52 protein-coding genes and 1 pseudogene are annotated in these 52,697 nt (G+C 64.6%); 30 read left to right on the top strand and 23 right to left on the bottom strand.

Annotated elements, in window-relative coordinates:
* The 3 genes and pseudogenes from B4L36_RS16075 to phoB form a co-directional block, all read left to right on the top strand.
* Positions 1-192 (top strand): annotated as a pseudogene (locus tag B4L36_RS16075) (phosphate ABC transporter ATP-binding protein); the annotation flags it as partial.
* Positions 193-209: 17 nt separating this feature from the next.
* Positions 210-935, top strand: a complete 726-nt coding sequence (gene phoU, locus B4L36_RS16070) for a phosphate signaling complex protein PhoU (protein ID WP_414692198.1) — start codon at positions 210-212, stop codon at positions 933-935.
* A 4-nt stretch (positions 936-939) separates the two neighbouring features.
* Positions 940-1,629 carry a phosphate regulon transcriptional regulator PhoB gene (gene phoB, locus B4L36_RS16065; protein ID WP_292959161.1) on the top strand — a complete coding sequence of 230 codons (690 nt, stop codon included), beginning with the start codon at positions 940-942 and terminating at the stop codon, positions 1,627-1,629.
* Here phoB and B4L36_RS16060 read toward each other — a convergent pair.
* The 8 genes from B4L36_RS16060 to B4L36_RS16025 form a co-directional block, all read right to left on the bottom strand.
* A complete protein-coding gene (locus tag B4L36_RS16060) occupies positions 1,614-2,519 on the bottom strand; it encodes a PfkB family carbohydrate kinase (RefSeq protein WP_292959160.1) in 906 nt (301 codons plus the stop codon). The genes phoB and B4L36_RS16060 overlap by 16 nt on opposite strands.
* A 110-nt stretch (positions 2,520-2,629) precedes the next feature.
* Positions 2,630-3,391 (bottom strand): cytochrome c1, encoded by a 762-nt coding sequence (locus tag B4L36_RS16055; RefSeq protein ID WP_292959177.1) that lies wholly within the window; start codon positions 3,389-3,391, stop codon positions 2,630-2,632.
* A 351-nt stretch (positions 3,392-3,742) separates the two neighbouring features.
* A complete protein-coding gene (petB, locus tag B4L36_RS16050) occupies positions 3,743-5,065 on the bottom strand; it encodes a cytochrome b (protein WP_292959159.1) in 1,323 nt (440 codons plus the stop codon).
* A 12-nt stretch (positions 5,066-5,077) separates the two neighbouring features.
* The gene (gene petA, locus B4L36_RS16045; RefSeq protein WP_292959158.1) at positions 5,078-5,641 is read right to left on the bottom strand and encodes a ubiquinol-cytochrome c reductase iron-sulfur subunit; all 564 of its coding nucleotides are present in this window, start codon (positions 5,639-5,641) and stop codon (positions 5,078-5,080) included.
* A gap of 243 nt (positions 5,642-5,884) precedes the next feature.
* The gene (gene radC / locus B4L36_RS16040) at positions 5,885-6,664 is read right to left on the bottom strand and encodes a RadC family protein (RefSeq protein WP_292959157.1); all 780 of its coding nucleotides are present in this window, start codon (positions 6,662-6,664) and stop codon (positions 5,885-5,887) included.
* A 51-nt stretch (positions 6,665-6,715) separates the two neighbouring features.
* Positions 6,716-7,891, bottom strand: a complete 1,176-nt coding sequence (dnaJ, locus tag B4L36_RS16035; RefSeq protein WP_292959156.1) for a molecular chaperone DnaJ — start codon at positions 7,889-7,891, stop codon at positions 6,716-6,718.
* Positions 7,892-7,970: 79 nt separating this feature from the next.
* Positions 7,971-9,884 (bottom strand): molecular chaperone DnaK, encoded by a 1,914-nt coding sequence (gene dnaK / locus B4L36_RS16030; RefSeq protein WP_292959155.1) that lies wholly within the window; start codon positions 9,882-9,884, stop codon positions 7,971-7,973.
* A 188-nt stretch (positions 9,885-10,072) separates the two neighbouring features.
* Entirely contained in the window at positions 10,073-10,909 is an 837-nt protein-coding gene (locus tag B4L36_RS16025; RefSeq protein ID WP_292959154.1) for an ABC transporter permease, read from the bottom strand.
* A 131-nt stretch (positions 10,910-11,040) separates the two neighbouring features.
* Here B4L36_RS16025 and cysQ point away from each other — a divergent pair, with 131 nt between their 5' ends.
* From cysQ to B4L36_RS15985, 8 genes are all read left to right on the top strand, one after another.
* Positions 11,041-11,838, top strand: a complete 798-nt coding sequence (gene cysQ, locus B4L36_RS16020) for a 3'(2'),5'-bisphosphate nucleotidase CysQ (protein WP_292959153.1) — start codon at positions 11,041-11,043, stop codon at positions 11,836-11,838.
* A 1-nt stretch (position 11,839) separates the two neighbouring features.
* Positions 11,840-12,640, top strand: a complete 801-nt coding sequence (locus tag B4L36_RS16015; protein ID WP_292959152.1) for a 3-deoxy-manno-octulosonate cytidylyltransferase — start codon at positions 11,840-11,842, stop codon at positions 12,638-12,640.
* A 197-nt stretch (positions 12,641-12,837) separates the two neighbouring features.
* Positions 12,838-13,734 (top strand): UTP--glucose-1-phosphate uridylyltransferase, encoded by an 897-nt coding sequence (locus B4L36_RS16010; RefSeq protein WP_292959176.1) that lies wholly within the window; start codon positions 12,838-12,840, stop codon positions 13,732-13,734.
* 3 nt (positions 13,735-13,737) lie between these two features.
* Positions 13,738-14,724, top strand: a complete 987-nt coding sequence (galE, locus tag B4L36_RS16005) for a UDP-glucose 4-epimerase GalE (protein WP_292959151.1) — start codon at positions 13,738-13,740, stop codon at positions 14,722-14,724.
* The gene (locus tag B4L36_RS16000; RefSeq protein WP_292959150.1) at positions 14,724-15,863 is read left to right on the top strand and encodes a glycosyltransferase family 2 protein; all 1,140 of its coding nucleotides are present in this window, start codon (positions 14,724-14,726) and stop codon (positions 15,861-15,863) included. The genes galE and B4L36_RS16000 overlap by 1 nt, the downstream gene beginning before the upstream one ends.
* Positions 15,860-16,888, top strand: coding sequence for a glycosyltransferase family 2 protein (locus tag B4L36_RS15995; protein WP_292959149.1), 1,029 nt, complete (start codon positions 15,860-15,862; stop codon positions 16,886-16,888). Before B4L36_RS16000 ends, B4L36_RS15995 begins: the two co-directional genes overlap by 4 nt.
* Positions 16,885-18,585 (top strand): beta-1,6-N-acetylglucosaminyltransferase, encoded by a 1,701-nt coding sequence (locus B4L36_RS15990; protein WP_292959148.1) that lies wholly within the window; start codon positions 16,885-16,887, stop codon positions 18,583-18,585. The genes B4L36_RS15995 and B4L36_RS15990 overlap by 4 nt, the downstream gene beginning before the upstream one ends.
* A complete protein-coding gene (locus tag B4L36_RS15985; RefSeq protein ID WP_292959147.1) occupies positions 18,582-19,973 on the top strand; it encodes a hypothetical protein in 1,392 nt (463 codons plus the stop codon). The genes B4L36_RS15990 and B4L36_RS15985 overlap by 4 nt, the downstream gene beginning before the upstream one ends.
* Before the next feature lie 40 nt (positions 19,974-20,013).
* Here the strand turns inward: B4L36_RS15985 and B4L36_RS15980 are convergent, their stop codons facing one another.
* A complete protein-coding gene (locus B4L36_RS15980; protein ID WP_292959146.1) occupies positions 20,014-21,402 on the bottom strand; it encodes a phosphomannomutase in 1,389 nt (462 codons plus the stop codon).
* A gap of 141 nt (positions 21,403-21,543) precedes the next feature.
* On the opposite strand from B4L36_RS15980, the gene B4L36_RS15975 reads away from it, so the two are divergent.
* The 6 genes from B4L36_RS15975 (at position 21,544) to B4L36_RS15950 (ending at position 25,840) form a co-directional block, all read left to right on the top strand.
* Positions 21,544-21,945: a ketosteroid isomerase-related protein gene (locus tag B4L36_RS15975; RefSeq protein WP_292959145.1), complete on the top strand. Its 402-nt coding sequence runs from the start codon at positions 21,544-21,546 to the stop codon at positions 21,943-21,945.
* Positions 21,942-22,526, top strand: coding sequence for a GNAT family N-acetyltransferase (locus tag B4L36_RS15970; protein ID WP_292959144.1), 585 nt, complete (start codon positions 21,942-21,944; stop codon positions 22,524-22,526). The genes B4L36_RS15975 and B4L36_RS15970 overlap by 4 nt, the downstream gene beginning before the upstream one ends.
* A complete protein-coding gene (locus B4L36_RS15965) occupies positions 22,523-23,377 on the top strand; it encodes a carbon-nitrogen hydrolase family protein (protein WP_292959143.1) in 855 nt (284 codons plus the stop codon). The genes B4L36_RS15970 and B4L36_RS15965 overlap by 4 nt, the downstream gene beginning before the upstream one ends.
* A gap of 88 nt (positions 23,378-23,465) precedes the next feature.
* Positions 23,466-23,888 carry an alternative ribosome rescue aminoacyl-tRNA hydrolase ArfB gene (arfB, locus tag B4L36_RS15960; protein ID WP_292959142.1) on the top strand — a complete coding sequence of 141 codons (423 nt, stop codon included), beginning with the start codon at positions 23,466-23,468 and terminating at the stop codon, positions 23,886-23,888.
* Positions 23,885-24,376: an NUDIX hydrolase gene (locus tag B4L36_RS15955; RefSeq protein ID WP_335661974.1), complete on the top strand. Its 492-nt coding sequence runs from the start codon at positions 23,885-23,887 to the stop codon at positions 24,374-24,376. The genes arfB and B4L36_RS15955 overlap by 4 nt, the downstream gene beginning before the upstream one ends.
* A gap of 33 nt (positions 24,377-24,409) precedes the next feature.
* Positions 24,410-25,840 carry an inorganic phosphate transporter gene (locus B4L36_RS15950; protein ID WP_292959141.1) on the top strand — a complete coding sequence of 477 codons (1,431 nt, stop codon included), beginning with the start codon at positions 24,410-24,412 and terminating at the stop codon, positions 25,838-25,840.
* 8 nt (positions 25,841-25,848) lie between these two features.
* On the opposite strand, the gene pncB is transcribed toward B4L36_RS15950, so the two are convergent.
* Entirely contained in the window at positions 25,849-27,141 is a 1,293-nt protein-coding gene (gene pncB / locus B4L36_RS15945; RefSeq protein WP_292959140.1) for a nicotinate phosphoribosyltransferase, read from the bottom strand.
* 140 nt (positions 27,142-27,281) lie between these two features.
* Entirely contained in the window at positions 27,282-27,878 is a 597-nt protein-coding gene (gene pncA / locus B4L36_RS15940) for a bifunctional nicotinamidase/pyrazinamidase (RefSeq protein ID WP_292959139.1), read from the bottom strand.
* 95 nt (positions 27,879-27,973) lie between these two features.
* On the opposite strand from pncA, the gene B4L36_RS15935 reads away from it, so the two are divergent.
* On the top strand, positions 27,974-28,864 hold the full coding sequence (locus B4L36_RS15935) for a rhodanese-related sulfurtransferase (protein ID WP_292959138.1): 891 nt from the start codon (positions 27,974-27,976) through the stop codon (positions 28,862-28,864).
* Between the two features lie 102 nt (positions 28,865-28,966).
* On the top strand, positions 28,967-29,347 hold the full coding sequence (locus B4L36_RS15930; protein ID WP_292959137.1) for a DoxX family membrane protein: 381 nt from the start codon (positions 28,967-28,969) through the stop codon (positions 29,345-29,347).
* A gap of 6 nt (positions 29,348-29,353) precedes the next feature.
* Here B4L36_RS15930 and B4L36_RS15925 read toward each other — a convergent pair whose 3' ends face one another.
* On the bottom strand, positions 29,354-31,630 hold the full coding sequence (locus tag B4L36_RS15925; protein WP_292959136.1) for an NADP-dependent malic enzyme: 2,277 nt from the start codon (positions 31,628-31,630) through the stop codon (positions 29,354-29,356).
* Positions 31,631-31,770: 140 nt separating this feature from the next.
* On the opposite strand from B4L36_RS15925, the gene B4L36_RS15920 reads away from it, so the two are divergent.
* Positions 31,771-32,760 carry a hypothetical protein gene (locus tag B4L36_RS15920; RefSeq protein WP_292959135.1) on the top strand — a complete coding sequence of 330 codons (990 nt, stop codon included), beginning with the start codon at positions 31,771-31,773 and terminating at the stop codon, positions 32,758-32,760.
* A gap of 39 nt (positions 32,761-32,799) precedes the next feature.
* Here the strand turns inward: B4L36_RS15920 and B4L36_RS15915 are convergent, their stop codons facing one another.
* Entirely contained in the window at positions 32,800-33,525 is a 726-nt protein-coding gene (locus tag B4L36_RS15915; protein ID WP_292959134.1) for a proteasome-type protease, read from the bottom strand.
* 182 nt (positions 33,526-33,707) lie between these two features.
* Here B4L36_RS15915 and B4L36_RS15910 point away from each other — a divergent pair, with 182 nt between their 5' ends.
* Positions 33,708-35,678, top strand: coding sequence for a bifunctional 2',3'-cyclic-nucleotide 2'-phosphodiesterase/3'-nucleotidase (locus tag B4L36_RS15910; protein ID WP_292959133.1), 1,971 nt, complete (start codon positions 33,708-33,710; stop codon positions 35,676-35,678).
* 221 nt (positions 35,679-35,899) lie between these two features.
* On the opposite strand, the gene B4L36_RS15905 is transcribed toward B4L36_RS15910, so the two are convergent.
* The 4 genes from B4L36_RS15905 to B4L36_RS15890 all read right to left on the bottom strand — a co-directional run bounded on the left by B4L36_RS15905 (position 35,900) and on the right by B4L36_RS15890 (position 40,470).
* Positions 35,900-36,742, bottom strand: a complete 843-nt coding sequence (locus tag B4L36_RS15905) for a transglutaminase family protein (protein ID WP_292959132.1) — start codon at positions 36,740-36,742, stop codon at positions 35,900-35,902.
* 4 nt (positions 36,743-36,746) lie between these two features.
* The gene (locus B4L36_RS15900; RefSeq protein ID WP_292959131.1) at positions 36,747-37,703 is read right to left on the bottom strand and encodes an alpha-E domain-containing protein; all 957 of its coding nucleotides are present in this window, start codon (positions 37,701-37,703) and stop codon (positions 36,747-36,749) included.
* A gap of 15 nt (positions 37,704-37,718) precedes the next feature.
* Complete coding sequence (locus B4L36_RS15895) at positions 37,719-39,131, bottom strand: circularly permuted type 2 ATP-grasp protein (protein ID WP_292959130.1); 1,413 nt, start codon at positions 39,129-39,131, stop codon at positions 37,719-37,721.
* Between the two features lie 178 nt (positions 39,132-39,309).
* Positions 39,310-40,470, bottom strand: a complete 1,161-nt coding sequence (locus B4L36_RS15890; RefSeq protein WP_292959129.1) for a thiolase family protein — start codon at positions 40,468-40,470, stop codon at positions 39,310-39,312.
* A gap of 95 nt (positions 40,471-40,565) precedes the next feature.
* On the opposite strand from B4L36_RS15890, the gene B4L36_RS15885 reads away from it, so the two are divergent.
* Positions 40,566-40,895, top strand: coding sequence for an STAS domain-containing protein (locus B4L36_RS15885; protein WP_292959128.1), 330 nt, complete (start codon positions 40,566-40,568; stop codon positions 40,893-40,895).
* A gap of 44 nt (positions 40,896-40,939) precedes the next feature.
* Positions 40,940-41,386 carry an ATP-binding protein gene (locus tag B4L36_RS15880; protein ID WP_292959127.1) on the top strand — a complete coding sequence of 149 codons (447 nt, stop codon included), beginning with the start codon at positions 40,940-40,942 and terminating at the stop codon, positions 41,384-41,386.
* Positions 41,387-41,454: 68 nt separating this feature from the next.
* On the opposite strand, the gene hspQ is transcribed toward B4L36_RS15880, so the two are convergent.
* From hspQ to B4L36_RS15855, 5 genes are all read right to left on the bottom strand, one after another.
* The gene (hspQ, locus tag B4L36_RS15875) at positions 41,455-41,787 is read right to left on the bottom strand and encodes a heat shock protein HspQ (RefSeq protein WP_292959126.1); all 333 of its coding nucleotides are present in this window, start codon (positions 41,785-41,787) and stop codon (positions 41,455-41,457) included.
* Positions 41,788-41,923: 136 nt separating this feature from the next.
* The gene (locus B4L36_RS15870) at positions 41,924-42,394 is read right to left on the bottom strand and encodes a CreA family protein (protein ID WP_292959125.1); all 471 of its coding nucleotides are present in this window, start codon (positions 42,392-42,394) and stop codon (positions 41,924-41,926) included.
* Complete coding sequence (locus B4L36_RS15865) at positions 42,391-43,122, bottom strand: metallophosphoesterase (RefSeq protein ID WP_292959124.1); 732 nt, start codon at positions 43,120-43,122, stop codon at positions 42,391-42,393. The genes B4L36_RS15870 and B4L36_RS15865 overlap by 4 nt, the downstream gene beginning before the upstream one ends.
* Before the next feature lie 72 nt (positions 43,123-43,194).
* Complete coding sequence (gene serA / locus B4L36_RS15860) at positions 43,195-44,784, bottom strand: phosphoglycerate dehydrogenase (protein ID WP_292959123.1); 1,590 nt, start codon at positions 44,782-44,784, stop codon at positions 43,195-43,197.
* 121 nt (positions 44,785-44,905) lie between these two features.
* On the bottom strand, positions 44,906-46,051 hold the full coding sequence (locus B4L36_RS15855; protein ID WP_292959122.1) for a phosphoserine transaminase: 1,146 nt from the start codon (positions 46,049-46,051) through the stop codon (positions 44,906-44,908).
* Positions 46,052-46,182: 131 nt separating this feature from the next.
* Here B4L36_RS15855 and B4L36_RS15850 point away from each other — a divergent pair, with 131 nt between their 5' ends.
* From B4L36_RS15850 to B4L36_RS15820, 7 genes are all read left to right on the top strand, one after another.
* On the top strand, positions 46,183-46,608 hold the full coding sequence (locus B4L36_RS15850) for a hypothetical protein (RefSeq protein ID WP_292959121.1): 426 nt from the start codon (positions 46,183-46,185) through the stop codon (positions 46,606-46,608).
* Between the two features lie 108 nt (positions 46,609-46,716).
* Positions 46,717-46,941, top strand: coding sequence for a hypothetical protein (locus tag B4L36_RS15845; RefSeq protein WP_292959120.1), 225 nt, complete (start codon positions 46,717-46,719; stop codon positions 46,939-46,941).
* 408 nt (positions 46,942-47,349) lie between these two features.
* Positions 47,350-48,333, top strand: a complete 984-nt coding sequence (locus B4L36_RS15840; protein ID WP_292959119.1) for a hypothetical protein — start codon at positions 47,350-47,352, stop codon at positions 48,331-48,333.
* The gene (locus B4L36_RS15835) at positions 48,324-48,659 is read left to right on the top strand and encodes an HNH endonuclease (protein WP_292959118.1); all 336 of its coding nucleotides are present in this window, start codon (positions 48,324-48,326) and stop codon (positions 48,657-48,659) included. Before B4L36_RS15840 ends, B4L36_RS15835 begins: the two co-directional genes overlap by 10 nt.
* 9 nt (positions 48,660-48,668) lie before the next feature.
* Entirely contained in the window at positions 48,669-49,814 is a 1,146-nt protein-coding gene (locus B4L36_RS15830) for a phage major capsid protein (protein ID WP_292959117.1), read from the top strand.
* 6 nt (positions 49,815-49,820) lie between these two features.
* A complete protein-coding gene (locus tag B4L36_RS15825; protein ID WP_292959116.1) occupies positions 49,821-50,375 on the top strand; it encodes an HK97 family phage prohead protease in 555 nt (184 codons plus the stop codon).
* A 131-nt stretch (positions 50,376-50,506) separates the two neighbouring features.
* Positions 50,507-51,538, top strand: a complete 1,032-nt coding sequence (locus B4L36_RS15820; protein ID WP_292959115.1) for a hypothetical protein — start codon at positions 50,507-50,509, stop codon at positions 51,536-51,538.
* 431 nt (positions 51,539-51,969) lie between these two features.
* On the opposite strand, the gene B4L36_RS15815 is transcribed toward B4L36_RS15820, so the two are convergent.
* A partial coding sequence (locus B4L36_RS15815; RefSeq protein WP_292959114.1) for an IS3 family transposase occupies positions 51,970-52,697 on the bottom strand: 728 nt, incomplete at its 5' end.

Here is a 52,697-nt window from a genome sequence, read left to right as displayed (position 1 = left end):
CTGATCGACCAGCTGCGGCAGGAATTCTCGGTCGTGATCGTCACCCATTCGATGCAGCAAGCCGCGCGCGTCAGCCAGAAGACCGCCTTCTTCCACCTCGGCAATCTGGTGGAATATGGCGATACCGACGACATCTTCACCAAACCGCAGGATTCGCGGACCGAGGCCTATATCTCGGGTCGCATCGGCTGACGCCCCAGGAGGATCCCATGATCGACCGCGAAAGACATATCTCATCGGCCTTCGACCGCGATCTCGAAGCGATCCAGGCGCAGCTGGTGAAGATGGGCGGGATGGTCGAAAGCGCCATCGCCGACGCCGCCACCGCGCTGGAAAGCCGCGACGAGGAACTGGCCGAACAGGTTCGCGCCCGTGACAAGGCGATCGACGCGCTGGAAGCACAGATCAACGAGGACGCGGCCCGGCTGATCGCCCTGCGCGCGCCGACGGCGACCGATCTGCGCATGGTGCTGGCGGTCATCAAGATCAGCGCGTCGCTGGAACGGGTCGGCGATTATGCCAAGAACATGGCAAAGCGCACCCATGTCCTGTCCCAGATGCCGGCCATCGACGGCGCGGGCTTGGCCCTGCGGCGGATGGCGCAGGCCGTGGATTCGCTGGTCCAGGATGCGCTGGACAGCTATATCCGCCGCGATGCCGACCTGGCCGAGGATGTGCGTCAGCGCGATCTGGAGGTGGATCAGATGTATAACGCGCTGTTTCGCGAATTCCTGACCCACATGATGGAGGATCCGCGCAACATCACGGCCTGCATGCACCTGCATTTCATCGCCAAGAACACCGAGCGGATGGGCGATCACGCGACCTCCATCGCCGAACAGGTGATCTATCTCGTGACCGGGCAATTGCCCGATGAGGCGCGGCCGAAATCCAGCAGCGTTCCGGCCCAGGCCGGCGCGACCAGCGGAGGTTGAGCCGATGAGCCGACAAACCCCCTGTGTTCTGGTGGTCGAGGATGAAGGCGCGCAGCGCGAGGTTCTGCAATACAACCTCGAAGCCGAGGGATTCGACGTGGTCGTCGCCGATAATGGCGAGGACGCGCTGTTGCTGGTGCAGGAGGAACAGCCCGATCTGATGGTGCTGGACTGGATGTTGCCCAGGGTGTCGGGCATCGAGGTCTGCCGTCAGGTCAAGGCCGATCCGGGCACCCGGTCCATCCCGATCATCATGTTGTCGGCCCGCGGCGAGGAAACCGACCGCGTCCGGGGATTGGAGACCGGGGCGGATGATTACGTCGTCAAGCCCTACTCGGTGGTGGAACTGATGGCGCGCCTGCGCACCCAGCTGCGCCGCACCCGTCCGGCGACGATGGGAGAAAGGCTGAGCTTTGCCGATATCATCCTCGATGCGGGCGAACACCGGGTTTTTCGCGCCGGCCAGCCGCTGCATCTGGGTCCGACCGAATTCCGGCTGCTGTCCACGCTGATGGAAAAGCCGGGCCGCGTCTGGACGCGCGAACAGCTTCTGGACCGGGTCTGGGGGCGCGACATCTACGTCGATACCCGCACCATCGACGTTCATGTCGGCCGCCTGCGCAAGGCGCTGATGGTCAATGGCGGCGACAATCCGGTCCGGACGGTGCGCGGCACGGGCTATGCCCTGGGCTGAGACCCGGCAAAGGCCCGTCCGCCGTCGCCGAGAAAATCCAGAACCTCCGCAAGCTGGGGAATTGCGTCGCCCGCGCCCGGCCGGGTGACCTTCAACGCCGCGGCGGCCGAGGCCAGGCGCAGCGCCTCGGCCATGCCGTCGCCGCGATCCAGCGCCGCCGCGACGTAGCCCGCGAAAGTGTCGCCCGCGGCGGTTGTGTCCACCGGGGCCACCGGAAAAGCCTCTTGCACTATGGTCGTTCCGGCTTTCATATCGCGATATTCCGCGCCCTTCGATCCGCGCGTGATCAGCAGGCCTTCGACCGGCAGATCTCCGGGAATGGCGTCGAAAAGCTGCCGCGCCTCGCCCTCGTTCATGGCCAGGATCGACACATGCTCCATCACCGCGCGCACCGCCTCGACCGCGAAGGGCGCGGCGGAATAGATGACCCTTGCGCCGGCCCGCCGGGCAATGCGGGCGGCATCCGTCTGGCCGTTCGTCTCGTTCTGGATCAGCAATGTGTCACGCGGCCCGATCCCGGTCAGAGCGGCGGCGATATCGGCCGCCTTCAGCGCCGTGTTGGCGCCCGGATGGATGACGATCATGTTCTCGGCCCGGGCATCCAGCAGGATGATCGCATGGCCCGTCACCTCGGCGTCCAGCTGCCGGATCGCCGCAGGACAGACGCCGGCATGCCGCAGCCGTTCGATCACCCAGTCGTCGCCGGCCCCGATCGCGCCCAGATGATGTGTCATCGCCCCCGCCCGCGCCGCCGCGATCGACTGGTTCGCGCCCTTGCCGCCAAGGCCAAGCGAATGCCCGGTCGATGCCAGGGTCTCGCCCGGCCCGGGCAAGCGGTCCAGTCGGTAGACGTGGTCGATATTGATCGAGCCCAGATTCCAGATCGCCATGTCGTATCCTCCGTGATGACAAGTCTTGCCGGCGTGCCGCGGCCTGTCCAGTAACGAAAAAACGCGCCCGGTCGGGGCGCGCTTCTTCGGAGTCGAAAGGACCGGGCCGATCAGCCGGGCTGATGCTTGCCCTTGTGGCGCGCCCAAAGTCGCTTGTTGGTCAGATACAGCAGTGCCGTCAGCACGATCAGGAACAGGACCGAGACCAGGCCAACCGCCTTGCGGTCCATCATCTTTGGCTCTGCGGTCCACATCAGAAAGGCCGAGACGTCGCGGGCCATCTGGTCCGCGGTCGCGGGTGTGCCGTCCTCGTAGGTCACGACATCGTCCGAAAGCGGCGGCGGCATCCTGACCCAGCCAGTCGAGAACGCCTTGTTCTGATAGAAGGTGCTGCCGGCCTCTTCCTTGGTCTCGCCGGTATACCCGGTCAGAAGCGCGTGGATATATTCCGGTCCGCCGGCGCCCTTGAACAATTGTTTGATCCCGGTGCCATAGGGTCCGTGAAAACCTGCGCGCGCCTTGGCCATAAGCGACAGATCCGGCCCCATTCCATCGCCGGTGACGGTGGGGAAATTGTCCGTGGGCAATCGCGTCCGCAACTCGCCCGTGTCGGGCTCGGTGATTTCGGTCAGATTGGCGGCATAGGCGCGGACCTGGTCCTCGGGCAGCCCGGGACCGCCCGGGTCAGACAGCGTGCGGATCGGGACGAGTTTCAGGCCGTGGCAGGCCGAACAGACCTCGGTATAGACCTGAAGCCCTCGCTGCAGTTGAAACTGGTCGAACGAGCCGAACGGCCCCTCGAAGCTGAAGGCGATGTCCTCGATCTTGCCGCCCTCGGACAGGGCTTCCTGATTGTCCTCGTTTCCGGCGATCGGTTCGCTGGCCTGCACCACATTTTCATCAGCCGCTGCCGGTGCTGCCGCCGATTCCGTCCCGGCCGGCGTGCCGGCATCGGTTCCGCCGTTGGCCTGCTGCTGAGCAGCAGCCTGCGGGGTCGCGGGCTGGTCCGCGGCCGTCGCACCCGCATCCGCGGCCGTACCCTTCTCCGGGGTGGCCACGAAGGTGGTGCCGCCCTGGGGCGCGGGCTGGGCCGACTCGGGCTGGTTCATCGGCACCGTCCGGGTGGTCGAGCCGTCCTGCGCCAGCGCGAAGCCGGCCGCAGAGATCGTCAGGGCCGCAACGGCCGTGAGCGTCCTGGTTCTCATGGTCATTCGTGGCTCTCCTTACTCGGCCATGCGCGTGGGTGATTCGTGATGCGCGAGAAAGTCTTCCTCGATCGTGGCCGGCATCGGGTCGGGCTTCTCGATCACGCCCAGAAGCGGCAGGATGATCAGGAAATAGGCGAACCAATAGGCTGCACCGGCCAGCGCGATGAGCGGATAGATCCCCTCGGTCGGACGGGCGCCGACCCAGGTCAGGATGACAAAGTCGGCGGCCAGCATCCAGAACCACCACTTGAACTGCGGCCGGTACCGGCCCGAACGCACCCTGCTGGTGTCCAGCCACGGCACCAGCGCCAGGACCAGAATCGATCCGAACATCGCCAGCACGCCGAAGAACTTGGCGTCGATGATGCGGAAGGACAGGAAGTTGACCAGCTGCACCACCCAGACATCCGAGGTAAAGGCCCGCAGGATGGCGTAGAAGGGCAGGAAGTACCATTCCGGAACGATCTCGGGTGGCGTCACCAGCGGATTCGCCTCGATATAGTTGTCGGGATGGCCCAGGTAGTTCGGCATGAAGCCGACGATCGCGAAGAACACGATCAGCACGACGCCAAGCGCGAACAGATCCTTCATCACGAAATAGGGCCAGAAGGGCAGGGTATCCTTTTCCGCCTCCTGCTTGCTTGACCGCCGCACCTCGATCCCGGTGGGGTTGTTGTTGCCGGTCGTGTGGAAGGCCCAGATATGGACGACCACAAGCGCCGCGATGATGAAGGGCAGCAGGTAATGCAGCGAGAAGAAGCGGTTCAGCGTGGCATTGTCCACCGCCGGCCCGCCCAGCAGCCAGGTCTGGATCGTCGGCCCGATGCCGGGAATGGCGCCGAACAGGCCGGTGATCACCGTGGCGCCCCAGAACGACATCTGCCCCCAGGGCAGCACGTAGCCCATGAAGGCGGTGGCCATCATGGACAGATAGATCAGCATCCCGATGATCCACGTCACCTCGCGCGGAGCCTTGTAGCTGCCGTAATACAGGCCGCGGAAGATGTGCAGATAGACCGCCAGGAAGAACAGCGACGCGCCGTTGGAATGCAGATAGCGCAGCATATAGCCGCCATTCACGTTGCGCATGATCTTTTCGACGCTGGCAAAGGCCAGATCCACCTGCGGGGTGTAGTGCATCGCCAGCACGATGCCGGTGATGATCTGCAGCGCAAGGCAGAAGGTCAGCACGACACCCCAGATCCACATCCAGTTCAGGTTCCGGGGCGTGGGGATCATCAGCGTGTCATAGAGGATGCTTGCCACCGGAAGTCGGCGGTGCAGCCAGCGCTCGAAGCCCGTTCTGGGCTCGTAAGGATCGTGCGGGATACCGGCCATGTGTTGCCCTCCTCAGCCCAGCTTGACGGTGGTTTCGTTGATGAATTCGGCGATCGGGATCCACAGGTTCTCGGGCGCGGGGCCTTTGCGGATACGCCCGGCGGTGTCGTAATGCGAGCCGTGGCAGGGGCAGAACCAACCGTCGTAATCGCCCGCGTTGTTGCCGATCGGCACGCAGCCCAGATGGGTGCAGACGCCGATCATGACCAGCCATTCGCCGGCTTCGTCCATTGTGCGGTTCTGGTCGGTCGCGGGTTCGACGCCGCCAAGATTGGGGTTCTGCGCGGTCTGATCGATCAGTTCGCTCAACGCGACCGCGCGGCCTTCCTGGATTTCCTTTTCGGTCCGGCGGCGGATGAAGATGGGCTTGCCGCGAAACTTGACCGTCAACTGGGTGCCGGTCTCGACGCCGCTGACATCGACCTGGATCGAGGACAGGGCCTGGACATCGGCCGAGGGGTTCATCTGGTTCACAAGCGTCCAGGTGGCGGCACCGGCGGCCACCGTGCCTGCGCCGGCCGTGGCGTAATAGAGGAAATCCCTCCGGGTGCCGACGTGGTCATCTGCGTGGGACACGGGTCATTCTCCAATTCAGGCCGGAACCCCGGCCGATACGACATTCCGGGCCGCGTCTGATCGCAGCCTCTGCGGGGCGGTTCTAGCCTTCAATTCCGCGTCAGTCCAGCCGTCAAGCCCGCGCAAAAGCGCGCATATCGCCGCATCTGTTGGAATTTTGCCGCGCGCGACCGAAGGCTTGGCGCCCCGCGGCGACAGGCAGCCGCGCCTCCGGCCGGGGTCTCAGCCGGTCGGGGCAGTCGATCACAGCAGCCCCTGCGCCCGAAAGCTGATCTCGCGCGAGCGTCCGATGATCAGGTGATCGTGGACCGTGATGCCCATGGAATCGGCGGCCTGAACCACGCGGGCCGTCATCGTGATATCCGAATCCGAGGGCGTCGGATCGCCAGAGGGATGATTGTGGACGAGGATCAGCGCCGAAGCGTTCAGTTCCAGCGCGCGGCGGATGATCTCTCGCGGATAGACCGGAACATGATCGACCGTGCCGCGCGCCTGTTCCTCGTCGGCAATCAGGACGTTCCTGCGGTCCAGATAGAGGACTCGAAATTGCTCGGTCGGACGATGGGCCATTGCGGTGTGGCAATAATCCAGCAGCGCGTCCCAGCCAGACAGGACAGGCCGGTGCATGATCCTGGCACGGGCCATGCGCTGCGCCGCCGCCTCGACGATCTTCAGTTCGGTGACCACGGCCGGTCCGACACCCTCGACCTGGTGCAAACGCGCCGGTTCGGCGGTCAGTACCCCATTGAAATCCTTGAAAACCTCGATCAGTCGACGAGCAAGAGGTTTCACATCCTGCCGCGGGATGGCGCGGAACAGCACCAGTTCCAGCAATTCGTAATCCGGCATCGCGGCCGCGCCGCCCTGCCGGAAGCGGTCGCGCAGGCGGGCGCGGTGATCGGCCAGGTAAGAGGGCGGCGGGCCGTCCTTTTGACGCAACTCCGCGACCGGCCCCGCCACATCGTCGGCGGCGGGCGAAAACAGAGGCAGCGGCATTTCACCAAAGGCGCGATTCGAATCCATGCCGGCAGAATGGATCGAAGCCGGTGAAAAAAGGGTTAACCGCCGGCCTGATCAACTGGTCATGTCGTCCCAGAAGCCTTTCACCTTGTTGAAGAAGCTCGACGATTGCGGGCTGTTGTCGGCTTTTTCAGATTGGAAGTCGCGCAGCAGGTCCCGCTGTCTCGAGGTCAGGTTGACCGGCGTTTCGACCGTCAGTTCGATCAGCATGTCGCCGGCCTCGCCGCCCGCGCCCGCGCCGTGGCGCAGCGGCGGCATCCCCTTGCCGCGCAGGCGCATCTGGCGGCCGGTCTGACTGCCCGCGGGCACCTTGACCCGCGCACGGCCGCCATCGATGGTCGGCACCTCGACTTCGCCGCCAAGCGCCGCGACGACCATGCTGACCGGAACCTGACAGGCCAGCATCTTGCCATCGCGGACGAAGATGTCGTGTTCCTTCACCTCGATGAAGATATACAGATCGCCCGCGGGGCCGCCGCGCATTCCGGCCTCGCCCTCGCCCGCAAGGCGGATCCGGGTGCCGGTTTCGACCCCGGCCGGGATATTCACCGACAGCGTCCGGTCCTTTTCGATCCGGCCCGCGCCATGACAGGCCTTGCAGGGATTCTTGACGATCTGGCCCTGACCGCCGCAGGTCGGGCAGGTTCGTTCGACGGTGAAAAAGCCCTGCTGGGCGCGCACGCGGCCCATGCCCGAACAGGTCGGGCAGGCGGCGGGCTGTGTCGCCCCTTCGGCGCCCGTTCCCTCACATTCGTCGCAGGCGACCGAGCCGGGAACGGTGATCGTCTTCTGCAGGCCGCGATAGGCTTCTTCCAGCGCGACGCGCAGGTTGTAGCGCAGATCCTGTCCGCGCTGCGCCCGCGACCGGCCACTGCCGGCGCCACCGCCGCCGCGGCGACCCATCATGTCGCCGAAAAGATCCTCGAACACATCTGCGAAGGCCGAGCCGAAATCGCCGGGATGAGCGCCGCCCCCGCCACCGCCGCGACCGCCAAAACCGCCATTTTCGAAGGCCTGATGACCGAACCGGTCATAGGCGGCCTTTTTCTGGCCGTCCTTCAGGCAATCATAGGCCTCGTTCACCTCCTTGAAGCGCGCTTCGGCCTGACCGTCATTCTTGTTGCGGTCGGGGTGCAGCTCTTTCGCCTTGCGGCGATAAGCCTTCTTGATTTCTTCATCCGAGGCCCCGCGCGTGACCCCCAGAACCTCGTAAAAGCAACGCTTCGCCATATCTCGTCCTGTCTCCTGATCCCTGAAACACAAGTCCGGCCCGCGCGAACGCGGGCCGGATCAGGGAGGCGGCCCCGGATCAGCCGCGCTTCTTGTCGTCGCCGAGATCCTCGAAATCGGCGTCAACGATGTCTTCATCGGCGGCACGCGGCGAATCGTCCGCGCTCTCGGCCTCGTCCGGGGTCTGCTGCGACTTGTAGATCGCCTCGCCCAGCTTCATCGACGCATCCATGACGTTCTGGATGCCCGACTTGACCTTGCCGGCATCGTCGGACTTCACGGCCTCTTCCAGTGCGCCGATAGCCAGTTCGATCGCCTCGACGGTCGATTCGTCCACCTTGTCACCGTGCTCTTCCAGCGACTTGCGGGTCGAGTGGATCAGGCTTTCGGCCTGGTTCTTGGCCTCGACCAGTTCGCGACGGCCCTTGTCGGCCTCGGCGTTCTGTTCGGCATCCTTCACCATCCGCTCGATATCTTCGTCGGACAGACCGCCCGAGGCCTGGATGGTGATGTTCTGCTCCTTGCCGGTGCCCTTGTCCTTGGCGCTGACCGAGACGATGCCATTGGCGTCGATGTCGAACGTCACCTCGATCTGGGGCATTCCGCGCGGCGCCGGCGGGATGTCCTCGAGGTTGAACTGACCCAGCAGCTTGTTGTCGGCCGCCATCTCGCGTTCGCCCTGGAACACCCGAATCGTCACCGCGTTCTGGTTGTCCTCGGCGGTCGAGAAGATCTGGCTCTTCTTGGTCGGGATCGTGGTGTTGCGATCGATCAGTCGGGTGAAGACCCCGCCCAGCGTCTCGATCCCCAACGACAGCGGCGTCACGTCCAGCAGAACCACATCCTTGACGTCGCCTTGCAGCACGCCGGCCTGGATCGCGGCGCCCAGGGCCACGACCTCGTCGGGGTTGACGCCCTTGTGCGGTTCCTTGCCGAAGAAATCGGTGACTTCCTGGATGACCTTGGGCATCCGGGTCATGCCGCCGACCAGGACGATCTCGTCGATCTCGCCCTTGGAGACGCCGGCATCCTTCAGCGCATCGGCGACCGGTTTCATCGTTCGCTTGATCAGATCGCCGACCAGCGATTCCAGCTTGGCCCGGCTCAGCTTCATGACCATGTGCAGCGGCGTGCCGCTGTCCTTGTCCATGCTGATGAAGGGCTGGTTGATCTCGGTCTGGCTGGAGCTGGACAGCTCGATCTTGGCTTTCTCGGCGGCCTCCTTCAGCCGCTGAAGGGCCATCTTGTCCCTGGTCAGATCGACGCCGTGCTCTTTCTTGAATTCGTCGGCGAGGTAGTTGACGATGCGCATGTCGAAATCTTCGCCGCCCAGGAACGTGTCCCCGTTGGTCGATTTCACCTCGAACAGGCCGTCGTCGATTTCCAGGATGGTGATGTCGAAGGTGCCGCCGCCGAGGTCATAGACCGCGATCGTCTTGCTTTCCTTCTTGTCCAGACCGTAGGCCAGCGCGGCCGCGGTCGGTTCGTTGATAATGCGCAGGACTTCCAGGCCCGCGATCTTGCCGGCGTCCTTGGTGGCCTGACGCTGGGCGTCGTTGAAATAGGCCGGAACCGTGATGACGGCCTGCGTGACCTCTTCGCCCAGATAGGATTCGGCGGTCTCCTTCATCTTCTGAAGGATCATCGCGCTGACCTGCGCCGGGGAATATTTCTCGCCCTTCACCTCGACCCAGGCGTCACCATTGCCGCCATCCACGATGGAATAGGGAACCAGCTTCTTGTCCTTCTCGACGGCCTCATCGCCGATCCGACGGCCGATCAGACGCTTGACCGCGAAAACGGTGTTGGTGGGGTTGGTCACGGCCTGGCGCTTGGCGGATTGGCCGACAAGCCGCTCGCCATCGGTAAAGCCGACGATCGAGGGCGTGGTACGCGCGCCTTCGCTGTTCTCGATGACCTTGGGCTGGCTGCCATCCATGATGGCGACGCAGCTGTTGGTCGTGCCAAGGTCGATGCCGATAACTTTGGACATGTGTTTCTAACCTCTCTTGCGGCGATATCCGTGAGCCTCGGGTCCGTTATGGCCCCCGCGGCCCGATCCCGTTTCGTTGCGGCAACCGGCCGCAGCCGGGTGCTTCGGGGCTGTATATAGGGTTGCTTTTCCGGCCCGCAAGCATCCGCGACACGCAATTTGCACGGGAATTCGACCGGTTCCGGCCGCTAGCCCAGCGTCCAGCTGGCCGATTGATACTTGCGCGTGGTAAAGTTGATCAGCAGGCCGATCATGAAGACCGCCAGCGTGAACCACAGCGCGTAGGTCTGGCTGGTCTTCATCGGCGTGTAGTTGATGAAGACATATCCGCGTTCCTGGTCGATGGCGTGAAAAAGCGGGTTCCACCAGAAGTAGGGCAGCATGAAATTCGGCAGCACGTTGGCCACGAACATCTTGCCCGAGGCGAACATGTTGACGCGCTGATACAGGGTCGATGCGACGCCCGCGAATCGGGGCAGCCACGGCTTGATCGACAGGAACACCAGGCCGACCGCGCCGCCCGACATCCAGGCCACCAGAAGCATGGCCAGCGCGCCGACCGGACGCTCGATCTCGATCGGGGACAACAGCACGTGATAGAACCACAAGATGGTGATGATGCTGATGATCTGGCGATACAGCACCGCCAGAGCGGCCGCCGCGATCAGCACCGCCTGGTTCAAGGGCTCGTGTTTCAGCAATGCGCCTGCCCCGCCTGCCGTGGAGACGGCGTTGACCGCCCGGACATGGGTCATGAACAGGAAGATTCCCGACATCAGATAAAGCATGAAATCGCCGCGAAGGGGCGAGGTGCGGACACCGACGACCAGGAAGATCAGCACGAAGGCCGCCATGAAGACAATGGCCTGGACGATGGTCATCAGCAGGCCGATGACGGCGTTGCGCTGTTCGTTGCGCAGATTGTAGACCGTCTGGTGATAGATCAGCGCCAGCGTGCCGCCGGCGGCCTGAAGCATGTTGCGGTTCTGTCGCTGAACGAACACCTTCGGGTCATGCTCCGTCATGAGGGGCGCGGCGCGCGGACAGTTTCGCCGACAGGCGCTTGCCCTGCCGGGTTTGCGCGATCATAAGAAGTCAGGCAGGTCCGGGCAATCGGCATGACCGGTCGAAAGGCCCGCTTTCGAAGGGAATCTGGATGCAATTTGATCTGTTGACCAGCGAAATGCGCCGTCTCGCCTTGCAGGCCGGGGCGAAGATCATGGAAATCTACGAAGCCGAGAATTTCGCCGTGCGCTCGAAATCGGACGATTCACCCGTGACCGAGGCCGACGAGGCCGCGGATGCGCTGATCTCGGCCGGTCTGCGCAGGGCGTTTCCGGACATCCCGGTCGTGACCGAGGAACAGGCCGCCACCCATGAACAGACGGCGCCGAGCTTCCTGATCGTCGATCCCCTGGACGGGACCAAGGAATTCGTGCAACGGCGCGGCGATTTCACCGTCAATATCGCCTATGTCCAGGACGGCATTCCGGTGCGCGGGGTCGTCTATGCCCCCGCCAAGGGGCGTCTGTTCTACACCACCGGCGACGGCCGGTCTGTCGAGGAACGCGGGCCCTTCGGCGAAAGTCCCGGCGCGACCGAGCCAGTCGGCGTCAACCCGACGCCGGACAATCGCGGTCTGATGGTGGTGGCCTCGAAATCGCATCGCGACGCGGCAACGGACAATTACATCGCCCGATACGCGCTGCGCGACATGACCAGCGCCGGATCGTCGCTGAAATTCTGTCTCGTGGCGACAGGCGAGGCGGATCTCTATCCGCGGCTGGGTCGGACGATGGAATGGGACACGGCGGCGGGCGACGCGGTGCTGCGCGGCGCCGGCGGCGAGGTGGTGCGTTTCGACGATCACACGCCGCTGGTCTATGGCAAACCCGGTTTTGAAAATCCGTTCTTCGTCGCCTTCGCGCCCGGCGTGCTGCTGGTCAAGGACTGAGATGTCGGTCGTCATCGTCATCCCGGCCCGCTTCGCCTCGACCCGCTATCCGGGCAAGCCGTTGGCCGAACTGACCGGTGCTTCGGGCCGCGCGCGCAGCCTGATCCGGCGCAGTTGGGATGCCGCCCGCGCCGTCGGCGGCATCGACCGCGTGGTTGTCGCCACCGATGACGACCGCATACGGGTCCATGCGGAGGGCTTCGGCGCCGAGGTGGTGATGACCGCCCCGGCCTGTCGCAACGGCACCGAACGCTGCGCCGAGGCGGTCGCGACGATGGGCATCTCGCCCGAGATCGTCGTCAACCTGCAGGGCGACGCGCCGCTGACCCCCGCCTGGTTTGTCGAGGAACTGGTCGCGGGCCTGCGCGCGGCCCCGCGATCCGATGTCGCGACGCCGGTGCTGCGCTGTTCGGGGCGGATGCGGGCCGAACTGATCGCCGATCGCCATGCCGGTCGCGTCGGCGGCACCACCGCCGTCTTCGGGCACGACATGCAGGCGCTGTATTTCTCGAAAGAGGTCATTCCTTTCGCGTCGGATGATGTCGGGCCCGACGCACCCAGTCCGGTCTTTCATCATGTCGGCGTCTACGCCTATCGCCCCGGCGCGCTGGCAGCCTATCCCGGATGGGACGAGGGTCGGCTGGAAAAGCTGGAAGGGCTGGAGCAGTTGCGTTTTCTGGAACGCGGCAGACAGATCCTGTGCGTCGAGGTGCAGGCGCGCGGCCGGCAATTCTGGGAACTCAACAACCCCCAGGACGTTTCGCGGTTGGAACGGATGATGTCCGATATGAAGATCGACTAGGCCGGGTCCGCCGGTTCGGGCCCGGGAACCCGGCAAGTGGCGGAAATGCGTCGAATGCGCACCGATGTCTTGGCGAGCCCTTGCCCGGGTTGCTAGGATGGCAGGTGTTGATGCTTGTGATTCCCCGGTGAAGTTGTCAGGTGCTGCTCAGGTCGGCGCGATGTCCGGCACAGTCTGAAGGAAAAGGTGCGATGGCGATGAAGCGTAAGGTGACCAAGGCGATTTTCCCGGTGGCGGGGCTGGGAACGCGCTTCTTGCCGGCAACCAAGAGCATCCCCAAGGAAATCATGACCCTGGTGGACCGGCCGTTGATCCAGTACGCGATCGACGAGGCTCGGGCCGCGGGCATTACCGAATTCATCTTCGTGACCTCTCGCGGGAAGGGCGCGCTGGAAGATTATTTCGATCATGCCCACGAACTGGAATCGAGCCTGAAGAAGGCGGGCAAGAATCATCTTCTGGACCTTCTGCGCACGACCAACATGGAATCGGGCGCCATCGCCTATATCCGTCAGCACAAGGCGCTTGGCCTCGGCCACGCGGTCTGGTGCGCACGCCGCCTTCTGGCCGATGATGAACCCTTCGCGGTGATCCTGACCGACGACGTCATCATGGGCGAACCGCCCTGCCTGCAGCAGATGATCGAGGCCTATGGCGAGACCGGCGGCAGCATGGTCGCCACGATGGAGGTCGCGCCCGAAAAAGCCGCGTCCTACGGCGTGCTTGATGTCAGCGAGGACATGGGCGCCATCGTCAAGGTGCGCGGCATGGTCGAAAAGCCGACCCCGGAGACCGCGCCATCGAACCTTGCGGTCATCGGGCGCTATATCCTTGCGCCGACGGTGATGCAGAACCTCAACAAGCTGAAGGCCGGTTCCGGCGGCGAGATCCAGCTGACCGACGCCATCGCTGATGAAATCGAAGCCGGGCGCGGCGTCTACGGTTTGCGATTCCGCGGCCAGCGGTTCGATTGCGGCTCGAAAGCGGGCTTCCTGCAGGCCACCGTCGCCTTCGGTCTGGACCGGGATGAGCTGAAAGAGGAATTCGCGGAATATCTGCACGACGTCATGTCGATGCGCCGCGCGGCGGAGTGACCGATGCCTGAAACGGTTCTCGTGACCGGCGGTGCCGGTTACATCGGCTCGCATGCCTGCAAGGCGCTGGCCACCGCCGGATATCGTCCGGTCGCGTTGGACAACCTTTCGACCGGCTGGCGTGACGCGGTGAAGTTCGGCCCGCTGGTCCAGGCCGATCTGATGGACCGCGCGGCCCTGGACGCGGCCTTCGCCGAGTATCGCCCGGTCGCGGTCATGCATTTCGCGGCGCTGAGCCAAGTGGGCGAGGCGATGAGCGAACCCGGCAGATACTGGCGAAACAATGTTGCCGGTTCGCTGAACCTGATCGAGGCGGCGGTCGCGGCGGAATGCCTGGATTTCGTCTTTAGCTCGACCTGCGCGACCTATGGCGACCGCGACGGCGAAATTCTGGACGAAGAGACGCCGCAGGCGCCACTGAATGCCTATGGCGCCAGCAAGCGCGCGATCGAGGACATGTTGGCCGATTTCGGTGCGGCCCACGGGCTGCGGTCGGTGATCTTCCGCTATTTCAACGTCGCCGGTGCTGACCCCGATGCCGAAGTCGGCGAGTTTCACCGCCCCGAGACGCATCTGATCCCGCTGATCCTCGACGCTGTGGACGGACGGCGCGCCGCGCTGACCATCCACGGCACCGATTATCCGACCGATGACGGAACCTGCATCCGCGATTACGTCCATGTCATGGACCTGGTCGATGCCCATCTGGCCGGACTGGAATGGTTGCGGGCAGGCCGGGGCAGCCGGGTCTTCTGCCTGGGAACGGGCGCGGGCTTTTCCGTCCGCGAGGTGGTCGATGCGACCGGGCATGTCACCAACCGCGCCGTGCCGATGCAGCACGGACCGCGCCGGGGCGGCGACGCCGTCAAGCTGGTCTGCGGCAGCCAGCGCGCGCGGGACGAATTGGGCTGGAGGCCCGACCGCTCGACGATGAAGCAGATGATCGGCGATGCCTGGCGCTGGCACCAGAACGGCCGCTACGAGGGTTGATGGCGAAGGCGGCCCGACATGACGGGCGGGTGTGGCAGCTTTGGCTGCGCTATCGGCTTCGCTGGAAAAGACGGGAATTGTTGTGGCGTGCGATCCGGGCCGGTCGGCGGCTGAGCCCGGTGGCCGACCGCAGCGCCGGGATCCGGCGCGGCGATATCCTGTGTCTGGCCACGATCCGCAACGAGGCCGCGCGCCTGCCCCGGTTTCTGGCCCATTACCGCGGGCTTGGGGTCGCGCATTTCCTGATCGTGGACAATGACAGTGACGACGGCTCGGCCGAATTCCTGCGCATTCAGGGCGATGTCTCTCTGTGGCGCGCGCGCGGCAGCTATCGCGAGGCGCGCTTCGGGCTGGACTGGGTGAATGCGTTGCTGTTTCGCCACGGCCGCGGCCATTGGTGCGTGACCGCCGACGCCGACGAATTCCTGATCTATCCCGATTGGGAAGAACGCGATCTGCATGCGCTGACCGCGCATCTGGACGCGAGCGGCATCGAGGCGATGGGCGCGCTGATGCTGGATCTGTATCCGCAGGGCGCCCTGGGCCGGGCCGACGCGCCCGAGGATGCGCCATTGTGGCTGCGTCTGCCCTATTTCGATGGCGGTCCCTATCGCTGCCGGACGATCCAGCCCCGCCGCAACCGCTGGGTGCAGGGCGGCGCGCGCGAGCGGGCCTTTTTCGCGACCGATCCCGCCCGCAGCCCGACCCTGAACAAGCTGCCGCTGGTGCGCTGGCGGGCGGGGCGGGTCTATGTGAACTCGACCCATTCCATGTTGCCGCCGCGGCTGAACGACGCCTGGGACGGGCCGGGCGATCCACGCCTGTCGGGCGTGTTGCTGCACGGCAAGTTTTTGCCCGATATCCTCGCGCGCTCGGCCGAGGAACTGACCCGCCGCCAGCATTTCCGCGATCCCCATGCCTATGCGGCCTATCACCGGGCCATCACCGAGGCTCCGGTCCTCTGGCACGAAGGATCCCGCCGCTTTGCCGGATGGCGGCAATTGCTGGATCTGGGCCTGATGGGCGCGGGCGAATGGCTGTCGGGTGGTGAACGGCCTTGTCAAACGCGGTCCGAGGCATCATTGCAAGCAATAACAGACATCAACACCAGACAACCGGGCCGCCCGAACCAGCAATGAAATCGATCAGCCGCCTGCCGATTCCGGACCGCCTGCGCCGCAGGGCCGAGCGGCAATTGCTGATCGCACGGGCTTTTGGCCGGCGCCGCGTGCTGCGGGTCGATGCCGACCGGACGCCGCTGATCAACAGGCACGATATCCTGGCCTTCGTCACCCTGCGCAACGAACGGGTGCGGCTGCCCTATTTCCTGGATTATTATCGCGACCTGGGGGTCCAGCATTTCCTGATGGTGGACAATGGCAGTTCGGATGGCAGTGCCGACTACCTGCGCCGTCAGGATGACGTGTCGTTGTGGCGCACCAATGCCGGCTACAAGAAAGCCCGGTTCGGAATGGACTGGCTGGGCTGGCTGCTGATGCGATACGGCAACGGCCATTGGTGCCTGACCGTCGATCCCGACGAGTTTCTTGTCTATCCGCATTGCGACACGCGGCCTCTTTCGGCGCTGACAAGCTGGCTGGATTCGATCGGGCGCCGCGCATTCCCGGCGATGCTGCTGGACATGTATCCGTCCGGCGGAATCGAGGATCAGCCGTATCGAGAAGGACAGAACCCGTTCGAGATCGCCCGTTTCTTCGATCCGGCGAATTATGCCATCAGCAAGAACGACTATTTCGGCAATCTCTGGATCCAGGGCGGTCCGCGGATGCGCGCCTTCTTTCCGCAGAACCCGCTGGCAGGACCGGCGCTGAACAAGATTCCGCTGGTCAGATGGTATTGGCGCTATGCCTATGTCAGTTCGACCCACATGCTGCTGCCGCGCCGCCTGAACCAGGTTTTCGACGAGGAGGGCGGCGAGATGGAATCGGGCGTGCTGCTGCATGCCAAGTTCCTGTCCACATTGGTCGAAAAATCTGCCGAAGAGCTTGACCGCCACCAGCATTACGCCAATTCCCAGGAGTATCGCGCCTATAATGCCGGGATCGAACGGGGGCTTCGCCTGTGGTGCGAGGAATCGCGCGAATACGGCGATTGGCGCCAGCTCGAAGATCTGGGCCTGATCAGCCGGGGAAACTGGGCATGATGCCGGGATCGGTCAGGCTGGGGGTGCTGCTGCTGTGCCATGCCGATCTGGACATCGCCGCGCGGATGGCCCGGATCTGGGCCGAAGGCGGCGCGCAGGTCTGCATCCATATCGACGCCAATGTCCGAGATCGGCATGTCGAGTTGATGCGCGTCGCGCTGGCCGATCTGAAGCGCGTCGCCTTTTCCGCCCGGCGACATCGCTGCAAGTGGGGGGCCTTCAGCCTGGTTCGCGCGACGCAGGACACGGCGGCGCAATTGCTGGCCGATCATCCCGACCTGACCCATGTTTATCTGGCCTCGGGGGCCTGTCTGCCACTGCGACCGGTCCGCGATCTGATCGCCTTTCTGGCGGCCGATCCGGAGCGCGACCATATCGAAAGCGTCAGCGCCTGGGATGTCGGCTGGACCGTTGGCGGGTTGAACGAGGAACGTTTCACCCTGTATTTCCCGTTCGACTGGCGCCGCCGGCGCTGGCTTTTCGATCGCTGCGTGGCATGGCAGCGGCGGCGGGGGATCCACCGCAGATTGCCCCCCGGCCTGTCGCCGCATCTGGGTTCGCAATGGTGGTGCCTGACGGCGACGACGCTGCGGGCGATCCTGGATGATCCCGACCGGCCCCGGCACGACCGCTTTTTCCGCTATAGCTGGATCCCGGATGAAAGCTATTTCCAGACGCTGGCCCGCCGCCATTCGGTCCAGATCGAAAGCCGGTCGCTGACGCTGGCCAAGTTCGATCATGAGGGTCGCCCGTTCCAGCTTTATGATGATCATGGCCAGATGCTCGAGGAATCGAACTGTTTCGTGGCGCGCAAGCTGTGGTCTGGCTCGGCGGGGCTTCTGGCGCGCTTTCCGCGCCGGGGCGAGGGCGCGCCCGATGTCAGCCCGCCCCGGCCCGCCCGGTTCGAGCGGATGATCACCCGCACCGTCCAGCGCCGGGTCCTGGGCCGGCCCGGCCTCTACATGCAGAGCCGCTTTCCGCGCAAGGATGCCGAGAACGGCAAGACCTCGGCTCCTTATGCCGTATTTCAGGGTTTCAGCGACATTTTCCCGAATTTCGAATCCTGGCTTCAGGATCAGGTGGCGGCCGATGTCCACGGCCATCTGCTGGGACCAGAAACGGTCGAATTCCGCGGTCGTCCCGGCATCGGGCCAGGCGCCATATCGTCGCATGTCGCGGTGCGAGACCGCGATCCGCAGGGCTTCCTGACAGCGCTGATCCGGATCGCGCCGCGGATGCAGATTTTCCAATTCGGCCCGCGCGACAATCAGGCGCTGAACTGGTTCATGGCCACCGATCCCAACGCTTGTCTGTTCGTGGTGACCGGGGCCTGGATGATGCCGCTGATCGATAGCGCCATGCCGTTCGACGATGTTCGCCGGATCAGCGCCCATTTGCAAAAGGTCGAGCTGGCGCAGTTGAACGTGCTGAATTCGGTCTGGGTGAAGGCACGGGTGCAGGTTCATGACCTGACCGACTTTCTGGCCCGTCCGCGGGCAATCCTGGACGATGCGCTGCGCCAGGTCGATCCGCAGCACCGGGGTCTTCCGGCGGGCGATCTGCCGCCTGTCCGCGACACGACCGGGCTGCCTGCGCTGTTGCGCCGGCTGCGCAATTCCGGCCTGCGCCCCCGGCTTGCCGGCGAGGCCCTGCCGCAAAACGAGGTCGCCACCGGCGAAAGGAACGCAGCCGAATGACCGAACCCTTCCGCAGCTTCGTGATCTTCGCCGAGATGCGCACCGGCTCGAACCTGCTCGAGGCGACGCTGAACGCGGTAAAGAAGGTGACCTGCTTCGGCGAGGCGTTCAACCCCTACATGATGGGCTGGCCCGACAGGGACGAGTTGCAAGGCGTCACCCGCGACCAGCGCGAGGCCGATCCGATGGCGCTGCTGAAAAGGCTGTTGGACCGGCCGGGGCATCTGCCGGGCTTCCGCTATTTTCATGACCATGATCCGCGCGTCTTCGACGCGATCATGGACGATCCGCGCTGCGCCAAGATCGTGCTGACCCGCAACCCGCTGGACAGCTATGTCTCGACCCGGCTGGCCTGGGCCACGAACCAGTGGAAATTGAACGAGACAGAGACGCCGATCCCCGCCACGATCACCTATGACGGGGCCGAATTTCGCGAAACGCTGTCGGCGATCGAGGATTTCCAGCTTCGTGTTCAGAATCGGTTGCAGACCAGCGGCCAGACGGCATTCTGGCTGGGCTACGACGATCTGCGCGACAGCGGCGTGATGACCGGCCTTCTGCACTGGCTGGGGCGGACCGATCTGGACCGGGTCGAACCGGCCCGCGATCAGGTGCCGCAGAACCCCCGCGAACTGGCCGGCAAGGTCACGAATTTCGATGCGATGCAGGCCGATCTGGCCAGCCTGGACCCGTTCCTGCTGCGCAAGATCCCGAATTTCGAGCCGCGTCGAGGCCCTGCCGTCCCCAGCCTGATCGCGGTCGAGGCAGGCCGTGGCCTGATCTGCATGCCGGTCAGGGGCGGCCCCACCGGACCCGTGCAGGACTGGATGGCTTCGCTGGGACCGTTGACGCGCGATTTTACCCAGACGACTCTGCGGCAATGGAAACGGGGCCATCCCGGCCATCGCAGCTTCACCGTGCTGCGCCATCCGCTGCACCGAGCCTGGGACGCCTTCATGCAGCTTCTGGGTGACGCGCCGCCGCCCTTGCGGCAGGTGATGCGCGAGGTTCATCGCGTGCCGCTGCCAAGGGACGATGCCCTGATGGACCTGACGGATGACCGCCTCGCCGCGCTTTTTGCGGATTTCCTCGGGTTTCTGAAGCGCAACCTGAACGGGCAGACGACGCTGCCCACGCATCCGAACTGGGCCAGCCAGTCCGAGGTCGTGGCCGGTTTCGCCCATTTCGCCGCGCCCGACATGGTGATCCGCGAGGATCGGATGGCAACCGATCTGGCCCATCTGGCCGACACCGCCGGTATCGTGGCGGCAACCTGCCCCCGGGCCGAGGACTGGCCCGCATTCCTGGATGACCCGGCGCTGGAACGGGCCGCGCATGCCGCCTATCTGCGCGACTACGCGACCTTCGGCTTTGCCGAACCGGCATAACCGGAACCGCCGCCCCGGCGGATGACCCTGCGCGACGCCGCTATCCTTTCAGGATCGCCGCCAGTTCCGCCTGTTTTTCCCGCACCAGCTCCGCATCGCCATCGGATTCGAGGTTCAGTCGCACCACCGGCTCGGTGTTCGACTTGCGCAGATTGAAGCGCCAGGTGCCGAAATCCAGCGACACGCCGTCAAGATCGTCGCGGCTGTCGGCCTTGTCCTCGTAGCGCCCGATCAGCCGGGCGATCGCGGCGTCGGGATCGTCGATGTGATAATTCGTCTCGCCCGAGGATGGATAAAGCCGCATCCGTTCCGACAGCAGTTCGGCCAGCGTCTGTCCCTTGCGCGACAGAAGTTCGATCATCAGCAGCCACGGAATCATGCCGCTGTCGCAATAATAGAAGTCGCGGAAATAATGATGCGCCGACATCTCGCCGCCATAGATCGCGCCGACATCACGCATCTTGCGCTTGATGAAGGCATGACCGGTCTTGCTGACCACGGCCTCGCCGCCCGCCTCCTCGATCATCGCGCGGGTGTTCATGATGACGCGGGGATCGTGGACGATCTTCTCGCCGGGCGACTTTTCCAGGAAGGCCGCGCCCAGCAGGCCCACGATATATTCGCCGGGAATGAATCGGCCGTTCTCGTCGAAAAAGAAGCAGCGGTCGAAATCGCCGTCCCAGGCCACGCCCAGATCGGCCTTTTCCTGTTTCATCTTCTCGACGGTCGGCGGCTGGTTCTCGGGCAGCAGCGGATTCGGGATGCCGTTGGGAAAGCTGCTGTCCACGTCATGGTGCATCCGCACGAACGTCAGTGGCGCGCCGCGGCGTTCCAGTTCGCTGGCGATCGCATCGAAGGTGGGTCCGGCGGTGCCGTTGCCCGCATTGACGACGATCTTCATCGGCCGCAGCGCCGAAATGTCCACGAAATCCGCCATCGCCCTGGCATATTCCGCGCGGGCATGGCTGAAATCGGTGACGCTGCCCTTTTTCGCCGCGGCAAAACGGCCCGACGTCGCCAGATCGACGATCGGCGGCAGTTCCGTTGCCGGATCCAGCGGCGCCGAACCGCGCCCGACGATCTTCATCCCGTTGTAGTTGATCGGATTATGCGACGCGGTCACCTCGATACCGCCATCCGTGTCTTGAAAGCCGGTGTGGAAATAGACCTCCTCCGTCCCCGCCAGTCCCAGATCCAGCACATCGGCGCCGCCATCTGTCAGCCCGTCGATCAGAGCCGCCGCCAGTTCCGGCGAGCTTTCGCGACTGTCGCGGCCGACCACGACGCACCTGGCCCGACGCGCCTCGGCGAAAGCCCGGCCGATCCTGTAGGCGACATCGGCGTCCAGGTTCTTGCCCAGTTCGCCGCGCACGTCATAGGCCTTGAAACAGGTGATCTCTCGCTTGCCCAGATTGGATTTGTCGGTCATCGGTTCCCCTCCTCCCTGCGCAGGGTCATTCATAGCGCTAGCAGCTTGGCATCAGAATTCAAGTCTGCGGCTGGTCCCTTGGCATCGGGTGACGCGGACCGCGAACGGCTTTAGAGAGGGCGAAACGCATATGAGGCTCAAATGGATGCAAAATCTCTGATCTCCGCCTATTTTCAGGCCTTCAATGACGGCCAGACCGACCGGATGCTGGATTTGCTGCATGAGGACATCGAACATCACGTCAATGAGGGCCGAATCCGCAAGGGCAAGGCGCTGTTTGCGGAATTCGGCCGCCACATGAGCCGTTCCTACCGCGAGACCCTGACCGACATGGTGATCTTCGCCAATGAGACGGGCGACCGTGCCGCTGCCGAATTCATGGTCAATGGCACCTATCTGAAGACTGATGAGGGCCTGCCAGAGGCGAAAGGTCAGACCTATCGCCTGCCGGCAGGGTCGTTCTTTTCCATTCGCGATGGCAGGATCGCGCGGGTGACCACCTACTACAACCTCGCCGATTGGGTGCAGCAGGTCAGCCGATGAGCGTTACCACCCGCGTCCTGACCGGAGAATCGCTGGCCGCCGCGCTGGATGATGTGGCCCGCCTGCGCATCGCCGTATTCCGCGACTGGCCCTATCTCTATGACGGGAATGCCGATTACGAACGCGATTACCTGCGTGCCTATCGGTCGCCGGGCGCCGTTGTCGTCGCGGCGATGGACGGTGCGCGCATCGTCGGTGCCGCGACGGGCGCGCCGATGACCGACCATGCCGAGGATTTTGCGACAGCCTTTGCGGACCGCCCGGAAAAGCTGTCGCGCATCTTCTATTGCGCCGAATCGGTGCTGCTGCCCGCCTATCGCGGGCGCGGGATCGGACACGCCTTTTTCGACGCGCGCGAGGCCCATGCCCGCGATCTGGGCCACGACTTTTCCGCCTTCTGCAGCGTGATCCGGCCGGCCGATCATCCGGCCCGCCCCGCAGACTATCGCCCGCTGGATGATTTCTGGCGCAAACGCGGCTATGCTCCGCTCGAGGGCGTGTTCGCGCGGTTTTCCTGGAAGGATCTGGGCCAGCCGCGCGAAACCGAAAAGAAACTGCAATTCTGGATGAGGCCATTGTGAAGATTGCCGCCGCCGCCTATCCGATCGACTGGCTTGACGATTTCGACGCCTACGAGACCAAGTTGACCCGCTGGGTCGCCGATGCCGAGGGCGCGGATCTGCTGGTCTTTCCAGAATACGGGGCGATGGAACTGGCCTCTCTCGGCGGGCGCAGCGTGGCGGGCGATCTGGAGGCATCGCTGCACGAGGTGGCGCGGCACGGCGATGCGGTCGCGGCCCTGCATGAACGCCTGACGGCGGAGTATGATTGCCATATCCTGGCGGCGTCCGGCCCCGCTTTCGAGGGTGGGCGGCCGACGAATCGCGCAGTGCTGTATGGACCGGGCGGACGGATCGGACATCAGGACAAGCAGATCATGACCCGGTTCGAGCGCGACGACTGGGATGTCGCCGGGGCTCCGGGCCTGCGGGTTTTCGATACAGCGCTTGGCCGGATCGGGGTGCTGATCTGCTATGACAGCGAATTTCCCCTGCTGGCCCGCCCGCTGGCCGAGGCGGGGATGGAATTGCTTCTGGTGCCGTCGTGTACCGACACGGTGGCGGGTTTTCACCGCGTCCGCATCGGCGCGATGGCACGAGCCCTGGAATGCCAGTGCGTCGTGGTTCACGCCCCGACCGTGGGCGACGTGGACTGGAACCCGGCGATAGACGTCAATCACGGGCGCGCCGCGATCTATGGCCCTCCGGATGGGTTCTGGCCCGAAACCGGCATCATCGCCGAAGGCGCGATGGATGAGCCCGGCTGGGTAATGGCCCGGATCGATCTGTCTCGCGTCGCCAGAAGCCGCGCCGACGGGGCGGTCCTGCCTTTCGCCCACTGGCCGGAATCGGAAAAATCGCGCCTCGTCTGAGACCTTTTCGCGTCATCTGGGCGCGAATTTACCAGGCGTTAATGAAAACTGCTTTAAATGGCGGCATCACAAGCCATATCTTGTGGTCATGCTTTATATCACAGACAAGATAACTATCGAGGAATGGGAGCTTTCGGAAAACTTCACCCGGTCGCAGGGACCGGGCGGGCAGAATGTGAACAAGGTCGAGACAGCGGTCGAGTTGCGGTTCGAGGCGGAGCGATCTCCCAACCTCGCCGATCCGGTCAAGCGGCGGCTGCAACGGCTTGCCGGACGACGCTGGACGCAGGACGGGGCAGTGGTGATCCTGGTGCAGGAAACCCGCTCGCAGGCGCGCAACCGCGAGATCGCGCGTGACCGGATGGCGGATCTGATCCGGCGCGCCAGCGTCGCGCCCAAGCGACGCATCGCCACCCGGCCGACATTGGGCAGCCAGCGGAGGCGGCTGAAGGCCAAGGCCAGTCGCGGGCAGGTGAAGGCGATGCGGGGAAAGGTGGAGACGGACGAGTGACGCTGCTGGGGAAATCGTTGCGGATGCTGGTCGGCAAGCGCCCGCCCGCCTTGCAGGTCGGCGCCCTGTGTCTTCGACCGCGGGACGGCAAGGTGCTGATGATCACCAGCCGCGGCACCGGGCGCTGGATCATTCCCAAAGGCTGGCCCATGCCGGGGCATTCGCTGGCCGGCGCGGCCGGTCGCGAAGCCTGGGAGGAAGCGGGCGCCGAGGGACGGACAGGCCATCGCGAACTGGGGCGCTACATCTATGACAAGGTGCAGGACAGCGGCTTTGCCGTGCCGGTCGAGGTCCATGTCTTTCCGCTGCATGTCGATCGGCTGAGTGATGTCTATCCCGAATCCGGCCAGCGGCATCGGGAATGGTTCGCGCCCGGGCGCGCCGCGCAACTGGTCGCCGAACCGGGCCTCGCTGCGATTCTGCGGGGTCTTGGTGCGGGCGCCGATGTGAAGACGGATACCGTCTTGCGCCCGCGCGGGAGCCGCTGATCCGGTGGCCGGTGTCATGTGGAGAACGCCGAGATGAGCGGACCCGGCCGCCCCTTTCACACATTGGACAAGGATCTGGGCCGGATCACCCATGTCGAGACGGCGCAGCTCTACGCCTTTCGGCCCGTCTGGCGACTGGGGCTGGCGGTGTTGGCGCTGGTTGCGCTGCTGATCCTGGCGATCGGGCTGACCGGGCGCGATGCGGGGGCGGTCGGCTTCGGCGCGGGACTGGTCGTGGCGGGCTGGCTGGGGCTGGCCATCGGCTCGAACGATGTGGCGAATTCGCTGGGTCCAGCCGTCGGCGCCGGTGCCATCGGCCTGCTGCCCGGCCTGGTCCTCGTTGCGCTGGCCCAGATCGCGGGGGCGTCGCTGGCGGGCGGTGCCGTCACCGACAGGCTGGCCAGCGGCATCTTTGATCCGGGGATGCTGGAAAGCGGGCTGAGGGCGCAGATGGCGATGCTGGCGGCGCTGATCGGGGCGGCCTGCTGGATCACGCTGGCGACCGGCATCGGCCTGCCGGTCAGCACCTCGCATTCCATCGTTGGCGGCCTTGCCGGGGCAGGAATCGCCGCGCTTGGCGCGTCGTCGCTGGATTGGCCGTCCCTGGCGATGATCGCGCTGGTCTGGATCATCGCGCCGGTGGTCTCGGGGGCGCTGGCGGCGGCGGTATTGATCTTGCTGCGGATCAAGGTGATGGTGGCCGCGGATCGGGTCGCGGCGGCGCAAATCTGGCTGCCGCCGCTGGTCGGCGTGATGAGCGGATTGTTCGTCACGTATCTTGGCCTGCTGGCCTCGATCGCGACCACCGGGATGTTGCTGGCCGGGCTGATCGCCGGATTGCTGGCCGATCGCCTGATGCGGCGGCATCTGCGGTCGGCCTTCGTGCTGCGCGGCGAGAAGCCCAGCAGCAAAAGGCTGTTCCGGCCGCCGCTGCTGGCTGCGGTGGTGCCGCTGGCCTTCGCGCATGGTGCGAATGATGTCGGCAATGTCGCCGGGCCGCTGACCGTGATCGTGACCGCGCGCGGCGGTGAGGCCGGGGGCCAGGTTTCGCTGGTCGCCATCCTTCTGGCCGCTTTTGCCATTGCGGTGGGCACGCTGTTTTTCGGGCGCAGGCTGGTGCGGATGGTCGGCAGCGGCATCACGCGGCTGAACGCGGGCCGTGCCTTCTGCGTCTCGCTGTCCACGGCGGCGACGGTTCTGGCGGCATCCTGGGCAGGGCTGCCGGTCTCGACCACCCATATCGCCGTCGGCGGCATTTTCGGCGTCGGTTTCGCGCGTGAATGGCTGGACCGCCGGCAAAGGCGCCAGCGCGAGGTCATGCCGGCGGAAGAGGCGCGGCGGCGCCGGCTGATCCGGCGCAGCCACGTCGCGACGATCACGACCGCCTGGCTGGTGACGGTGCCGCTGACCGCGCTGATGGGCTGGCTGGCCTGCGTGCTGATCCTTGCCGCGACGCCGGGCTGAAAGGGCCGCTAGACGACCACGTCCAGCAGCGCCTGATGTCCGACGTCGAAGACGCGCTTGTAGCGTTCGATCTCGGCCGCCGGGCCCATCGCCTTGGCAGGGTTGTCCGACAGCTTGACCGTGGGCCGTCCATCCGCAGCGACCGCCTTGCAGACCAGGCTGAACGGTGCCAGCCCGTCGCCCGGCACGAAGCCGCGAAAATCGTTGGTCAGCAACGTGCCCCAGCCAAAGCTGACCTTGACCCGGCCGTGAAATTGTCGATGCAGCGCCACGATCCTGTCCACATCCAGCCCATCCGAGAAGATGATCAGCTTCTGCCGAGGATCCTCGCCCCGGTCCCGCCACCAGCGGATCGCGGCCTCGGCGCCCTCGGCCGGTGCGCCGCTGTCGATGCGGATCCCGGTCCAGCCCGCCAGCCAGTCGGGCGCGTGTTTCAGAAAACCCTCGGTGCCATAGGTGTCGGGCAGGATGATGCGCAGATTGCCCTCGTGTTCCTCATGCCAGTCGGCCAGCACCTCGTAGGGGGCCTGCCGCAACTCGGCGTCGCTGTCGGCCAGCGCGGCATAGATCATCGGCAATTCGTGCGCATTGGTGCCGATTGCCTCGATGTCGCGCCGCATGGCGATGAGACAGTTCGAGGTGCCGGTGAACCGTTCGCCCAGGCCCTCGATCATCGCCTGCACGCACCAGTCCTGCCACAGGAAGCTGTGCCTGCGCCGCGTGCCGAAATCGGCGATGCGCAGATCGGTCAACTGGCGCAGGGTCTGGACCTTTTCCCACAGCCGGGTCATGGCGCGGGCATAGAGAACCTGCAATTCGAACCGCCCCATGTCCTTCAGCACGGCGCGCGAGCGAAGTTCCATCAGGATGGCAAGGGCGGGGATTTCCCACAGCATGACCTGCGGCCAGGTGCCTTCAAAGGTCAGCTCGTACTGGCCCTTGCGCTTTTCAAGCTGGTAGGGCGGCAGGCGCAGCCCTTCGAGGAATTCCATGAAATCGGGGCGAAACATCTGTCGCTTGCCGTAGAAGGTGTTGCCACGCAGCCACGTGCTTTCGCCGCGCGACAGGCTGAGGCTGCGCACATGGTCCAGCTGCTCGCGCAATTCGCCCTCGTCGATCAGTTCGGCCAGGCGGACGGTCTTCGTGCGGTTGATCAGGCTGAAGGTGACGCTGGTATCGGGCCGATTGCGAAAGATCGACTGGCACATCAGCAGCTTGTAGAAATCGGTGTCGATCAGCGACCGGACAATCGGGTCGATCTTCCATTTGTGGTTATAGACGCGCGAGGCGATATCGACCATGACAAGTCCCCCTGTAGCATGTCATTCGTGCCCCGAAAGACGCGGCCGCCGCAAGGCCGGGAAACGGGAAAGACGGCATCGCCCCGGCCCGTGCCGGTCTGAACCCATCCTGGGGCCGGCGGTGGCAGGAGGATGAGGGGTCAGGTCAGGGTCACGCCGGCCGCGCGCATGGCCTGTTGGGCCGCGCCCTTGCTGCCGTCCAGGTCGATGGCGCGGGTTGCGGATTCGATCACGCGGGCGGCAAAGCCCAGCTTCGCGGCGTCGATGGCGCTCCAGGCGACGCAGAAATCATGGGCAAGGCCCACGAAGGTCAGTTCCGTCAGGCCGCGTTCGCGCAGATAGCCGGCCAGCCCGGTCGGGGTCTTGTGGTCGTTCTCGAAAAACGCCGAATAGCTGTCGATGCTGGCGCGAAACCCCTTGCGGATGATCATGTCCGCCCGCGACACGTCGAGGCCGGGCACGAAATCCGCCCCGGTGCCGCCGATGACGCAGTGCCTGGGCCAAAGGACCTGCGGCCCATAGGGCATCTGGACCAGACTGAAAGGGTCGGCCCCCGGATGGTTGTCGGCAAAGCTGGCATGTCCGGCCGGATGCCAGTCCTGGGTCAGCACCACCGCGTCGAAATCATCCATCATCGCGTTGATCGTCCGGGCAAGTTCATCGCCGCCGGCGACCGCCAGCGCGCCGCCCGGGCAGAAGTCGTTTTGCAGATCGATGACGATCAGGGCCTTCGGCATCGGCGGCCTCCTTTGCGGTTCGTCCATGGGTAGAAAGCGGCGGCGCCTGCGTCAATGGCTTGCCATGACCGCTCCGCCTGGCTTATGCCGCGCCCATGCCGATTGTCGCCGCCCTCTATCAATTCACCCGGCTCGCGGATCCAGCCGCGTTGCGTGCGCCGTTGCTGGCCCTGTGCGAGGCGCAGGGTATTCGCGGCACCCTGCTTCTGGCGCCCGAGGGGATCAACGGCACCCTCGCCGGCGAACGCGAGGGCATCGACACGGTGCAGACCCATATCCGCGCCTTGCCGGGCTGCGCCGGGCTGGACTGGAAGGAAAGCCGGGCCAGGGCCATGCCCTTTGGCCGCATGAAGGTGCGCCTGAAGCGCGAGATCGTGACCATGGGTCAGCCCGAGGTGGATCCGGGTTCGGCGGTCGGGCGCTATGTCGCGCCATGCGACTGGAACGCGCTGATCGCCGCATCCGACGTCGTCGTGATCGATACCCGCAACGATTACGAGACGGCCATCGGCACCTTCGAGGGCGCCGTGGATCCTCAAACACGTTCTTTCCGCGACTTTCCGGCGTGGTGGCAGGCCAATGCGCATCGTTTCGAAGGCAAGCGGATCGCGATGTTCTGCACCGGCGGCATCCGCTGCGAGAAATCCACGAATTACCTGCTGTCCCAGGGCGTCGAGAATGTCTTCCACCTCAGGGGCGGTATCCTGAAATATCTCGAAGACGTGCCCGAGCCTGACAGCCTGTGGCGCGGCGAATGTTTCGTCTTCGACCGGCGCGTCAGCCTGGGCCACGGCCTGAAGCAGGGGCAATACGGATTGTGCCACGCCTGCCGCCGCCCGCTGGCGCCCGGCGACCGCGCAAGGCCGGACTACGAGGAAGGCGTCTCGTGCCATCGCTGCGCGGATGAATATGACGACGCCGACCGCGCGCGATTCCGCGAACGCCAGCGGCAATTCGATCTGGCACGCCACAGGAACGCGGGATGAGCCGCTGTTCCCTTTTCCGGCAATCGCTGGCAGCCATTGGCATACCGGGAATTGCGGACGACCGGATCGTTGACCCGGACCCGCTGCGGGCAGGGCGCTGAGATGTCGGAACGCGCGATCGGTGATCTTCTGGATCTTCTGGGCCGGTTGCTGATCGCGGTCCTTTTCGCGGGCGGGGCGATCCAGAAACTGACCGATCCGGCGGCCGTCCAGCAATTGCTGGATCTCGCGGGGTTGCCGGGCGTTCTGGTCTGGCCGCTGGCGGCGATGAATCTGGCCGCGGCCCTTGGTCTGTTGCTGGGGCCGAAGGTGACCTGGTGGGCGCTGCTGCTTGCCGCCTATTGCATCGCGACAAGCTGGTTCCACTGGCAGTTGCGGGCCGATCCCTGGCAGGTGACGATCGTGGTCAAGAACTGGTCCATCGCGGGCGGGCTGCTGATCCTGGCGGCCAACGGTCCACGCCGCTTCGTGATCTGGCGATAGCGCGGCTCAGCGCGTCTGGCCCAGCCCGCCGGCGGCGATGGCAGCCATGTTCAGGATGTCGTTCACGGTCGAGTTGGTGGAACAGATCTGGATCGGCTTCGGCACGCCTGTCAGGATCGGCCCGATCACCGTCGCGCCCGCCATTTCCTGCATCAGCTTGACGCTGATCGAGGCCGAATGCCGCGCCGGCACGACCAGCACATTCGCGGGTCCGGTCAGGCGGCTGAACGGATAGCGCGCGGCGGCATCCATGTTCAGCGCCACGTCCACGGTCATCTCGCCCTCGTATTCGAAATCGACGCCGCGTGCGTCCAGCACCTCGGGCGCCTCGGCCATCTTGATCGCGCGTTCGCTGATCGGATAGCCGAAATTCGAGAAGGACAGGAAGGCCACGCGCGGATCGAGGCCCAGCCCCCGCGCGACATGCGCGCCGCGGGTGGCGATATCGGCCAGGTCCTCGGCCTCGGGCCATTCATGGACCAGCGTGTCGCCGATCAGCACCACCCGACCCTTGTGCAGAACGCCGGTAATGCCCACCGCGCCATCCTGCGGACGCAGGTCGAAGACCTGCCCGATCTGGGCCAGGACATGCGCGTTCTTGCGCGTGGCGCCGGTCACCAGCCCGTCGCCGTGGCCATGCGCCAGCATCAGCGCGGCAAAGACGTGGCGGTCGCGATTGGCCAGTTTCAGCACGTCCTCGCGGTCCACGCCCTTGCGTTGCAGGCGCGCATAGAGGAAGTCGTGATAGGCATCCAGGTGGCGCGTGTTGCCGGCATTGACGACCGCGATCTCGCGCACCGCATCGACGAGGCCGGCGGCTTCCAGCTTTTCGCGCACGTCGGCCTCGCGGCCCACGACCAGCGCCTGACCCATCCCGCCACGCTGCCAGGCCACGGCGGCGCGCAGCACGCGGGGATCATCGCCCTCGGCAAAGATCATCCGCGCCTGTTTCCTTCTGGCACGGGCATGAATGCCCTGCAGGATCGCCGCAGTCGGGTCCATCCGGGCCTGCAGCGCCTGGATATAGCCCTCCATGTCGATGATCGGGCGCCGCGCGACGCCGGTATCCATGCCGGCCTTGGCGACGGCAGGCGGCACCACATGGATCAGGCGCGGATCGAAGGGCGTCGGGATGATGTAGTCGCGGCCGAATTGCAGCTTGAGGCCATAGGCCACGGCCACCTCGTCGGGCACGTCCTCGCGCGCCAGCCGCGCCAGCGCCTCGGCGCAGGCGATCTTCATCTCGTCGTTGATCGCGCGGGCGTGAATGTCCAGCGCGCCGCGGAACAGATAGGGGAAACCCAGCACGTTGTTGACCTGGTTGGGATAATCGCTGCGACCGGTGGCGATGATGGCGTCGGGGCGAACGGCGCGGGCATCCTCGGGGGTGATTTCGGGGTCGGGATTGGCCATCGCGAAGATGACCGGATTGTCGGCCATGCCGGCGACCATGTCCTGCGTCACCGCGCCCCTGGCGCTGACGCCCAGAAACACGTCCGCGCCCTTCATCGCATCCTCCAGGCTCCGCGCCTCGGTCTGGACCGCATGGGCCGATTTCCACTGGTTCATGCCCTCGGTCCGGCCCTGCCAGATTACCCCCTTGGTGTCGCACATCAGGCAGTTCTCGTGCCGCGCGCCCATGGATTTCAGCAATTCCAGGCAGGCGATCCCGGCGGCGCCAGCGCCGTTCAGCACGATCCGCACATCCTCGATCCGCTTGCCCGACAATTCCAGTGCGTTGATCAGGCCCGCCGCGCAGATCACCGCCGTTCCGTGCTGGTCGTCATGGAAGACCGGGATGTCCATGATCTCTTTCAGCCGGCTTTCGATGATGAAACATTCCGGGGCCTTGATGTCTTCCAGGTTGATGCCGCCGAAGGTCGGTCCCATCAGCCGCACGGCATTGATGAATTCGTCCGGATCCTCGGTATCCAGTTCGATGTCGATGGCATTCACGTCGGCAAAGCGCTTGAACAGCACCGCCTTGCCCTCCATCACCGGCTTGCTGGCCAGCGCACCCAGGTTTCCCATCCCCAAAATCGCCGTCCCGTTCGAGATGACGGCGACCATGTTGCCCTTGGTGGTGTAGTCATAGGCCGTCTCGGGGTGGTCGGCGATGGCCTGCACCGGCACGGCGACGCCGGGCGAATAGGCCAGCGACAGATCGCGTTGCGTCGTCATCGGGGTCGAGGCGACGATGTCGTATTTGCCCGGATAAGGCTCCATGTGATAGGCCAGCGCCTCTTCCGGCGTGATCCGGCTGCGGCGTGTCTTGTCGCTCATGGTGTTCCCCTTCCGTCGCGGCGTCGAACCTGATTACAGCGGCCGGGCTCTCGTCTCAATCTGTTCGGACGGCCCGCCATCGTGTTGACACGCTGTCAAGACCCGCCATTGTCGGGCGGTGTATCTGACGGGGACAAGTCTTGGCTAGGAAAATCATCGTTCATATTGGGCAGCCGAAAACCGGCACGACCAGTTTGCAGGCTGCTCTTCTCAAAGGACAAAAGCATCTCCTCGATCAGGGGATTCTGTATCCGACGCCACTTTTTTCCATCAACCACGGCGCTCTGGTTCTGCCTTTCAGGCAGGAGGTTCAGCGTTCCATGGTGAGATTTGTTGGAACAGATATCCGGGAGGCGAGAAGAAGAGGTCGCATCTACTGGAGGAGTGTCGTCGAAGAGGCCGCCATGCACGACGTTGGCACCGTCATAATTTCCAGCGAATTCATTTGGGGGTTGAGACATCTGCCAAAATTCTATGAAAATTTGCAAACGGCCTTTGGAAGCGAAGCAGCGATCGAACTGATGGCCTATCTTCGCACCCCGTCCCAACATTATATCTCGGCGGCGCAACAGAAGCTGAAGATGGATCACCGATTGCCGATCTTCAGATATAGCCGCCTGAAACGGCTCAAGGAGGTTTCGGATATTGCTCCGCTGAAACTTGGCAAGTTTTCACGCGATGCGCTGCATGAAGGCGATATTTTGTCTGACTTCTGCTTGAGATATAATATAAAAACGGCCAATCTGCGCCACCGTAAAAAAGAGGCAAACACGACGATTTCGGCCGAAGGGATGATCCTTCTGCAAACATATCGGCGTAGAAATCATTCCGAAAGGGGCGATATGCCGACCGATGACACTAATCGGCTGTTGAATGCGATCGCTCGGGAAGAGGCGGCGAACCCCGGAATCTATACGCGCCCGAAACTCCGACCGGAATTCGCGCAATATCTCGACCGGGATTGTCAGACATTCGCGTGGCTTCGGAAGGCACACGGCATCGACTTGCATCAAGATCATGGCGTCGCGGAGGGCATGATGCGCGACGTGGCCGAGGCCGAAGACGTATCGGAACTGGTCGGTTTCGATCCCGATGCGTTGCACCGCCTGCGGCAGGCGGTGCTGTCGTGACGGCGGGATCGGGCGTCCCAAGTCTCCGAATCTCGAAAATTACAGCGAGACCTTCACGAAACTGTCGCGCAGGGCGGCGGACCAGGCGGCGCTCATTTCCATGAAGTCCTGATCGCCCTCCAGGATCCGGCGTCTGGCCGAGATCGTGCAGGCATCCTTTTCGATGATCGCCAGATCCAGCGGCATCCCGACCGACAGGTTCGAGCGCAGCGTCGAATCCATCGACAGCAGCACCGCCTTTTGCGCGTCGCCCAGGCTGGTCGCCGGCGTCACCACGCGGTCCAGGATCGGCTTGCCGTATTTGTGTTCGCCGATTTGCAGGAAGGGCGTGTCTTCGGTCGCCTCGATGAAATTGCCCTCGGGATAGATCAGGAACATCCGCATGTCGCCGCCCTTGCGCTGGCCCGCGACGATCATGCTGGCGCTGGCCTGCTGGCGCAGGTCGCGGCATTGTTCGGCGATCTCGCGCCGCGTGCGCGCCAGCGTGTCGCCGATGATCGTGGCGACCTGCAACATCGTCGGCGCCTTCAGGATCGAGGTCGTCTCATCGGCCATCTCGTCCTCGATCGCCTCGTCCAGACGTGCCAACGCCGTCTGGGTCACCGACAGCGATCCGGCGGTCATGATCGCCACGACACGCTCGCCCGGCTCCTCGAAGAAGAACATCTTGCGATAGCAGGCGATGTTGTCCAGCCCGGCATTGGTGCGCGTGTCCGACAGCAGGACCAGCCCGGCATTGAGTTTGAGACCGACACAATAGGTCATGGGAAGCAGCTACCCCGGAATTTCTGGCCGCATCCTAGGCGGGACCGGCAGGGGCCGCAATCGCCCGTCGCGCCGCGTCCGGGCACTGATGCATGACAGCCGCACGACATGTCGCGGCGATGGCTCGCATCCAGCGCCAAAAACGCGCATGATCGCCTGGTGCAACCCGATCGGAGCCCGTCATGTCCCTGTTCGCCCTGACCCGCCGTCACTTCCTGCAAGCCTCGACCGCCGGGATCGGCGCGGCGATGCTGCATCCTTTCGCGGCCCGCGCTTCGGCCGGGCAGGCCCATCTGCGGATCATGGAGACCACCGATCTGCATGTCCATGTCTGGCCCTATGACTACTATGCCGACAAGCCGGTCGATACCGTCGGCGCGGCGCGAACGGCGGCGTTGATCCGGGCAGTGCGGGACGAGGCGGGCAATTCGGTGCTGCTGGACAACGGCGATATCCTGCAAGGCAACCCGATGGGCGATTATGTCGCCTATGAACGCGGGATGAAGCCCGACGAGATGCATCCCATCATCACCGCCATGAACGAAGTCGGCGTCGAGGCGGGAACGCTGGGCAACCACGAATTCAATTACGGGCTCGATTTCCTGAAGAACGCGCTGGCAGGGGCGGGCTTTCCCGTCGTCTGCGCCAATGTCGCGACCCGGGCGGACGAGGATCCCGCCGCCGATGACACCCTGGTCCCGCCCTATGTGGTTCTGGACCGCGAACTGACGGATGGCGCCGGGCAGCCGCATCCGATCCGGCTGGGCATCATCGGCTTCGTCCCGCCCCAGATCATGCAATGGGATCGCAAGCATCTGGAGGGCAGGGTGACCGCCCGCGACATCGTCGAGGCAGCGCGGGCCTGGGTGCCGAAGCTGCGCGGCGAGGGTGTCGATCTGGTCGTCGCGCTGTGCCATTCCGGCATCGGCGCGGCCACGCACGAGCCGGGGATGGAAAACGCCGCCATTCCGCTGGCCGGCGTCGAGGGCATCGACGTGATCCTGACCGGCCATCAGCACCTGGTCTTTCCCGGCCCCGATTTCGAAGACACCGAAGGCGTGGACATCGCCGCCGGCACCATCGCCGGCAAACCCGGGGTGATGGCGGGGTTCTGGGGGTCGCATATGGGTCTGGTCGATCTGCTGCTGGAACGGCAGGGCGACGGCTGGGCGGTGATCGAACACAGTGTCGAGGCGCGGCCCATCTATCAACGCGACACGGATCGCAAAGTCGTGGCGCTGGTCGAAAGCGTGGCGGCGATCGAGGACAGCGTCGCGGCCGAACATCAGGCAACGCTGGACTACGTCCGCCGTGCGGTGGGCAAGACCTCGGCCCCGCTTTACAGCTATTTCGCGCTGGTGGCGGACGATCCCTCGGTCCAGATCGTCGCGAATGCGCAAGAATGGTATATCCGGCAGATGATGGCGGGAACCGAATATGAGGGTCTGCCGATCCTGTCCGCCGCCGCACCCTTCAAGGCCGGCGGCCGTGGCGGCCCGGATTACTACACCGACGTGCCCAGCGGCGATATCGCGATCAGGAATGTCGCCGATCTCTATCTCTATCCAAACACGATCCGGGCGGTGCAGGTGACCGGCGCCCAGGTCAGGGATTGGCTGGAACGCAGCGCGGGCATGTTCAACCGGATCAGGCCCGGCCAGCCTGACCAGATGTTGCTGAACCCCGAGTTTCCCAGCTACAATTTCGACGTGATCGACGGCGTGACCTATCGCATCGACCTGTCGCAGCCCTCGAAATATGACAGTGACGGAAAGATCGCCGACGAGGGCGCGGCGCGCATAGTCGATCTGGCCTTCGCGGGGCAGCCGATCGACCCGCAGGCCGAATTCATCGTCGCCACGAACAATTACCGTGCCGGCGGCGGCGGAAATTTTCCCGGCAATGACGGCTCGACCATCGTATTCGAGGGCCCGGACACGAACCGCGACATCATCGTGCGCTACATCGTCGAGCAGGGCACCATCGACCCCGAGGCCGACGGCAACTGGTCTTTCGCCCCGCTGGAGGGCGCGACGGTGCTGTTCGATACCGGCCCCGAAGCCGCGCGCTACCTCGACGAGATCAAAGGCGTTGCCATAGAAGCGGTGGGCGATGGCGAGAACGGCTTCGCGCGCTATCGCATCACGCTGTAGGGTCAGGTGTCCGATCCGGCGGCGGGGGGCGCGGCCCCCCGGTCGCTGACGCGACTCCCCCCGAGGTATTTTTAAAGAGCGCGAGGGGTGGACGCAGGCTTCTCGCGCTCTTTGCAATTACCTGCGGGGGTGAATTGGCCGCAGGCCAGGAGGGGGCCGGCGAGGCCCCTTCGTCGCGAGGCGCCATGACGTTGCGGTTTTCCGAAGTGCCAAGGCGTGTTTCAGCTTTGCGTCTGGCTCTGGCTCTGGCCTTGCAGTGTCTCGATGTCCTCGACGCGGACCGCGACGTCCAGCTTTTCGACTCCCCGGCCGATGGCGATGCCCCGGATCGGCGCCGCATCGGCCGCGTCAAGGCCCGAGGCCAGCCGGACATAGCGTTCGTCCGGGCAGCAGGCATTGGCCGCATCGAAGCCGACCCATCCCAAACGCTCGACATGGATTTCGGCCCAGGCATGGGCCGCTTCCTGGGATTGGCCGTCCTCGGTCACGTGCAGGTAGCCCGAGACATATCGCCCCGGCAACCCGCGGATCCGCGCCAGCGCGATCAGGGCATGGGTATGGTCCTGGCAGACGCCCTGCCCCAGCTTCAGCGCCTCGGCGGCCGTTGTCTGGGTCCGGGTCACGCCGGGACGATAGGCGATGGCCTCGCCGACCGCCGCCGACAATCTGTGCGCCAGATCCAGGTTGTCCGCGGCCTCGGTCACGCTGTCGGCCAGTTGCCGCAGGCGGTCATCGGCCCGTGTCGTTCCGGTGTCGCGCAGATAGGCCATCGGGTGGATCATCTCGCGATGGCCGCGCAACACGCCGGCGGTATCGCGGGTCTCGACCCGGCCCGCGATCTTCACGATCACCTCCTGCGCGGGGCCGCGCACGGCCCAGCCCTCGATCCAGTCTCCGGCACCGTCGCGAAAGCTGGGCCCCTTGACGCCGCCGCTTACCTCGATGCGCCAGTCATGGGCCTTCTGCCCCTCGAAGACCGAGGGAGTCAGTCGCAGGCTCTGGACGAAGTTGCGGATCGGGTGGTCATAGCGATAGACGGTTTCATGAAGGATTCCGAGTTTCATCCGCCTACGAGCCTCCCAGCAGGTAATCTTCGTGCACACGCATCGAGATGACTCCGATCTCGGCGATGAACCATGACAGGAATTCGTGCAGCCCCTCATCGAAGATCGCGTCGATATCGCGCGCCTGCAACGCTTCCAGCACTTCACGCGACTTGTCGCGCGCGGTGGTCGGTGCCTTGTCGCCATAGCGTTTGGCCAGTCCCTCCAGGTGCCAGACGCCTTCGTAAAGCGAGGTGATCAGCGATCGCGGGCTTTCCCCGTTCAGGATCAGGAAATCGGCGACGCGACCGGCGGTGATGTCGCCGCCATAGGCCCAATGATAGGCCCGATGCGCCGACAGCGCCCTCAGGATCACCTGCCACTGATAGGTGTCAAGGCCGGAGCCCACGAATTCGATCCGGGGAAGAAGGACGAAATATTTCACATCCAGCAGCCGCGCCGTCGCATCCGCGCGTTCCAGGCCATAGCCCAGATTCATGAAATGCCAGCCATCGTTGCGAAGCTGGGTCGCATTGATCGCGCCGCGCACGGTCGAGGTATGGCCGGTGGTGAAATCCGTCAGGTTCGCCGTGTCGATGCGGGATCGCGGCGTCTTCTCGATCTTGCGCAATTCCTGATAGCTGACGTTCAGCGCGTCCCAGACCTGGCTGGTCAGCGCGGTGCGCACGATGCGTCCGGCTTCGCGGGCCTTTTCGATGCAGGACACGACCGAAGACGGGTTGTCGCGGTCGAAGAAGATGAATTCCTCGATCTTTTCCTGCGTGATCTCGCCGTATTTGTCGGCGAACAGGGCCGAGGTGCCCGAAGCCTGCAGAAGCGAGTTCCATTCGTTCTGGTAGCCCGCCTCGGTATTGGGCAGCAGGGTGATCCGCTGGCCCACATCCAGCAGGCGGGCGGCGGTTTCCGCGCGTTCCAGATGGCGGCCCATCCAGAACAGGTTCGAGGCGGTGCGGCACAGCATGGTCGTTCCCCTCTGTTATTCCGACAGGACCCAGGTGTCCTTGACGCCGCCGCCCTGCGATGAGTTCACCACAAGGCTGCCTTCGCGCAAGGCCACGCGGGTCAGCCCGCCCGGCACCAGTTCGATCCGGTCGCCGCACAGGCAATAGGGCCGCAGATCGACATGGCGCGGCGCGATGCCTTCCTCGACGAAGGTGGGGCAGGTGGACAATGACAGCGTTGGCTGGGCGATGTAGTTCGACGGATCGGCGGCGATCTTGGCGCGGAACGCCTCGATTTCGTCGCTGGTGGATTTCGGACCCACCAGCATTCCGTATCCGCCCGATCCGTGGACCTCCTTCACGACCAGATCCGGCAGGTTCTCCATCACATAGCGGTAGTCGTCATCCTTCCACAGGGTCCAGGTCTGGACGTTGTTCAGGATCGGCTCCTCGCCCAGGTAGAAGCGGACCATCTCGGGCACGAAGGTATAGATCGCCTTGTCATCGGCAACCCCCGCGCCAGGGGCCGAGCAGATCGAGACCCCGCCCGAGCGATAGACATCCATCAACCCCGGAACGCCCAGCAGGGAATCGGGCCGGAAACACAGCGGATCGAGAAACGGATCGTCGATCCGGCGATAGATGACATCGATACGCTTCGGCCCCTGTGTCGTGCGGGCATAGACGAATTCCCCATCGACGAAGAGATCCGCACCCTCGACCAGTTCGACGCCCATCAGGTTGGCCAGAAAGCTGTGTTCGTAATAGGCGCTGTTGAAATGTCCCGGCGTCAGGATCACGCAGGTCGGCCGCCCCTCGCATTTCTGGGGCGCCACCGATTCCAGGGTGCGACGCAGCAGGTCGGGATATTGGTCCACCGGCTCGATCCGGTTACCCCGAAACAATTGCGGAAACATCCGCATCATGATCTCGCGGTTTTCCAGCATGTAGCTGACGCCTGACGGCGTGCGGCAATTGTCTTCCAGCACGAAGAATTCGTCCTTGGCGGTGCGGACAAGGTCGATGCCGATGATGTGGGAATAGACGCCGCGCGGAGGGATGACGCCGACCACGGCCTTTTCATAGGCGTCGTTCTGATAGACCAGTTTGGCAGGGATGCGGCCGGCGCGAATGATCTCGCCCCGGCCATAGACATCGCGCAGAAAGGCGTTCAGGGCCCGGGCGCGCTGCTTGATGCCGCGTTCCAGCTTGCGCCATTCGTTCTGTTCGAAGACGCGCGGCATCATGTCGAAGGGGATCAGCCGGTCGGGATCGCCGCCCTCGCCATAGACCGCGAAGGTGATGCCGATGCGACGGAACAGCGCCTCGGCCTCTGCCTGTTTCATCTGGCGGAAATCGTCCGGCATCGTGTCCACCCAGTCGCTGAGGCGCGCATAGGGGTCTCGGACTCGTTTTCCTTCATACATTTCATTGTAGTATGTCATCATCCCCCCCGGGTTGGACCATCAGCCCTTCACAGGCCTTTCAGGCTGCCGATGATCAGAGACCGGTCCTGTGGAGTCCACAGGGGAAAGCCGGGAAATGCACGAAAGTTCCGCGAATGCCGGCCTCCTCCGCGGTCCGGGATGCCCCCGGCGCGGCAGGCTGCCAAAGTTTTGGGCAGGGCTAAACCAGTTCAACGGCGATTGCCGTGCCTTCTCCGCCGCCGATGCAGATGGCCGCCACACCGCGCCGACCGCCGCGAGACCTGAGTGCATGGATCAGGGTGACGATGATCCGCGCGCCCGAGGCACCGATTGGGTGGCCAAGCGCGCAGGCCCCGCCATTGACGTTGACGATGCCATGATCCAGTCCCATCCGCGCCATGAACGCCATCGGCACGACCGCGAAAGCCTCGTTCACCTCCCACAGATCGACATCGGCGGCGGACCAGCCGATCCGCTCCAACAGCTTCTGGGCGGCGGGAACGGGCGCGGTCGGAAATTGTCCCGGCTGTTGCGCGTGGCTGGCATGACCCAGGATCCGGGCCAATGCGCCATCCCCGTCCGCGCCGATCGCCAGCGCCGCCGCCCCGTCCGAAATCGAGCTGGAATTGGCCGCCGTCACGGTGCCGTCCTTGCGGAAGGCCGGCTTCAGATGCGGGATTTTTTCGGGCCGGGCGTTACCGGGCTGTTCGTCGGTATCGACGACAATCTCGCCCCGGCGGCCGGTCAACGTGACCGGCGCGATCTCGGCCGCGAAGGCGCCCGAGGCGATCGCGTCCGCCGCGCGCGACAGGCTGGCCAGCGCGTAGCGGTCCTGTGCCTCGCGGCCAAAGCCGAATTCGGCGGCGCAATCCTCGGCAAAAGTGCCCATCAGACGGCCCTTGTCATAGGCGTCCTCCAGCCCGTCCAGAAACATGTGATCCAGCGCCTGCGCATGGCCCAGCCGCGCGCCGCTGCGCATCCGCGGCAGCAGATAGGGGGCGTTGGACATGCTTTCCATGCCGCCCGCGACGACCAGATCGGCGCTGCCGGCGCGAATCGCGTCCATCGCCATCATCACCGCCTGCATTCCCGATCCACACATCTTGTTCAGCGTCGTCGCAGGCAGCGATTCGGGCAGCCCCGCCAGGAAGCCGGCCTGACGCGCCGGCGCCTGTCCCTGACCGGCGGGCAGCACGCAGCCCATGAACAGCGCATCGGGATCGCCGGCCGCGCGGTCCGCCCGGTTCAGCGCCGCGCGAATGGCGACGCCGCCCAGTTCGGGGGCGCTGGACTCGGCCAGCGCGCCTTGCAGACCTCCCATGGGCGTGCGCGCGCATCCCAGAACGAAAATGTCTCGCATTGTCACGATCTCTCCCGGCTCGACCTGTTCCCGCTTACCGGATCGTAACCATTTGCGTCTAGTCGTGAGAGGGAAAACAAGAGGGAATCGGGATCATGCTGGACGCTGTCGACCATGGTGGGGAAATGAGGGTCAGGGTCACCGGCAGTCGCATCGACGCCGCGATCGCCACCAGGTTCAAGGACAAGCTGCGCGAGATCGCGCTGCGCAACCGCAAGCCGGTTGTAATGGATATGAGTGCCGTTGATTTCATGGACAGTTCGGGCCTTGGTGCCGTAATCGCGGTGCGCAAGGCGATGCCCGAAAACCTGCCGCTGATCCTTCAGGGGCTGACGCCCAATGTCGAACGGGTGTTCCGTCTGACACGGATGGATTCGGTTTTCGAGATCCGGCCGGCCGCCACGGAGGGACCGGAGACCACATGACCCCGACCCAGCGGCAGAACGCCGAAGTGAAAGGAGGGGGCCGGGTGCGGACACAACCGATGTTTCATCAGGTGCTGTCCGCCCGCCCCGACAGCGTGCGCGGCGCGTTGATGGATGTGCGCCGCCGCTTCGCCGGCGAGGTCAGCGATGATACGCTGGGCCGGCTGGAACTGGTTCTGGCCGAGGTGATGAACAATGTCGCCGAACATGCTGCGACAGACGCCGGGGGAACGGTTCGCAGAACCTTGCCGCAGATCCATCTCTGCATCGTCCGGCACGAATCCGGGCTGGCCTGCGCGATCACCGATAACGGCATCTCCGTTCCCGCCGATTGCCTGCTGCCGCGCGACCTGCCGCGAAACGATGTCGCCGATCTGCCCGAGGGCGGCTTCGGCTGGTATCTGATCCAGGATCTGACACAGGCTCTTTGCTATTACCGCGAACAGCAGCGAAATTTCCTGGCCTTCAGCGTGCCCTTTGCCGAGGTTTGAGCCATTGCCGGACCGGCCGCGGAATGCGCGATCGTGATCGCCAGCGCTGCAGAAGGCGCCCTGCGGCCTCAGTTCAGTTGCGCGGCAAGGCGATAGCTGCCATCAGCGAAATCGCTGAACATCTCCATCACATCGGGATGGTCCAGCGGCTCGCCAGAGGCATCGGCCTCTAGGTTCTGCTCGGACACATAGGCAACGTAATAGGTTGCCTCGGTTTCGGCATAAAGGTGATAGAAGGGCTGGTTCTTGGCCGGCCGCGCATCTTCGGGAATGGAATCATACCATTCCTGCGTATTGGCGAATTCGGGATCGACGTCGAAGATGACGCCGCGAAACGGACGATGACGATGGCGGACAACCTGGCCCAAACCGAATTTCGCGACGCGGTGATATGACTGCATGGCTGTCGCCTTCCATGTTCCTGCCGGCAGAGAGCGGATGTCGCGCCTTCTAATCCCGTCGGGCGATTCTGTCCACCGGATCGGCAGCATTTGCATGATCCGAAGGCAAGACCGGGCATAAACGCCGGCGCCCTGCCTATTCCGGCGGCAACGGATCCCGATCCTCGTCCAGCAGCGGCACGGTCGAGATCGCCATTTTTGCCGAACCATCGGTCAGTTCATTGGCGTGGGCCAGGTAGATCAGCACGCGGTTCTCCTCGTCATAGATCCGCTTGACGCGCAAGGACTTGAAAACCAGCGAGCGGCCCTCGCGGAACACATCCTCGCCGCCCTTTCCGCGCCGGATCCCGCTCAGGTCGATGGGTCCTGTCCGCGCGCATTCGATGGCGCTGTTCGAGGGATCCTCGAACCAGTTGCCCTGGCTCAGCCGGTCCAGCATCGAACGGTCGAAATAGGCCAGATGGCAGGTGACGCCGCCAACCTCGGGATCGCGGATCGCCTCGATCACGATATCGTTGCCGATCCAGTCCACGCCGATCTTGCCGATCTCCTCCGCGGCCGTGGCCGCGGGGATCAGCAGTGACAGGGCAAGCAGGCGCGCGATCATGACGCGGCCTGCGGCAGCAGCGGCACCCGGCCGTCGTCGGTCAGAAGATGCACCTGCCCGGCCTCGATCGCGACCGCGCAAAGCGGCCGACCATAGGCCGCGCCGCCGTCGATATTCAGGCGATTTCCGTAATGGGTTGCCGTGTCGATGGCGGTATGGCCATGCACGATCAACGGCCCGTGATCAGCGTCGCTGTCCAGAAAATCCTTGCGGATCCAGACCAGATCCTGTTCGGCCTGATCCTGAAGATCGATGCCCGGTCGGATGCCGGCATGGACGACCAGTGCCTCGGGATGCAGGAACCACAAGGGCAGCGAGGACAGGAATCGGGCGTGCGCATCGGGCACCGCGCGGCGTGCCTCGGTCAGCAACCGGTCGCCGGAAAGCGTCGGATCGACGCCATAGGATGCCAGCGTCGCGGCCGCGCCCAGCCCGCTATGCGCGATCCAGGTCCGGCCCGAGGCCAGCCCCGGATCGACCCAGGCGGGATCGGACAGGAAGATCGGCAGGAAGCGGTCGTGATTGCCGCGCGTGACCACCCAGTTGCGTCCCGCGTCGCGCCCCCGCATCAGATATTCCACCGCGCCGCGCGAATCCGGGCCCCGATCGACCAGGTCGCCGACATGGGCGATCAGCGCGTGCTTGCCGCCATCGCTGAAAATCCGTTCATGCGCGGCGCGCAGCAGCTCCGGGTGGCCGTGAATGTCTCCGACGACGTAAAGGGTCATGGCGGCGGGCGTTCCTTGTTCCTGCATCCGGTCAGATCGCCGCGCGCCCGTCAAGGGCGCGCGGCGCAAGGTTCAGACCTCGAAATGCAAACGGCGGGCCTGCAGGAACTTGCCGGTCTTATGCAGGGCCGCCAGGGCCTGGTCGCTGATCGGTTCGTCCAGATACAGGATCGCGATCGCATCCTCGCCCCCGGTCGAACGTCCCAGCGTGAAATTGGCGATGTTGACCCCCAGATCGCCCAGCGTCATGCCAAGCGCGCCGATGACGCCCGGCACGTCCTTGTTGCGGGTATATAGCATGTGTTCGCCGATCTCGGCATCGATGTTGATGCCGCGGATCTGGATGAAGCGCGGCTTTCCGTCGCTGAAGACGGTGCCTGCGATCGATCGCTCGCGCTGCTCGGTGACGACGGTCAGCTTGACATAGCCCTCGAAAATGCCGCCCTTGTCCTGCCGCGTGGTCGAGACCCGGATGCCGCGCTCCTTCGCGATCACCGGGGCCGAGACCGGATTCACGTCCGGATTGGTGGCCTTCATCACCCCGGCGATAGCCGAGGCGTTCAGCGCGTTCAGGTTCATCGAGGCCACCGCCCCGTCATAAAGCACGTTGATCGCCTTGATCGGCTCATCCGTCATCTGGCCCACGAAGGCGCCCAGATGGGCGGCCAGCCTGATCCACGGGCCCATCACGGTGGCCTCCTCGGCGGTGACCGAAGGCATGTTCAGCGCGTTCTGCACCGCCCCGGTCAACAGGTAGTCCGACATCTGTTCGGCCACCTGCAGCGCCACGTTTTCCTGCGCCTCGGTGGTCGATGCACCCAGATGCGGGGTCACGACGACATTGGGCAGGTTGAACAGCGGGCTTTCGGTGGCGGGCTCGACCGCGAAGACGTCGAAGGCCGCACCGGCCACGCGGCCGTCCTTCAACGCTTCGGCCAGCGCCTCTTCATCGACCAGCCCGCCGCGCGCGCAATTGATGATCCGGACGCCCTTCTTCAGCTTGCCGATGGCGTCTCGCGACAGGATGTTCCTGGTCTTGTCGGTCAGTGGCACGTGAAAGGTGATGAAATCCGACCTGCCCAGAAGATCGTCCAGATCGACCTTGGTCACGCCGATCTCGGTCGCGCGTTCCTCGGACAGAAAGGGGTCATAGGCCAGCACCTTCATGTGCAGCCCAAGCGCGCGATCGATGACGATGGACCCGATATTGCCCGCGCCGATCACGCCCAGGGTCTTGTTGAACAGCTCCACCCCCATGAAGCGGCTCTTTTCCCATTTGCCGGCATGGGTGCTGACGCTGGCTTCGGGCAATTGCCTTGCGACGGCGAACATCATCGCGATCGCATGTTCGGCCGTGGTGATCGAGTTCCCGAACGGCGTGTTCATCACGATCACGCCCTTCTTGCTGGCCGCAGGAATATCGACATTGTCGACCCCGATTCCGGCGCGCCCGACGACCTTCAGTCTGGTCGCTTTCTCCAGCAGCTTGCCGGTCACCTTGGTCGCGGACCGGATCGCCAGCCCGTCATAATCGCCAATCACCTCGGCCAGCTTTTCCTTGTCCTTGCCCAGATCGGGCAGGTAATCCACCGCGACGCCGCGGTCGCGGAAAATCTGGACGGCGGTTTCCGACAGCTTGTCGGACACAAGAACCTTCGGCATGTCATTCATCCTCATGTGTCGCACCGGGGCCGCGCCCCGCAGGTGCGATCATCTTCGTTGTGGAAATATCCTGCAGGGGGTCTGGGGGACGCAAAGTCCCCCAGCCGTCGCGGGACGCATGTCACTGTGCGGCCAGTTCGGCTCGATAGGCGTGTTCGATCCAGGGCATCAGCGCGGCCACATCGGATGCCTCGACGGTCGAGCCGCACCATATTCGCAGCCCCGGCGGCGCGTCGCGATACGACCCCGCATCCAACGCCACGCCCTCTTTCTCCAACCGCCTGGCGACGGCCTTGGCGAAGGCGGCGCCGTCCCTGATCGCCGGATCGGTGAATTTCAGGCAGACGCTGGTGGTCGAGGCCGTCGCCGGATCCTCGGCCAGATCGGCGATCCAGTCCTTGCCGGCGATGAAATCGCGCACCGCCGCGGCATTCGCCTCGGCCCGCGCGATCAACCCCTTCAGCCCGCCGATGGACCCGGCCCATTTCAGAGACACGAGATAATCCTCGACCGCCAGCATCGAGGGCGTGTTGATCGTCTCGCCCTTGAAGATGCCCTCGTTCAGCTTGCCGCCCTTGGTCAGCCGGAAGATTTTGGGCAAGGGCCTGTCGGGGGTAAAGCTTTCCAGCCGCGCGACCGCGCGTGGCGACAGGATCAGCATCCCATGCGCGGCTTCACCGCCCAGAACCTTCTGCCAGCTGAAGGTGACCACATCCAGCTTGTCCCAGGGCAGGTCCATGGCAAAGGCTGCCGAGGTCGCGTCGCAAATGGTCAGCCCTTCGCGATCTGCGGGGATCGCATCGCCATTCGGCACGCGCACGCCGCTGGTCGTGCCGTTCCAGGTGAAGACGACATCCCTGTCGAAATCGACCTGTCCGAAATCGACGATCTGGCCGTAATCGGCCTTGCGAACGGTCGCGTCCAGTTTCAGCTGTTTGACCGCATCCGTCACCCAGCCCTCGCCGAAGCTTTCCCAGGCCAGCATCTCGACCGGGCGCTGGCCCAGCATGGTCCACATGGCCATCTCGACCGCGCCGGTATCAGAGGCCGGAACGATGCCGATGCGGTAATCTTCGGGCACGCCCAGAATCGTGCGGGTCAGGTCGATCGCCTCGGCCAGCCTGGCCTTGCCGATTGCCGCGCGATGCGACCGCCCCAGCGGCGCGTCCGACAGCATGTCCAGATTGTAGTGGGGGATCTTGGCGCAAGGGCCAGAGGAGAAGCGCGGATTCGCCGGCCGCGCGGCCGGAGTCGTCAGGTCTGTCATGTGACTCAGCCTTCCAGCTAAAAGCCCCTCGTTGGGGAGGGGTGTCCCACGGACGCCTCTACGAGAACCCCCAAAAAAACGCAATAGCCAAAGAGTCTTGCAAAACCGATCATGCAGCTTCGCGCGCGTCGATGCAGAACGGGACGGGAACGTGCGATTGCGATTGGCACGTCATTGACACGCGGTGTTCTGGCGACGTTCCACCGGAAAACGAAAGCCCCGGCGCGCTGGCAGGCGCAACCGGGGCGGATAACGAAGTCTGGCTAGACTGGATCGACAATAACCTGAAACGCGAATCTGCGGCAAGGGGCTTGCTCCAAGCCGTGTTTGCCTGTGACGCTCGCGACCGCGTTCCCCTGATGGAACGGTTCATCGACGTGATGCGCGCCGGGCAGCCGACCACCGGTTTCGGGCCGATCATGGCCGAGGCTCGGGAATGGGCGGTTTGGGCCACCCGCGCCGAGCTAAAAGCCTATGCCCTCGCCGCCTGTGAGGCGATGAACGGTCGAGACCAAGCCGCCTTCCTCGGGCATCTCGACCGGAGGGCGGCGGCATGAACACCATTCGCGCATCCCGCCTCGGCACCCTCTACGGCATCCGGGGCGCTACAGCCGCCACGCTGGCCCTGATCATCTGGGGGGCTGGCGATGAATAGGCAGCTTTCCGTGGACGAATTGCTCTGGTCATGGCCGACCGTCTGCAAGGCGGCATCGAACGACTGGGCCAAGGGCTTCGCTCTGTCGATCATGCGGCAGTCCAAGCGCCGCAACTGGCAACCCAGCCCAAAGCAACACGCCCTGATGAACCGCATGGTGAATGAGGTTTACCAGCATCGCGGCGACTTCGACGGCTGCGACGACTTCGATCTGATCGATCGGGGTGACGCATGATTTGCAAGGACGCATCGAAGTTGACCCGCGAGGCGCTCGAGGACGATTGGGTCGGGTTGCATGAGTTGGTGGCCGAACTGCCCGCTGGCGCGCGGACGGATCGCCACGAAATCGAGAACCTGAAAGCCCAGATGCCCGAGGCGGCGAGACCGAGCGGACCGTGGGCCTGTCTCTGGCTGCGGCCCGTATCGTGGCCCGGTATCGCGGCGTCCGTGCCTGCCAGCCCGAGGCGACCCCATGACGGCGACGGCGGTCAAGGCAAAAGCGCGGGCTGGATCTGGTCCCAATGCCCGGAAATCGGTCGGGGCGGGGGACCGGCGCCTAAGTGTTGCGCTCTCTCTTCCGGCCCCAAACATGGCCGATCAGGCGATTGCATTTCTGGAAACCCTGAAAATTCCGGAGGGGAAAATGGCCGGTCAACCGCTCAAGCTGGCCGGATTTAAGCGCCAATTCGTTTGCGGCTCTCTGGGCGACGGCGTGATGGTGGCCTGCCTGTCAATCGGACGCGGAAACGCCAAGACCGCTCTGTCTGCCGGGCTGGCGCTCGGCGCGCTCAAGGGCGTCTGGGACGATCAGCCGAAACGCGAGATCCTGTTCGCTGCGCGGAACCGCGATCAGGCCAAGACCGCGTTTCAGTTTCTGGTCGGTTTCATCGAAGGGCTGCCCGAGGATGAACAAGAGCAATTCCTGATCCGGCGCGGCTCCAAGCTGGAAGTCGAATATTCCGGCAATGGCGGCGGGCTGGCGCGCTGTATCGCGGCTGACGGCAAGTCGACTTGTATCCTCGGCGTGGATCCTGGCGGCAGCCGGTCCATGTCGGCGGCGGCGCTCTACTGGCCCGAAACCGGGTGTCTGGAAGCCTTGGGCACCTTCCCCAGCAATCCCGGCCTTGCGGATCGCGGCGCGGCTGACAGCGTGTCGGGGCGCTATGTCGAGATGGCCGAGCGTGGCGAACTGATCACGATGGGCGATGCGACCGTTCCGCCCGGCCCTTGGCTGGCCGAGATCGTGCGGCAACTGGACGGGGCCGAGGTGGCCTGTGTCGTGGGCGACCGGTTCCGCCATGCCGAATTTGTCGAGGCGATGGAGAAAGCCGGGTTGTCCCGCGTCCCGTTCATCTGGCGCGGCTTCGGATGGAAGGACGGCAGCGAGGACGTGGAACGCTTTCGGCGGGCGCTGTTCGACGGCGAGGTGAAGGTTTCCCCGTCGCTGCTGCTGCGCTCGGCTTTCTCCGATGCCATCGTCCTGCATGACCCGGCCAACAACGCCAAGCTGGCGAAGGCGCGATCCCTCGGCCGCATCGACGCTGCTGCGGCAACGCTGCTGGCCGTCGCGCAGGGGCAGCGCATGAAGGCGGCTCCGACGCGGAAAGCGAGGGTCGCATGGGCATGATGCGTCAGTATCACCGGCATTCAAAGCGCGTGACCTCAACCCGGCGCTGGCAGGTTCTGCGGCATGTCGTTCTGGAACGCGACGGCTGGGCCTGCGTCGATTGCGGGCAGACGCGCGGCAGGCTGGAAATCGACCATATCCAGCCGGTGCGGACGCGCCCCGATCTGGGCTTCGACCCGGCCAATTGTGCGACCCGCTGCCCGTCCTGCCACACGAAAAAGACCCGGATCGAGTGCGGGCATTCCGCGCCGATCATCACCCCCGAGCGTCAAGCCTGGGGCAAAGCTGTTGCCGAACTGGCGACAAATCCCAACCCGGCAACATGAGGTAATGACATGCTGGATTCTGTGAAAATCGCCCGTCGCCAGTCGGAAATCCGGCAGGCGCTGGCGGAACTGGTGGGCAAGGACAAGCCGACCGAGGACGAAACGCGGTCCATGAGCGACATGGATCAGGAATATCGGACCAACGAAACCCGTTATCGTGCGGCCCTGACTGCCGAGGATCAGGAACGGCGCGAGGCCGGGGCCGATCTGGAAACCCGTTCGGACCGGGAATGGTCCGATCTGGTCGGGCGCTTCGAGCTGCGTCAGGTGGCTTTCGCCCTCGATGAAGGCCGGGCGCTGAACGGGGCGACGAAAGAGATCGTCGAGGAACTGCGCAACGCGGGCGGCTATCAGGGCATCCCTGTTCCTTTCGCCGCGCTTGAAACTCGCGCGGGCGAGACTGTCGCGGTTGATGTGCCGAACCCCAAGACGATCCGCCCGATCATCGACCGGATCTTTCCCGGCAGCGTTGCCGAGCGGTTGGGCGTCCAGCGCATCAACATCACCTCGGGCGAACTGGCCTTTCCCGTCGCCACGGCGGGCGCGATCTTCGGCTGGCAGACCAATGAACTCGCCAATGTCGGCGCGGCTTCGGAATATCAGACCGCCGAGCGCATCCTGAACCCCGATCATACCGGCGGCGCGCAGATGGTGATCAGCCGCAAGGCTCTGAAGCAGGCAGGCGAAGGTCTGGAGGCTGCAATCCGGCGCGATCTGAACGCGGTGCTCGGCACCGAATTTGATCGGGTTGTGATCAACGGCAGCGGCGCGGCGGGCGAGCCTCTGGGCTTCATCCCCGGCGCGGCGACCTACGGCATCACCGAGACTGCCGTTGGCGCGACGGCAACCTGGGCGGCATTCCGCGCCGAAGTCGTGGCCTTCATGCAGGCCAACGCGATCACCTCGGCCAGCCAAGTGAACCTGGGCTTTGACCCGGCGATCTGGGCGGCTCTGGATGATGCGTTGATCAGCGGCACGGCTGTGAGCGAATGGGACCGCCTGACCAAGCATGTCGGAACCCCGGCGATCAGCAACGTGATCCCCGGTGAAACGGCGATCATGACGGCCAACGTGCAGGGTCCTGACCGGGCTTGTCACCGCGGACTTCACTGTCCCGCGCGGTTTGCAAACCCGCATCCTGACCGGCATCGGTGAACCCTGATGCTGTGGGGCGGCAATCTCGGGGCGCTGGAACTGCGCAGCGAGGGCGGGGCAACCCGCCTTCGGGCGACGTTCCCCTATGGAGCCGAAACCGAACTGGCACCGGGGCGGCGCGAGGTTATCGCCTCTCGGGCATTCTCGGATCGGATCGAGGCGGGCGAGGATATCCACCTGCTGTCCGGTCACGATTACAACAAACCCCTTGCCTCGCGGGCGGCGGGCAACCTCACCCTGGCCGATGGCGACGACGCGCTGGTGATCGAGGCGACGATTGCGGATGGCACGACCTGGGCGCGTGACTTTCTGGCGGCTCACGCGGGCGGGCTGATCCGGGGCCTGTCGCCGGGCTTCCGTGTCGATCTGGGCGGCGAACGCATCGAGCGGCGCGGCAACAGCGTCCTGCGGACCATCAGCCCGGCGGCGTTGTTTGAACTCTCGGCAGTCACCCGCCCCGCCTATTCCTCGGCCCAGATCGAGGCGCGGGCTTGGGAAACCCATCAGGACCGGCAGCCCTATCGTGGCGCTGTTCATCATCTGAATCGGTGGAGGCTCTGATGGGCGTCCTGGATCTGTTCCGGCGTGGATCAAGGGGCGGGCAACCACCCGTTGAAACCCGTTCATCCGGCACCGGCTACACCGCTTCGATCATGGCGGCGCGGGAAGCGTGGATCAGCGGCGCGTCCGGCATGGCCGAACTCACGGCGGCGGTGCAAACCTCTGTGAGCCTCTGGGAAAGTGGCCTTTCTCTGGCCGATGTGACCGGCACCGATCTGCTGGACCGGCGCACGATGGCGATCATCGCCCGCGCTCTGGCCTTGCGTGGCGAATGTGTCTTCCTGGTCCGCGACCGGCTTATTCCGGCGACCGATTGGGACGTATCGACCCGCAACGGCATTCCCCGCGCCTATCGACTCGGCATCCCCGAGATCGGCGGTGGGCGGCGGGAAACCGTGCTGGCCCCTGAGGTTCTGCATTTCCGCATCGGCTGTGACGCATCGACCCCGTGGGCAGGCTCGGCACCCCTGCGGCGGGCGCAACTCTCGGCACAGCTTCTGCATGAACTGGAAACGGCCCTGCGCGACGTGTTCAAGAATGCGCCCCTCGGCAGCCAGATCGTCCCCGTCCCCGAGGGCAGCGCCGACGATATGGAGCAACTTCGGGCAGGCTTTCGCGGGCGGCGCGGCGCGGCTCTGGTGATCGAGGGAACGGCGCAGGCGACGGCGGCTGGCATGAACCCCCAGATCGGCCAGCACCCCGATCAGCTTTCCCCGCATCTGGACAAGACCCTGGCCGACAAGCTGTTGGCCGATGCCAAGGGCGCGATCTACGGCACCTTCGGCATTCTGCCCGGCCTGATGAACCCGGCGACGACCGGGCCGATGGTGCGCGAGGCCCAGCGGCACCTGGCGCAGCTTGTCCTGCAACCGATCGCCAACCTGCTGGCCGAGGAAGCCAGCGAAAAAATCGGGCTGGCCGTAAAAATCGACTGCGTGAGGCCGATGCAGCTTTCGACGCTGGCAGCAAGGCGCGGGCTTTCGCGACGATGCTGGGCGCGCTGGCCGAGGCCAAGGCGGCAGGCCTGGACGTGGCGACGATCAAGGATGCCGAGTCGTTCATCGACTGGCAGGACTGACGGCATAGGGCCGGGATGCGCCCTGCGGATTTCTGTTCCCGCGAAGCATCTGGGATTAGACGGTGAGTGCCCGGCTTTTGGGTAGCCATAACCCCGTCACGGCGCGGTCCCCTTCCGATACTTCCGGGGGGCGCGGCGCAGGTTGTCACGGATTACAGCGGGGGCAGCCACCGGACCCCGTGTCAGGGGACCAAGTGGCCGGAGGCAGTGGGATGCTGCACCGGCCCCGTTCTGTCAGCGGTCGACCAATCCGGCCTCCCTCCGTGAGCTAGGTCTCTATGGATTAATTCCGATATTGGATTCCAGCACGCAGCTATAGGTTCCGCCCTCGGTTTCGAGCCGCTGGCGAAGGATATTGCAGACCTCGTAGTCATCATTGAATCCGTGGATCAAGGCTACCTGCCCGCTGAACTGTTTGGTCAGTACGTAAGCGCCATCCAGTTGCTCATCGGAGAGAGGCGGTCCTGCGTTTTCGACCAGTATTCCGCCGGGGTAAGCTATGGCATGGGTTTCATTTCAGGCGGCGGCTTTCAGGGTCTTGGGCGGCGTATCATAGGCCTCGCCTGGCGTCATCAGCCCATGCGATGAGTGCGGGCGTCTTTCGTTGTAGCAGCTGATCCAGGTGCCGATCCCGTTACGGGCTTCAGAGCCGGTCCCGCAGGCGTTCAGGTAGACGCATTCGTATTTCAACGACCGCCAGAGCCGCTCTATCATCCGGTTGTCGATCCAGCGGCCGCGTCCGTCCATCGAGATCTTCACCTTGGCGTCGTGCAGCACGTCGGTGAAATCGGTGCTGGTGAACTGCGCGCCCTGATCCGAATTGAAAATCTCCGGCTCCCCATATCTGGCCAGAGCCTCCGTCAGCGCCTCGACGCAGAACCCGGCCTCCATGGAGTTTGACAGCCGCCAGCTGAGCACCTTTCGGCTGAACCAGTCCATGATCGCCACGAGGTACAGGAACCCACGGCGCATCGGGATGGCGCTGATGTCGACACACCAGACCTGATCTGGCCGGGTGATGGGCAGGTCCCGGAGCAAGTCCGGACAAATCTCGTGCGCCGGATGCTTCCTGCTGGTTTTCGGCTCCTGGCAGATCGGCACCAGACGCATGAGCCTCATCAGCCGCCGCACCCGGTGGCGCCCGCATCTGTGCCCCTCACGCTGCATGTGGCGGGCCATCTGCCGCGAGCCGTACCAGGGCGTTTCCAGGAACTGCCGGTCGATGATTTTCATGAACGCCAGGT

Source organism: Paracoccus sp. UBA889, from assembly GCA_002294185.1.
Lineage (GTDB): Bacteria > Pseudomonadota > Alphaproteobacteria > Rhodobacterales > Rhodobacteraceae > Paracoccus.
Note: the sequence above shows the minus strand (reverse complement) of the source record. Positions and strands in the feature narration are given on the sequence as shown.

Bases quoted from the DNA above. Each gene is read 5' to 3' on its own strand.
- phoU (WP_414692198.1), top strand. From the start codon at position 210: ATGATCGACCGCGAAAGACATATCTCATCGGCCTTCGACCGCGATCTC.
- phoB (WP_292959161.1), top strand. From the start codon at position 940: ATGAGCCGACAAACCCCCTGTGTTCTGGTGGTCGAGGATGAAGGCGCG.
- B4L36_RS16060 (WP_292959160.1), bottom strand. From the start codon at position 2,519: ATGGCGATCTGGAATCTGGGCTCGATCAATATCGACCACGTCTACCGA.
- petB (WP_292959159.1), bottom strand. From the start codon at position 5,065: ATGGCCGGTATCCCGCACGATCCTTACGAGCCCAGAACGGGCTTCGAG.
- radC (WP_292959157.1), bottom strand. From the start codon at position 6,664: ATGGATTCGAATCGCGCCTTTGGTGAAATGCCGCTGCCTCTGTTTTCG.
- dnaJ (WP_292959156.1), bottom strand. From the start codon at position 7,891: ATGGCGAAGCGTTGCTTTTACGAGGTTCTGGGGGTCACGCGCGGGGCC.
- dnaK (WP_292959155.1), bottom strand. From the start codon at position 9,884: ATGTCCAAAGTTATCGGCATCGACCTTGGCACGACCAACAGCTGCGTC.
- B4L36_RS16025 (WP_292959154.1), bottom strand. From the start codon at position 10,909: ATGACGGAGCATGACCCGAAGGTGTTCGTTCAGCGACAGAACCGCAAC.
- cysQ (WP_292959153.1), top strand. From the start codon at position 11,041: ATGCAATTTGATCTGTTGACCAGCGAAATGCGCCGTCTCGCCTTGCAG.
- B4L36_RS16015 (WP_292959152.1), top strand. From the start codon at position 11,840: ATGTCGGTCGTCATCGTCATCCCGGCCCGCTTCGCCTCGACCCGCTAT.
- B4L36_RS16010 (WP_292959176.1), top strand. From the start codon at position 12,838: ATGAAGCGTAAGGTGACCAAGGCGATTTTCCCGGTGGCGGGGCTGGGA.
- galE (WP_292959151.1), top strand. From the start codon at position 13,738: ATGCCTGAAACGGTTCTCGTGACCGGCGGTGCCGGTTACATCGGCTCG.
- B4L36_RS16000 (WP_292959150.1), top strand. From the start codon at position 14,724: ATGGCGAAGGCGGCCCGACATGACGGGCGGGTGTGGCAGCTTTGGCTG.
- B4L36_RS15995 (WP_292959149.1), top strand. From the start codon at position 15,860: ATGAAATCGATCAGCCGCCTGCCGATTCCGGACCGCCTGCGCCGCAGG.
- B4L36_RS15990 (WP_292959148.1), top strand. From the start codon at position 16,885: ATGATGCCGGGATCGGTCAGGCTGGGGGTGCTGCTGCTGTGCCATGCC.
- B4L36_RS15985 (WP_292959147.1), top strand. From the start codon at position 18,582: ATGACCGAACCCTTCCGCAGCTTCGTGATCTTCGCCGAGATGCGCACC.
- B4L36_RS15980 (WP_292959146.1), bottom strand. From the start codon at position 21,402: ATGACCGACAAATCCAATCTGGGCAAGCGAGAGATCACCTGTTTCAAG.
- B4L36_RS15975 (WP_292959145.1), top strand. From the start codon at position 21,544: ATGGATGCAAAATCTCTGATCTCCGCCTATTTTCAGGCCTTCAATGAC.
- B4L36_RS15970 (WP_292959144.1), top strand. From the start codon at position 21,942: ATGAGCGTTACCACCCGCGTCCTGACCGGAGAATCGCTGGCCGCCGCG.
- arfB (WP_292959142.1), top strand. From the start codon at position 23,466: ATGCTTTATATCACAGACAAGATAACTATCGAGGAATGGGAGCTTTCG.
- B4L36_RS15950 (WP_292959141.1), top strand. From the start codon at position 24,410: ATGAGCGGACCCGGCCGCCCCTTTCACACATTGGACAAGGATCTGGGC.
- pncB (WP_292959140.1), bottom strand. From the start codon at position 27,141: ATGGTCGATATCGCCTCGCGCGTCTATAACCACAAATGGAAGATCGAC.
- pncA (WP_292959139.1), bottom strand. From the start codon at position 27,878: ATGCCGAAGGCCCTGATCGTCATCGATCTGCAAAACGACTTCTGCCCG.
- B4L36_RS15935 (WP_292959138.1), top strand. From the start codon at position 27,974: ATGCCGATTGTCGCCGCCCTCTATCAATTCACCCGGCTCGCGGATCCA.
- B4L36_RS15930 (WP_292959137.1), top strand. From the start codon at position 28,967: ATGTCGGAACGCGCGATCGGTGATCTTCTGGATCTTCTGGGCCGGTTG.
- B4L36_RS15925 (WP_292959136.1), bottom strand. From the start codon at position 31,630: ATGAGCGACAAGACACGCCGCAGCCGGATCACGCCGGAAGAGGCGCTG.
- B4L36_RS15915 (WP_292959134.1), bottom strand. From the start codon at position 33,525: ATGACCTATTGTGTCGGTCTCAAACTCAATGCCGGGCTGGTCCTGCTG.
- B4L36_RS15910 (WP_292959133.1), top strand. From the start codon at position 33,708: ATGTCCCTGTTCGCCCTGACCCGCCGTCACTTCCTGCAAGCCTCGACC.
- B4L36_RS15905 (WP_292959132.1), bottom strand. From the start codon at position 36,742: ATGAAACTCGGAATCCTTCATGAAACCGTCTATCGCTATGACCACCCG.
- B4L36_RS15900 (WP_292959131.1), bottom strand. From the start codon at position 37,703: ATGCTGTGCCGCACCGCCTCGAACCTGTTCTGGATGGGCCGCCATCTG.
- B4L36_RS15895 (WP_292959130.1), bottom strand. From the start codon at position 39,131: ATGATGACATACTACAATGAAATGTATGAAGGAAAACGAGTCCGAGAC.
- B4L36_RS15890 (WP_292959129.1), bottom strand. From the start codon at position 40,470: ATGCGAGACATTTTCGTTCTGGGATGCGCGCGCACGCCCATGGGAGGT.
- B4L36_RS15885 (WP_292959128.1), top strand. From the start codon at position 40,566: ATGCTGGACGCTGTCGACCATGGTGGGGAAATGAGGGTCAGGGTCACC.
- hspQ (WP_292959126.1), bottom strand. From the start codon at position 41,787: ATGCAGTCATATCACCGCGTCGCGAAATTCGGTTTGGGCCAGGTTGTC.
- B4L36_RS15870 (WP_292959125.1), bottom strand. From the start codon at position 42,394: ATGATCGCGCGCCTGCTTGCCCTGTCACTGCTGATCCCCGCGGCCACG.
- B4L36_RS15865 (WP_292959124.1), bottom strand. From the start codon at position 43,122: ATGACCCTTTACGTCGTCGGAGACATTCACGGCCACCCGGAGCTGCTG.
- serA (WP_292959123.1), bottom strand. From the start codon at position 44,784: ATGCCGAAGGTTCTTGTGTCCGACAAGCTGTCGGAAACCGCCGTCCAG.
- B4L36_RS15855 (WP_292959122.1), bottom strand. From the start codon at position 46,051: ATGACAGACCTGACGACTCCGGCCGCGCGGCCGGCGAATCCGCGCTTC.
- B4L36_RS15850 (WP_292959121.1), top strand. From the start codon at position 46,183: ATGCAGAACGGGACGGGAACGTGCGATTGCGATTGGCACGTCATTGAC.
- B4L36_RS15840 (WP_292959119.1), top strand. From the start codon at position 47,350: ATGGCCGGTCAACCGCTCAAGCTGGCCGGATTTAAGCGCCAATTCGTT.
- B4L36_RS15835 (WP_292959118.1), top strand. From the start codon at position 48,324: ATGGGCATGATGCGTCAGTATCACCGGCATTCAAAGCGCGTGACCTCA.
- B4L36_RS15830 (WP_292959117.1), top strand. From the start codon at position 48,669: ATGCTGGATTCTGTGAAAATCGCCCGTCGCCAGTCGGAAATCCGGCAG.
- B4L36_RS15825 (WP_292959116.1), top strand. From the start codon at position 49,821: ATGCTGTGGGGCGGCAATCTCGGGGCGCTGGAACTGCGCAGCGAGGGC.
- B4L36_RS15820 (WP_292959115.1), top strand. From the start codon at position 50,507: ATGGCCGAACTCACGGCGGCGGTGCAAACCTCTGTGAGCCTCTGGGAA.